Annotated in this window: 63 protein-coding genes (2 of these 63 cut by a window edge); 32 read left to right on the top strand and 31 right to left on the bottom strand. The window is 59.3% G+C overall.

Translation table 11 applies throughout. From position 1 onward, the window contains the following. Positions 1-1,174 carry the final stretch of an efflux RND transporter permease subunit gene (locus GS620_RS16085; RefSeq protein WP_171616866.1) on the top strand. 2,228 nt of this gene lie to the left of the window's left edge, so only the last 1,174 of its 3,402 coding nucleotides appear in the window; its start codon lies beyond the left edge, outside the window; the stop codon is at positions 1,172-1,174. On the opposite strand, the gene GS620_RS16080 is transcribed toward GS620_RS16085, so the two are convergent. Beyond that, positions 1,141-1,590, bottom strand: a complete 450-nt coding sequence (locus GS620_RS16080; RefSeq protein ID WP_171331390.1) for an NUDIX hydrolase — start codon at positions 1,588-1,590, stop codon at positions 1,141-1,143. The genes GS620_RS16085 and GS620_RS16080 overlap by 34 nt on opposite strands. 4 nt (positions 1,591-1,594) lie before the next feature. Then, positions 1,595-2,407: a protein-disulfide reductase DsbD domain-containing protein gene (locus GS620_RS16075; protein WP_371807907.1), complete on the bottom strand. Its 813-nt coding sequence runs from the start codon at positions 2,405-2,407 to the stop codon at positions 1,595-1,597. 145 nt (positions 2,408-2,552) lie between these two features. Here GS620_RS16075 and GS620_RS16070 point away from each other — a divergent pair, with 145 nt between their 5' ends. Beyond that, a complete protein-coding gene (locus tag GS620_RS16070) occupies positions 2,553-3,107 on the top strand; it encodes a YqgE/AlgH family protein (RefSeq protein ID WP_152456781.1) in 555 nt (184 codons plus the stop codon). Here GS620_RS16070 and GS620_RS16065 read toward each other — a convergent pair whose 3' ends face one another. Continuing rightward, positions 3,108-4,058, bottom strand: coding sequence for an L-threonylcarbamoyladenylate synthase (locus tag GS620_RS16065; protein ID WP_171119741.1), 951 nt, complete (start codon positions 4,056-4,058; stop codon positions 3,108-3,110). 138 nt (positions 4,059-4,196) lie between these two features. On the opposite strand from GS620_RS16065, the gene GS620_RS16060 reads away from it, so the two are divergent. From GS620_RS16060 to GS620_RS16030, 7 genes are all read left to right on the top strand, one after another. Beyond that, on the top strand, positions 4,197-5,900 hold the full coding sequence (locus tag GS620_RS16060) for an acyl-CoA dehydrogenase (protein WP_171363541.1): 1,704 nt from the start codon (positions 4,197-4,199) through the stop codon (positions 5,898-5,900). Further along, entirely contained in the window at positions 5,900-6,946 is a 1,047-nt protein-coding gene (locus GS620_RS16055; protein WP_171616864.1) for an MBL fold metallo-hydrolase, read from the top strand. The genes GS620_RS16060 and GS620_RS16055 overlap by 1 nt, the downstream gene beginning before the upstream one ends. 4 nt (positions 6,947-6,950) lie before the next feature. Beyond that, entirely contained in the window at positions 6,951-7,403 is a 453-nt protein-coding gene (locus tag GS620_RS16050; protein ID WP_171119738.1) for a DUF6173 family protein, read from the top strand. A gap of 56 nt (positions 7,404-7,459) precedes the next feature. Continuing rightward, complete coding sequence (locus GS620_RS16045; protein ID WP_171616862.1) at positions 7,460-9,301, top strand: glycerophosphodiester phosphodiesterase family protein; 1,842 nt, start codon at positions 7,460-7,462, stop codon at positions 9,299-9,301. Then, positions 9,288-9,827 carry a hypothetical protein gene (locus tag GS620_RS16040; protein ID WP_171331386.1) on the top strand — a complete coding sequence of 180 codons (540 nt, stop codon included), beginning with the start codon at positions 9,288-9,290 and terminating at the stop codon, positions 9,825-9,827. Before GS620_RS16045 ends, GS620_RS16040 begins: the two co-directional genes overlap by 14 nt. Before the next feature lie 89 nt (positions 9,828-9,916). Beyond that, complete coding sequence (locus GS620_RS16035) at positions 9,917-10,051, top strand: aa3-type cytochrome c oxidase subunit IV (protein WP_050604020.1); 135 nt, start codon at positions 9,917-9,919, stop codon at positions 10,049-10,051. 17 nt (positions 10,052-10,068) lie between these two features. Then, positions 10,069-10,701, top strand: a complete 633-nt coding sequence (locus GS620_RS16030; protein WP_171171212.1) for a hypothetical protein — start codon at positions 10,069-10,071, stop codon at positions 10,699-10,701. Here the strand turns inward: GS620_RS16030 and GS620_RS16025 are convergent. Together GS620_RS16025 and GS620_RS16020 are read right to left on the bottom strand one after the other, a co-directional pair. Further along, the gene (locus GS620_RS16025) at positions 10,690-11,022 is read right to left on the bottom strand and encodes an AzlD domain-containing protein (protein WP_152456788.1); all 333 of its coding nucleotides are present in this window, start codon (positions 11,020-11,022) and stop codon (positions 10,690-10,692) included. The two genes, GS620_RS16030 and GS620_RS16025, sit on opposite strands and share 12 nt — an antisense overlap. Beyond that, positions 11,019-11,735, bottom strand: a complete 717-nt coding sequence (locus GS620_RS16020) for an AzlC family ABC transporter permease (RefSeq protein ID WP_171616860.1) — start codon at positions 11,733-11,735, stop codon at positions 11,019-11,021. The genes GS620_RS16025 and GS620_RS16020 overlap by 4 nt, the downstream gene beginning before the upstream one ends. 49 nt (positions 11,736-11,784) lie before the next feature. Here GS620_RS16020 and GS620_RS16015 point away from each other — a divergent pair, with 49 nt between their 5' ends. Genes GS620_RS16015 through GS620_RS15990 form a run of 6 tightly spaced genes read left to right on the top strand, consistent with a single transcriptional unit; the run spans position 11,785 to position 16,990 of the window. Beyond that, the gene (locus tag GS620_RS16015; protein WP_171616943.1) at positions 11,785-12,672 is read left to right on the top strand and encodes a formate dehydrogenase accessory sulfurtransferase FdhD; all 888 of its coding nucleotides are present in this window, start codon (positions 11,785-11,787) and stop codon (positions 12,670-12,672) included. After that, the gene (locus tag GS620_RS16010) at positions 12,669-13,205 is read left to right on the top strand and encodes a hypothetical protein (RefSeq protein WP_171331384.1); all 537 of its coding nucleotides are present in this window, start codon (positions 12,669-12,671) and stop codon (positions 13,203-13,205) included. Before GS620_RS16015 ends, GS620_RS16010 begins: the two co-directional genes overlap by 4 nt. Then, a complete protein-coding gene (gene mobA, locus GS620_RS16005) occupies positions 13,202-13,846 on the top strand; it encodes a molybdenum cofactor guanylyltransferase MobA (RefSeq protein ID WP_171616858.1) in 645 nt (214 codons plus the stop codon). The genes GS620_RS16010 and mobA overlap by 4 nt, the downstream gene beginning before the upstream one ends. After that, complete coding sequence (gene mobB / locus GS620_RS16000; protein ID WP_171331383.1) at positions 13,843-14,334, top strand: molybdopterin-guanine dinucleotide biosynthesis protein B; 492 nt, start codon at positions 13,843-13,845, stop codon at positions 14,332-14,334. Before mobA ends, mobB begins: the two co-directional genes overlap by 4 nt. 20 nt (positions 14,335-14,354) lie before the next feature. Continuing rightward, complete coding sequence (gene glp, locus GS620_RS15995) at positions 14,355-16,400, top strand: gephyrin-like molybdotransferase Glp (RefSeq protein ID WP_171616941.1); 2,046 nt, start codon at positions 14,355-14,357, stop codon at positions 16,398-16,400. After that, the gene (locus GS620_RS15990) at positions 16,397-16,990 is read left to right on the top strand and encodes a GNAT family N-acetyltransferase (RefSeq protein WP_367397109.1); all 594 of its coding nucleotides are present in this window, start codon (positions 16,397-16,399) and stop codon (positions 16,988-16,990) included. Before glp ends, GS620_RS15990 begins: the two co-directional genes overlap by 4 nt. On the opposite strand, the gene GS620_RS15985 is transcribed toward GS620_RS15990, so the two are convergent. From GS620_RS15985 to GS620_RS15975, 3 genes are all read right to left on the bottom strand, one after another. Continuing rightward, a complete protein-coding gene (locus GS620_RS15985) occupies positions 16,987-17,982 on the bottom strand; it encodes a hypothetical protein (RefSeq protein ID WP_171363548.1) in 996 nt (331 codons plus the stop codon). The two genes, GS620_RS15990 and GS620_RS15985, sit on opposite strands and share 4 nt — an antisense overlap. Positions 17,983-17,996: 14 nt before the next feature. Further along, complete coding sequence (greA, locus tag GS620_RS15980; protein WP_152456794.1) at positions 17,997-18,467, bottom strand: transcription elongation factor GreA; 471 nt, start codon at positions 18,465-18,467, stop codon at positions 17,997-17,999. 231 nt (positions 18,468-18,698) lie between these two features. Beyond that, positions 18,699-19,079: a VOC family protein gene (locus tag GS620_RS15975; RefSeq protein ID WP_171206067.1), complete on the bottom strand. Its 381-nt coding sequence runs from the start codon at positions 19,077-19,079 to the stop codon at positions 18,699-18,701. Positions 19,080-19,165: 86 nt separating this feature from the next. Between GS620_RS15975 and soxR the strand changes: the two genes are divergently transcribed. The 4 genes from soxR (at position 19,166) to GS620_RS15955 (ending at position 24,031) form a co-directional block, all read left to right on the top strand. Continuing rightward, entirely contained in the window at positions 19,166-19,621 is a 456-nt protein-coding gene (soxR, locus tag GS620_RS15970; RefSeq protein WP_171119728.1) for a redox-sensitive transcriptional activator SoxR, read from the top strand. 136 nt (positions 19,622-19,757) lie between these two features. After that, positions 19,758-21,404 (top strand): electron transfer flavoprotein-ubiquinone oxidoreductase, encoded by a 1,647-nt coding sequence (locus tag GS620_RS15965; RefSeq protein WP_152456797.1) that lies wholly within the window; start codon positions 19,758-19,760, stop codon positions 21,402-21,404. Positions 21,405-21,549: 145 nt separating this feature from the next. Beyond that, positions 21,550-23,220 (top strand): tetratricopeptide repeat protein, encoded by a 1,671-nt coding sequence (locus GS620_RS15960; protein ID WP_171616939.1) that lies wholly within the window; start codon positions 21,550-21,552, stop codon positions 23,218-23,220. Then, positions 23,210-24,031 (top strand): 4-(cytidine 5'-diphospho)-2-C-methyl-D-erythritol kinase, encoded by an 822-nt coding sequence (locus tag GS620_RS15955; RefSeq protein WP_171616856.1) that lies wholly within the window; start codon positions 23,210-23,212, stop codon positions 24,029-24,031. The genes GS620_RS15960 and GS620_RS15955 overlap by 11 nt, the downstream gene beginning before the upstream one ends. Here GS620_RS15955 and GS620_RS15950 read toward each other — a convergent pair. After that, positions 24,024-25,022: a polyprenyl synthetase family protein gene (locus tag GS620_RS15950; protein WP_171616853.1), complete on the bottom strand. Its 999-nt coding sequence runs from the start codon at positions 25,020-25,022 to the stop codon at positions 24,024-24,026. The two genes, GS620_RS15955 and GS620_RS15950, sit on opposite strands and share 8 nt — an antisense overlap. A gap of 56 nt (positions 25,023-25,078) precedes the next feature. On the opposite strand from GS620_RS15950, the gene GS620_RS15945 reads away from it, so the two are divergent. The 3 genes from GS620_RS15945 to GS620_RS15935 all read left to right on the top strand — a co-directional run bounded on the left by GS620_RS15945 (position 25,079) and on the right by GS620_RS15935 (position 26,350). Next, the gene (locus GS620_RS15945) at positions 25,079-25,294 is read left to right on the top strand and encodes a DUF2007 domain-containing protein (RefSeq protein ID WP_152456800.1); all 216 of its coding nucleotides are present in this window, start codon (positions 25,079-25,081) and stop codon (positions 25,292-25,294) included. Next, positions 25,291-26,070 carry a tRNA1(Val) (adenine(37)-N6)-methyltransferase gene (locus GS620_RS15940; protein WP_171616851.1) on the top strand — a complete coding sequence of 260 codons (780 nt, stop codon included), beginning with the start codon at positions 25,291-25,293 and terminating at the stop codon, positions 26,068-26,070. Before GS620_RS15945 ends, GS620_RS15940 begins: the two co-directional genes overlap by 4 nt. A 115-nt stretch (positions 26,071-26,185) precedes the next feature. After that, positions 26,186-26,350 carry a YdcH family protein gene (locus tag GS620_RS15935; RefSeq protein WP_083445267.1) on the top strand — a complete coding sequence of 55 codons (165 nt, stop codon included), beginning with the start codon at positions 26,186-26,188 and terminating at the stop codon, positions 26,348-26,350. Here GS620_RS15935 and GS620_RS15930 read toward each other — a convergent pair. The 11 genes from GS620_RS15930 to GS620_RS15880 all read right to left on the bottom strand — a co-directional run bounded on the left by GS620_RS15930 (position 26,347) and on the right by GS620_RS15880 (position 34,778). Next, positions 26,347-27,213, bottom strand: coding sequence for a DMT family transporter (locus tag GS620_RS15930; RefSeq protein ID WP_171616849.1), 867 nt, complete (start codon positions 27,211-27,213; stop codon positions 26,347-26,349). The genes GS620_RS15935 and GS620_RS15930 overlap by 4 nt on opposite strands. Beyond that, entirely contained in the window at positions 27,210-28,157 is a 948-nt protein-coding gene (locus tag GS620_RS15925) for a transcriptional regulator GcvA (RefSeq protein ID WP_171616847.1), read from the bottom strand. Before GS620_RS15925 ends, GS620_RS15930 begins: the two co-directional genes overlap by 4 nt. Before the next feature lie 299 nt (positions 28,158-28,456). Next, the gene (phbB, locus tag GS620_RS15920; RefSeq protein WP_171331376.1) at positions 28,457-29,179 is read right to left on the bottom strand and encodes an acetoacetyl-CoA reductase; all 723 of its coding nucleotides are present in this window, start codon (positions 29,177-29,179) and stop codon (positions 28,457-28,459) included. A gap of 186 nt (positions 29,180-29,365) precedes the next feature. Next, the gene (locus GS620_RS15915; RefSeq protein WP_170346332.1) at positions 29,366-30,541 is read right to left on the bottom strand and encodes an acetyl-CoA C-acetyltransferase; all 1,176 of its coding nucleotides are present in this window, start codon (positions 30,539-30,541) and stop codon (positions 29,366-29,368) included. Between the two features lie 190 nt (positions 30,542-30,731). After that, positions 30,732-31,565, bottom strand: a complete 834-nt coding sequence (locus tag GS620_RS15910; protein WP_171206060.1) for an EAL domain-containing protein — start codon at positions 31,563-31,565, stop codon at positions 30,732-30,734. 103 nt (positions 31,566-31,668) lie between these two features. After that, positions 31,669-31,857 carry a hypothetical protein gene (locus tag GS620_RS15905; RefSeq protein WP_171331375.1) on the bottom strand — a complete coding sequence of 63 codons (189 nt, stop codon included), beginning with the start codon at positions 31,855-31,857 and terminating at the stop codon, positions 31,669-31,671. Between the two features lie 93 nt (positions 31,858-31,950). Continuing rightward, a complete protein-coding gene (locus tag GS620_RS15900; protein ID WP_152456808.1) occupies positions 31,951-32,922 on the bottom strand; it encodes a sterol desaturase family protein in 972 nt (323 codons plus the stop codon). Beyond that, positions 32,919-33,305, bottom strand: coding sequence for a hypothetical protein (locus GS620_RS15895; RefSeq protein ID WP_171206058.1), 387 nt, complete (start codon positions 33,303-33,305; stop codon positions 32,919-32,921). Before GS620_RS15895 ends, GS620_RS15900 begins: the two co-directional genes overlap by 4 nt. A gap of 59 nt (positions 33,306-33,364) precedes the next feature. After that, positions 33,365-33,694: a hypothetical protein gene (locus GS620_RS15890; RefSeq protein WP_171616845.1), complete on the bottom strand. Its 330-nt coding sequence runs from the start codon at positions 33,692-33,694 to the stop codon at positions 33,365-33,367. Between the two features lie 86 nt (positions 33,695-33,780). After that, on the bottom strand, positions 33,781-34,269 hold the full coding sequence (locus GS620_RS15885) for a hypothetical protein (protein WP_171616843.1): 489 nt from the start codon (positions 34,267-34,269) through the stop codon (positions 33,781-33,783). Continuing rightward, positions 34,212-34,778: a TlpA disulfide reductase family protein gene (locus GS620_RS15880; protein ID WP_171119716.1), complete on the bottom strand. Its 567-nt coding sequence runs from the start codon at positions 34,776-34,778 to the stop codon at positions 34,212-34,214. The genes GS620_RS15885 and GS620_RS15880 overlap by 58 nt, the downstream gene beginning before the upstream one ends. A 21-nt stretch (positions 34,779-34,799) precedes the next feature. Here GS620_RS15880 and argH point away from each other — a divergent pair, with 21 nt between their 5' ends. The 5 genes from argH (at position 34,800) to GS620_RS15855 (ending at position 40,537) form a co-directional block, all read left to right on the top strand. Continuing rightward, positions 34,800-36,188 carry an argininosuccinate lyase gene (gene argH, locus GS620_RS15875; RefSeq protein WP_171119715.1) on the top strand — a complete coding sequence of 463 codons (1,389 nt, stop codon included), beginning with the start codon at positions 34,800-34,802 and terminating at the stop codon, positions 36,186-36,188. Next, the gene (locus GS620_RS15870) at positions 36,188-36,385 is read left to right on the top strand and encodes a hypothetical protein (protein ID WP_170346340.1); all 198 of its coding nucleotides are present in this window, start codon (positions 36,188-36,190) and stop codon (positions 36,383-36,385) included. The genes argH and GS620_RS15870 overlap by 1 nt, the downstream gene beginning before the upstream one ends. An 87-nt stretch (positions 36,386-36,472) precedes the next feature. Next, positions 36,473-36,628 carry a hypothetical protein gene (locus GS620_RS15865; RefSeq protein WP_171119713.1) on the top strand — a complete coding sequence of 52 codons (156 nt, stop codon included), beginning with the start codon at positions 36,473-36,475 and terminating at the stop codon, positions 36,626-36,628. A 62-nt stretch (positions 36,629-36,690) separates the two neighbouring features. Beyond that, positions 36,691-37,956, top strand: a complete 1,266-nt coding sequence (gene lysA / locus GS620_RS15860) for a diaminopimelate decarboxylase (RefSeq protein ID WP_171616841.1) — start codon at positions 36,691-36,693, stop codon at positions 37,954-37,956. A 37-nt stretch (positions 37,957-37,993) separates the two neighbouring features. Then, positions 37,994-40,537, top strand: coding sequence for a TIGR02302 family protein (locus GS620_RS15855; protein ID WP_371809814.1), 2,544 nt, complete (start codon positions 37,994-37,996; stop codon positions 40,535-40,537). A gap of 3 nt (positions 40,538-40,540) precedes the next feature. On the opposite strand, the gene GS620_RS15850 is transcribed toward GS620_RS15855, so the two are convergent. Next, positions 40,541-41,281, bottom strand: a complete 741-nt coding sequence (locus GS620_RS15850; RefSeq protein ID WP_152456815.1) for a zinc-ribbon domain-containing protein — start codon at positions 41,279-41,281, stop codon at positions 40,541-40,543. A gap of 182 nt (positions 41,282-41,463) precedes the next feature. Here GS620_RS15850 and GS620_RS15845 point away from each other — a divergent pair, with 182 nt between their 5' ends. Genes GS620_RS15845 through GS620_RS15830 form a run of 4 tightly spaced genes read left to right on the top strand, consistent with a single transcriptional unit; the run spans position 41,464 to position 44,369 of the window. Further along, positions 41,464-42,141: a cell division ATP-binding protein FtsE gene (locus GS620_RS15845; protein WP_152456816.1), complete on the top strand. Its 678-nt coding sequence runs from the start codon at positions 41,464-41,466 to the stop codon at positions 42,139-42,141. Then, positions 42,138-43,037: an ABC transporter permease gene (locus GS620_RS15840; RefSeq protein ID WP_152456817.1), complete on the top strand. Its 900-nt coding sequence runs from the start codon at positions 42,138-42,140 to the stop codon at positions 43,035-43,037. The genes GS620_RS15845 and GS620_RS15840 overlap by 4 nt, the downstream gene beginning before the upstream one ends. Then, complete coding sequence (locus GS620_RS15835; RefSeq protein ID WP_171119710.1) at positions 43,037-43,780, top strand: 1-acyl-sn-glycerol-3-phosphate acyltransferase; 744 nt, start codon at positions 43,037-43,039, stop codon at positions 43,778-43,780. Before GS620_RS15840 ends, GS620_RS15835 begins: the two co-directional genes overlap by 1 nt. Then, on the top strand, positions 43,764-44,369 hold the full coding sequence (locus GS620_RS15830; RefSeq protein WP_171616839.1) for a pyridoxamine 5'-phosphate oxidase family protein: 606 nt from the start codon (positions 43,764-43,766) through the stop codon (positions 44,367-44,369). The genes GS620_RS15835 and GS620_RS15830 overlap by 17 nt, the downstream gene beginning before the upstream one ends. A 20-nt stretch (positions 44,370-44,389) precedes the next feature. Here GS620_RS15830 and GS620_RS15825 read toward each other — a convergent pair whose 3' ends face one another. After that, positions 44,390-44,983, bottom strand: coding sequence for an NAD(P)H-dependent oxidoreductase (locus GS620_RS15825; RefSeq protein ID WP_171616837.1), 594 nt, complete (start codon positions 44,981-44,983; stop codon positions 44,390-44,392). 103 nt (positions 44,984-45,086) lie between these two features. Here GS620_RS15825 and GS620_RS15820 point away from each other — a divergent pair, with 103 nt between their 5' ends. Continuing rightward, entirely contained in the window at positions 45,087-45,665 is a 579-nt protein-coding gene (locus GS620_RS15820; RefSeq protein ID WP_171616835.1) for a TetR/AcrR family transcriptional regulator, read from the top strand. A 21-nt stretch (positions 45,666-45,686) separates the two neighbouring features. On the opposite strand, the gene GS620_RS22220 is transcribed toward GS620_RS15820, so the two are convergent. The 9 genes from GS620_RS22220 to GS620_RS15780 all read right to left on the bottom strand — a co-directional run. Further along, positions 45,687-45,815 carry a hypothetical protein gene (locus GS620_RS22220; RefSeq protein ID WP_256369221.1) on the bottom strand — a complete coding sequence of 43 codons (129 nt, stop codon included), beginning with the start codon at positions 45,813-45,815 and terminating at the stop codon, positions 45,687-45,689. Positions 45,816-45,842: 27 nt separating this feature from the next. Beyond that, positions 45,843-47,231 carry a dihydrolipoyl dehydrogenase gene (gene lpdA / locus GS620_RS15815; RefSeq protein ID WP_171616833.1) on the bottom strand — a complete coding sequence of 463 codons (1,389 nt, stop codon included), beginning with the start codon at positions 47,229-47,231 and terminating at the stop codon, positions 45,843-45,845. Between the two features lie 72 nt (positions 47,232-47,303). Next, positions 47,304-47,573: a hypothetical protein gene (locus GS620_RS15810; protein WP_152456823.1), complete on the bottom strand. Its 270-nt coding sequence runs from the start codon at positions 47,571-47,573 to the stop codon at positions 47,304-47,306. Between the two features lie 2 nt (positions 47,574-47,575). Beyond that, entirely contained in the window at positions 47,576-49,090 is a 1,515-nt protein-coding gene (gene odhB / locus GS620_RS15805) for a 2-oxoglutarate dehydrogenase complex dihydrolipoyllysine-residue succinyltransferase (RefSeq protein ID WP_171616831.1), read from the bottom strand. A gap of 3 nt (positions 49,091-49,093) precedes the next feature. Then, positions 49,094-52,051, bottom strand: a complete 2,958-nt coding sequence (locus tag GS620_RS15800; RefSeq protein WP_171616829.1) for a 2-oxoglutarate dehydrogenase E1 component — start codon at positions 52,049-52,051, stop codon at positions 49,094-49,096. Then, positions 52,048-52,590, bottom strand: a complete 543-nt coding sequence (locus GS620_RS15795) for a DUF805 domain-containing protein (protein WP_171616828.1) — start codon at positions 52,588-52,590, stop codon at positions 52,048-52,050. Before GS620_RS15795 ends, GS620_RS15800 begins: the two co-directional genes overlap by 4 nt. Then, a complete protein-coding gene (locus GS620_RS15790; RefSeq protein ID WP_171363562.1) occupies positions 52,587-53,084 on the bottom strand; it encodes a DUF805 domain-containing protein in 498 nt (165 codons plus the stop codon). Before GS620_RS15790 ends, GS620_RS15795 begins: the two co-directional genes overlap by 4 nt. A 116-nt stretch (positions 53,085-53,200) precedes the next feature. Then, on the bottom strand, positions 53,201-54,082 hold the full coding sequence (gene sucD / locus GS620_RS15785) for a succinate--CoA ligase subunit alpha (RefSeq protein WP_152456828.1): 882 nt from the start codon (positions 54,080-54,082) through the stop codon (positions 53,201-53,203). A 13-nt stretch (positions 54,083-54,095) separates the two neighbouring features. Then, positions 54,096-54,728, bottom strand: the 3' portion of a protein-coding gene (locus tag GS620_RS15780) for a glycosyltransferase family 25 protein (protein ID WP_171616826.1). Its footprint extends 195 nt past the window's final position; only the last 633 of its 828 coding nucleotides appear in the window; its start codon lies beyond the right edge, outside the window; it ends in the stop codon at positions 54,096-54,098.

Here is a 54,728-nt window from a genome sequence, read left to right as displayed (position 1 = left end):
GATAGAAACGCTTGGTCGCGCCCTGCGCAATCGCCTGAACGGTATCGAAGCGGCAACTTTCCCGGACGGGCCACGCAGTGCCGAGATCCGTGTGGAACTTCCTGAAGGCGAACTGACGGCAGATTTCCTCGAGCGTACGCTCATGCGGTCTCCTGATGGGGTTTACGTCCCGCTGGCCGACATCGTTTCGGTCGAGCGTGAGTCCGGTTTCTCGACGGTTCGGCGCGAAAACGGCCTGAGGGTTGTTTCGGTCTATGGCGACATCTCCGAGGATGATCCGGCACGCGCGGCTGAAATCGAACGGGCGATGCAGGAAGAAATCCTGCCGAATATCGCTGCCGAACGGCAAGTCGAGTGGCGTATGTCGGGCCTGAGCGAACAGGAAAATGAATTCCTTGCCGAAGCCCGCACCGGTTTGATCCTGTGCCTGACAGGTATCTACCTTGTTCTGGCCTGGGTGTTCGCCAGCTGGACACGGCCAGTGGTTGTCATGGCAATCATACCCTTTGGCCTCGTTGGTGCAATCTGGGGCCACTACATCTGGGATGTGCCGCTCAGCATGTTCACGGTGGTCGGGTTGCTGGGCATGACGGGGATCATCATCAACGACTCGATCGTTCTGGTGACGACGATAGATGCGTATCAAAAAGACCGTGGTCTGGTTCCGTCCATTGTCGAAGGTACCGCAGACAGGTTGCGTCCCGTGATGCTGACCACTTTGACCACGGTTCTTGGACTTGCGCCGTTGCTTTACGAGGGTTCGCAACAGGCGCAATTCCTGAAGCCGACCGTGATCACGCTGGTTTACGGGCTTGGGTTCGGGATGTTGCTGGTTCTGATCCTGGTGCCTGCCCTGTTGGCGATCCTCAATGACGTGGCGCGTCCTATGACAGCCATGCGCCGCGCCGCGCGGGCACCGGACCGGGTTGTTCGCGGGGCGCTGGCGGCAACCGGGGCCGCATTGGCTGTTTGGTTCGGCCTGACGATGATTTGGCCCGCGGTTACAGGCGCGCCGCTTGGCGTACTGCAAGGCCTCTATGCAGGTGGAGATGGCATTGCGGTGCTGCGAATGGGGTTGGGTGCATTCCTGGCCGGGGCAATTCTGATCGTGGTCCTGAGCGTGGTCCTGTCAGGTTTGCTTTATGGGCGGCTGACAAGATCGGCCGATGCCTGATCCGCGCGGATCGCGTGTTCCAAAAGGTCGATGACCCGCGCGCTCATCGGCAGGTCGCCCCGGCGTATCTGTTCGATGGCAAACCAACGGGCATCCAGCGCGTCGTCACCAGCTTGTGGTGTGCCGGACTGATAGCGGCAGGCAACGCCGACCAACAGGAAATGGGAAAAAACCTGACCCGCCTTGTCGTGACGCAGCAGATCCAGATTTCTCAGGTAGTGTGACGGTTCCGCAATCACCGAGGTTTCTTCCCACAACTCGCGCTGCGCCGCTTGCAGAACGGTTTCACCCCACTCTACGTGGCCGCCGGGGAACCCCCACAGGCCCTTGTCCGGCTGTTTGCTGCGCTGAACCAGAAGAACCTTGTCCTGATGCAGAACAACCGCCAATGCACCGATCTTGGGGGATTGGCTCATGCATTCAGCCCGCGCTACAGCCCAGAATATCCACCGCGTGGTCGGACCCCAGAACAGTGATCCGGATCTCGGACCGGTCCAGCGCAAAAGGTGCACCTGATGCGTGTATGATTTCCGCTTCGGCCACCAATGTATCCCCCTGCCTCTGAGATACGGGTTGCGAGGCCCAAAGCGAAGGATTGCCAGGTTCGATCACTGCGACTTCTCGGCCACCCGCGGACGGCATCGTCATCCGCGCCTCGATCCGCATCCCATCTTTCGTGGGCGTCAGATTGCAGGTGGTCTTGGTGACACGAGCTTCGCGTGCAGAATAGGGCCTTTGCGCCATCGCTGCGGCAATCGCCGGGTTGCGATCAGCTTCGGCGTCCAGCGTGTGGTCGAAATCCAGGCGTTCCGGGATGCAAACGTCTTTGCAGACCCCCAGATCCATCTTACCTTTCAGACGGACCGGTTTTGCCGGGTTGCGCGGAGTGACCTTGATGGGCAGGACCAGCTGATTTTCATAGCCAATCGATTGCAGGCCATTCTGGTCAAAGACTTCGGGCGAGGGCCAGATGATTTCCACCTGGCCGACATTGCTGGATCGCTTCCAGTCGAACTCGGGCGGGATGCCGGAATCTCCTGGCGCGCGCCAGTAGGTCTTCCAGCCATCCTTGAGCGTCAGTTTCAGCGCGGTCATGTAGGTGCCGTTGGTCGTCCGTCCACCATCCAGAACATCCAGCCGAACCACGTTGTCCAAGTCCTGCGCGGCAACTGGAACGGACAGGCTCAGACACGCGAGCGCGGCTACGGCGGTGGGTTTGATCGGCATCTTCATACCCCATAAATGCGCGTCGATGGCGCGGATTCCAAGTCACGATCCGGTCACTGCGCTGAAATCTGTCGAAATACGGGTTGGTCTCTTGCAAACTGGGGTGCGGCAGGGCCATTGTTGACGTGAACTGACAAAGAGATGACGGCCCATGGACCTGACCGGAAAACTGTTGATTGCGATGCCCGGAATGGGCGATCCGCGATTCGACCATTCGGTGGTGTATATGTGCAGCCATGGCGACGATGGCGCCATGGGATTGATCGTGAACAAGCCTTCGGATCTGCGAATCAAGACGTTGCTGGGGCAACTGAACATCGCCTGCCGTATCCCGGTGATCGGAGAGCGCCTTGTGCATTTCGGTGGCCCGGTCGAGATGTCGCGCGGATTTGTCCTGCACAGCGCCGATTATGAGGCCAATCTGCATTCGATGCATATTTCCGCGGATTTCAGCATGACGGCGACACTGGATGTGCTTGAAGATCTGGCCTCTGGCAGCGGACCACTGAATTCGATGCTGACGCTGGGCTATTCCGGCTGGGGCCCGGGTCAGCTTGAGGACGAAATCGCGATGAACGGCTGGCTGACCACCGAAGCGACGACGAAACTTGTCTTCGACGTGCCTGATGACGAAAAATGGGAAGCTGCCTTGGCGACGCTCGGGGTGGACCCTCTGACGTTGTCCGCCAGCGCAGGCCGGGCCTGATCAGCTGTTGCGTGGTGCGGCGGCGCGGCGCAGCCTGTCGTTGATTGCGGCCCCCAATCCGGTGTTCGGGATCGGAGATACGGCAATGGGTCGACCGGTCTCGTTCAACCTGTGAAGGGCTGCAAAGAGGTTCGCGGCCGCCTCGGTCAGACGTCCTTGGACAGACAGGTTCAGGTCGCAATCCACCGCTCCAAAGCCCAGCAGAACCTCATCCCCGTGACGCGCAGTGGCGTTCAGGCGGACCGGGGCGTCGGGCGCATAATGCGACTGCAACTGCCCCGGAGCGGTCAGCAGATCGCCGGATTGGTGCAGGTGCAGGTGCAGGTTCAGCACGCTTTCGATCCGGTCCAACGCAACGCCGCCAGGACGCAGCAATGTGGGCTCTCCGGCCAGACCGACAATGGTGGATTCCAGCCCCACCGCACAGGGACCGTCGTCCAGAACAGCCGCGATCCTTCCGCCAAGACCGGACCACACATGAGCCGCCGTCGTGGGGCTGATCTGACCCGAGGGATTAGCCGAAGGGGCCGCGACCGGTCCGTCAAAGTCGGCCAGCAGCGCACGCGCCGTCGGATGCGCAGGTACCCGCACGGCCAGAGTGTCCAGCCCGGCGGTCACCAGCGAGGAAACCCCGTGCCCTTCGCGCAACGGCAAAACCAGGGTCAGAGGACCAGGCCAGAAGGCCTGTGCGAGTTGCTCGGCCAGATCCGACCATTGCACAAAGCGCTGGGCCGCTTCGACCGAGGCGACATGGGCGATCAGCGGGTTGAAGCTGGGCCGTCCCTTGGCCTCGTAAATCGATGCGACGGCCTGTCCGTTGCGGGCGTCGCCGCCAAGGCCATAGACCGTTTCGGTCGGAAAAGCGACCAGAAGACCCTGGCGCAAAAAATCGGCAGCCTGCGCGATGCCGCCGGGATCTGCCGTCAATTCCTGTGTGCCGGATGAGATCATATCTGATGACGCCGCGTTTTGGTTGCCTGGAACTTGAGGTAAGGTACGTAATCGGTTCAGGCCCACACGCTTACCGGCGCTTGCATTTGATTCCAAGCCCGCCGATGTATTCTGATCCGTTAGACCCCGAGAGAAATCATGCCATATCGCGCCCCAATCTCAGATTATCAATTTCTGCTGCACCATGTCGTCGGGTTCGACCAGGTCGCCGCCACCGAGACTTTTGCAGATGCCAGCGCCGATGTCGTCACGGCCATCCTGACCGAAGCCGCCAAGATGAGCGAAGAGGTTCTGGCCCCGTTGCAGCGTGCCGGTGATCTGGAACCGGCGCGGCTTGAGAATGGCGTGCTCCGCAGCTCTCCGGGTTATGCCGATGGCTGGAAGGCGATTGCCGAAGGCGGGTGGATCGGGATCAGCGCTGATCCCCAATTTGGCGGAATGGGCCTGCCGATGGCTGTCACCACTGCCGTGAACGAGATGATGAGCGCCGCTTGCCTGTCGCTGCAACTTGCTCCGCTGATGGCGCAGGGCCAGATCGAGGCGTTGGAACACCACGCCAGCGACGAATTGAAGTCACTGTATCTGCCCAAAATGATTTCGGGTGAATGGTCTGCTACCATGAACCTGACCGAAGCTCAGGCCGGATCGGATGTGGGTGCGCTGACCTCGAAGGCTGAGCCAAATGGTGATGGCACATACTCGGTGACCGGGCAGAAGATCTTCATCTCCTGGGGCGACAACGACTTTGCTGAAAATGTCTGCCATCTGGTTCTGGCCCGTCTGCCGGACGGTGTGCCAGGCACCAAGGGCATTTCCTTGTTTCTGGTGCCGAAATACATCCCCGATGCGGATGGCAATCCCGGCGTGGCCAACGACCTGAAGGTTGTTTCCGTCGAACACAAGATGGGCCTGCATGGCTCGCCCACCTGCGTGATGCAATATGACGGCGCCAAAGGATGGCTTGTCGGTAAGGAACATGGTGGTATGGCGGCCATGTTCACCATGATGAACAACGCTCGCCTGGGCGTGGGTGGCCAGGGTGTGGGCGTTGCGGAAGGCGCCTATCAGCATGCTTTGGCCTATGCGCTGGAACGCAAGCAGGGCAGGACGCCTTCTGGTAAGATCATCGATCATGCGGATGTGCGTCGCATGATCATGGATATGCGCGCCGATATCTTTGCCGCTCGGGCTATTCTTCTGGCCAACGCGACCGCGATTGACATGGCGAAAGCCACCGGCGACGCCGATTGGGCCGCGCGGGCCGCGTTGTTGACGCCAATCGGCAAGAACTTTGGGGCCCGGACCGGGATACGCGTGGCCGAAACCGGCGTACAGGTGCACGGCGGCATGGGCTTTGTCGAAGAAACAGGCGCGGCGCAATATTCCCGCGATGTTCGCGTGACCGCGATTTACGAGGGAACCGACGGCATTCAGGCCATGGACCTTGTTGCGCGCAAAATGATGGACGGGGGCGAGGCGGCTTCGAACCTTCTGGACGAGATCGAAGAACAGGCCGAACACGCGCGTACGACGATGCCCGATCTGGCCGGTCCAGTGTGGGAGGCAACAGAAACCCTGCGCGAGGCAACCGAATGGTTGGTGGCGCAAGACGACATGAACGACCGATTTGCAGGCGCAACGGCCTATCTTCAGGCGTTTGCCCGGGTTCTTGGCGGGCATTATCACCTGTCCGCGGCTCTGGCTGATCCGGAAGGACCACGGGCCAAATTGGCGCGCTACTACATCAACGCCTTGTTGCCCGAGCATTCCGGGCTTCTGGCGCGGGTGCAAAGCGGCGCGGATGACCTCTTCTCGCTCAGCCCCGATGAGTTGGCGGCGTGATGGACGGGGATCGCGTATCGGGGATCAGATATCCGTGGGCGGAACCGCCCGCGCCGGGTGAAGCCGTCGAGGTTGCCGAGGGTGTACTGTGGATGCGCCTGCCTCTTCCGATGGCGCTGGATCACGTCAATATCTACGCGCTGGACGATGGTGAAGGTTGGACGGTGATTGACACCGGGCTGTCGTCGAACAAGACGCGGCGTATCTGGGAAACCCTGATGGGCGGGCCTTTGAAAGGCAAACCGATCACCCGTGTGGTGGTGACGCATCATCATCCTGACCATGTCGGCAATGCCGGGTGGTTTCAGTCGGAACACGGGGCCGAGCTGGTCGCAAGCCGCACCTCATGGCTGTTCGCGCGGATGCTGACGCTGGATGTGCAAGAGACATGGCCACAGGAAACGCTTGATTTCTATCGCAGCGCCGGCATGGCGCCCGAGGTTCTGAATGCGCGGATGAAGGATCGTCCGTTCAACTTTGCCGACACGGTTTACCCCATGCCGCTGGGCTTTGCCCGGATCAAGCAGGGCGACGTGATCCGAATGGGAGGGCGCGACTGGGATGTGCATATGGGCAATGGCCACGCGCCGGAACACGCCACTTTCTGGAGCCGTGACGACAATCTGGTGTTGAGCGGCGATCAGATTCTCGGCTCGATCAGTCCCAATCTGGGCGTCTATGCCACGGAACCGATGGCCGATCCGGTTTTAGCGTGGCTGGAAGCCTGCGAGCGGTTGCAGACGCTTGCCCGGCCCGATCATCTGGTTCTGGGCGGGCACAAGCTGCCGTTTTCGGGCCTGCCGCTGAGGATGAAACAGCTGATCGACAACCACCACGGCGCGTTGGACCGCCTGTTGAAGCATCTGGATCAACCCAGAGCGGCCGCGGATTGTTTTCTGCCACTGTTCAAACGCACGATCCGCGAAGGCGAATATGGGCTTGCGCTGGTTGAGGCGGTTGCGCATGTGAATCATCTCTACCACATTGGTGCGGTAACCCGGACGCAACGCGCTGACGGGGCATGGCTGTATCAGCGCAAAGGGTAGAAGAATGCAGGACCAGATCGAAACCTCGGCCGAGGCCGCCGAAGCCGCCGCTTTGCCGCGGTGTCACGAGGTGCACGCGGATCCCAATGCCGAATCCGGAACCAAGGACCTGCCCGAGGGGTTGAAGAAGCCTGTTGCCAACAAAAGCCCGGCGCAATGGGCTTACGAGCGTCTGATCATGTATATCCAGAACTTTGAAAAGACTCTGGACGGCGATCACGAAGTCGCCATGGGCTTTACCGGCGGCGATGCCGGCGTCATGCGAATCGAAGGGATGGGGTATTTCGACCCCGACGTGATCACCTTTTACGGATCTGACGGAACCGGGGCCCGCACGCAATTGGTGCAGCATGTCAGCCAGTTGAACGTGATGCTGCGCGCCTTGCCCAAATCGGTCGAGGACAAACCCGCCAACCGCATCGGTTTCCGTCTGGCGGCGGATCTGGAAGACAGCTGACTTGCAATTCACGCTTGCGCGCCTTTGAATGACTGCATCAGTCCGGAGGCGCACACGTGACAAGGTTTTTTCAAGCAGTAACACATGCCTATGCAGGTGCCTGGGAACGGCGCCGGGTCTTTGTGCCAATCTATATCGCTGTGCGCTTGCTGCTGGTGGCGCTGATCGCGCCGGGTGTGGCTGTGGCTGTCAATCTGGCGGTCTCTCTGTCAAATCAGACCGCTCTGACCGATCAGGACATTGCGATGTTCCTGCTGTCTCCGGCAGGGTTCATCGCGGGTGTTGCGGTGCTCAGTCTGTTCTTGCTGGCCGAGGTGCTTGTGTTCGCGGTCATGGCCGGGTCCTTGCGTATGGGAGAAAACGACCCCTGGCGCGCAGGCAGTGCGGCACTGGCACTGAACCTGTCCCGCTTTCCGGCGCTGTTCGGATTTGCCGTTCGGTTCATCCTGCGCGTTCTGCTTCTCGCCTTGCCGTTTGTGGCCATCGCGGGGTTGATCGCATGGTGGACGCTGACGGAATATGACATCAATTATTACCTGACATTCCACCCTCCGGCCTTTCAGGTGGCAGTGGTTCTGATCGGACTTGTCGTTCTTGCGTTGGCATGGGTGTTGATCCGCCGACTGTCGGGATGGGCGCTGGCGTTGCATCTGGTCCTGTTCGAGGGGGCCTCACCACGCGGAGCATTCGCGAAAAGCGAACAAAAGATGGAAGGCAAGCGCGGGCGTTTGAAGATCGAGCTTGCCCTTTGGCTGGGACTGCGGCTTGTGATTGCGGCTTTGATTGCGGCGGTGGCCAGTCTGTTGTTTGCGGTTGTGCCCTTGCAGGAAGGCGGCAGCCTCAGACTGGCATTGATCCTCAGCCTGATCATTGCGGGGCTTTGGTCCCTGGCGGGCTTGGTTCTGGCGGCCACGGCGCTGGGCGCATTGGCGGTCTTGCTGGACGGTTTCTTTGAAGCTGAGACCAAGGACGTTCCCCATCCCGAACCCCGAAGGATCCGCGTGCCGGTTCTTGTCACTGTCGCGGCGGCCTTGGCCGCGTTGGGCGTTGGCTTCTGGCTTGGGCAAAGCTTGCTGGAACGCGTGCAGGCGCCGGATCAAGCCGAGGTCATCGGCCATAGGGGCGCTGCGGCTTTGCGACCTGAAAACACAATGGCCTCGGTCCTGAAAGCGATCGAGGATGGTGCGGACTGGGTTGAGATAGACGTTCAGGAAACGGCGGATGATGTGGTTGTCGTTGCCCATGACAGCGATTTCATGAAATTGGCCGGCGTCAACCTGAAGGTCTGGGATGCGACGATGCAGGATGTTGCTGATATCGACATTGGAAGCTGGTTCGGACCGGAATACGCCGCAGAGCGGACCCCGACCCTGCGAGAAGTACTGGAAGCGGCCAAGGGTAAGTCGAAGGTTCTTATCGAGCTGAAATATTATGGTCACGACGTCGATCTGGAAAATCGGGTGATCGGCCTTGTCGAAGAGCTTGGGATGCAGAATGACGTTGCCACCATGTCGCTGAAATACCCGGCCGTGCAAAAGATGGAAAAGTTGCGGCCCGATTGGCGCTCTGGTGTGCTGGCGGCCACGGCCATTGGGGATCTGTCGGGGTTGGAAGGTGAATTTGTCGCCGTCAATGCAGGCATGGTTACACCCGGGCTGATCCGCAAAGTGCAGGACGCTGGTAAGGATATCTATGTCTGGACGGTGAATGATCCGTTGCAGATGTCCAGGATGGCCTCGATGGGTGTGGATGGTTTGATTACCGACCGCCCGGCCATGGCCAATGAGGTTTTGCGCATACGCGCTGAAATGGGGCCGGGCGAGCGGCTGTTGCTGTGGCTGGCAACCACCTTTGGATTGCAGGTCGATACAGAGGCGATGCGCGATGAAAGTCCTTAATATGGCCCTGTTTCTGTCTCTGCTGCCACTATCGGCATGGGCACAGGATCTGATGCGCGGATTTGAAATGCCGGGCCACCGCGCCCTGATCGAGCAAAGCAAGGACGCCGAACTGACGTCGTTTGAAACCGATGGCTGTTCAGGCGGGTTGTCAGCCAGTTGGCGCTGGGTGGCAAAGCAATTCCCACAGGTTGGCGCGCTATATCAAGAACACCCGCCGTGGGAGTACTGCTGCGTCATCCACGACCGGGCATATCACAATGCTGGCGGTGCAGAGACAGCTAACGAAAGCTATGAGGCACGTCTGGCAGCGGATGACGCCTTGCACGCCTGTGTGGTGCAGCACGGAGACAACCATGCCGAGGACTATGCCGACCAGTACGACATGTCGCCTGAACAGATTCGCAGCGTGCACGCGATCACTGCGGATGCAATGTACGGGGCGGTGCGATTCGGTGGCGGGCCGTGCAGCGGCCTGCCCTGGCGGTGGGGGTTCGGGTATCCCGGTTGTTCGGTCCTCAAGTAACAGCGTCCTGCGCGCGAATGACGTGGTGACAGGCGTTCTGTTTTCCATTATCCAACAGATCAAACACGCGAATTGGGAATCTGAGACTCATGGCTGAACACAAGCACGGCGAAATGGACATCACGGTCCAAACCAAGACATTCAACGGTTTCATCAAGGCCACCACGTGGTGTGTGGTCGCCATTGCCTTCCTGTGCCTGTTCCTGGCGGTTTTCGCCTCCTAATCGTTTCGGGGGCTGACTTGTTCAGGATATTGATTGCCTGCTTGCTGGCAGCGACAGTGGCGGGCTGCGCCAATTCGAACCGTCCACAGGCGGATCGGAACGAGATCGTGTCCCGGTCCTACCGTGATCCGGGGCCAGCGACCCTGACGCTGTACACAATGATCAATACACGCACCGGATCGGGCGCGCATACGTCGCTGATGATCTCGGGCAGCGAGCGGGTGATCTTTGACCCTGCCGGTTCGTTCCGGGCGGATGTGGTTCCGGTGAAGGATGATGTGCTTTACGGCATTACCCCTGCGGTCGAACGAGCTTATCGCAGCTCGCACGCGCGCGAGACGCATTATGCCCGCATACAGACCATTCAGGTGAGCCCGCAACAGGCTGAAATCGCCTTGCAACTGGCAAAGCAATCCGGTCCGGTCGCTGGCGCATTCTGTACCAACTCGACTTCTCAACTGTTGAAGCAGGTGCCGGGGTTCGAGCAGATTGATGTGACGTTCTATCCGGTTAACCTGTCGGAACAGTTTGCGCAGATTCCGGGCGTCGTGACCGAAGAATATCGGGAAAATGACGATGCGGATCTGCAAAAGGGTTTGGCGGCAAACAATGCGCGTCTCAACCAGCTCGACGCTGTCTCAACTCAGTAGATAAAGCAGACCATAGAGCGTGGCGGCCCCGGAAAAGATGGCCGCTATCACGTTTTTGCTGATCACTCCGACCGCCAGGGCAACGGCTGCCGCCGACATACGGGGCAGATCAGGCTGCCCTTCGGTGGCAGAGGGCCAAACGACCAGCGGTGCGATCAATGCGGGAAGGATGGCCACCGCTGTATATCGCAGGTGACGCAGCAGCCAAGGCGGCATCGGGCGATCACCTACAAAACCGATAAAGACAAAGCGCAGCGCATAGCTGCCGATGGCAAGCCCGATGATAATGGTCCAGATTGTGACGGAATCGGGCTGTGTCATTGTCGCGTCTTTCTGCGTTCGAGGATCAGTTCCGCCTGTGCTCCGGCAACCATTCCAGCGCATCCGGCGATCAACAGACCCAGATTGAACGGGATTACGACGGTCAACAACGATACCGTGATGGCCACAAGGGCAGCGACCACATGTGCAAAGGTCCGCATCATCGGCCCTATCATGGCCAGAAAGGTGATAGGCAGGGCAAAATCCAGCGCCCAGCTTTCCGGTATTTGCGCACCCAGCACTGCGCCCAGATAAGTGCTCAGAATCCAAAGCGGTGTGATCGGCGTGACAGAGCCCACGAAATAGGCCATGCGTAGTGGCACTGACAGGTCGGGCTCTTTCTCGAACCGCACGATCGAGCAGGCATAAGATTGATCCACGGTCAGATATGCCGCAAAGGCACGCTGCCACATGGGCGCGGAACCCAGGTAAGGTGTCAGTGATGCGGAATACATCGCCATACGCAGATTCACGGCCAGCGCCGAGGTTATGATGATCACGGTCGGGGTGTTGTCCTGCAACAATTGCAACGCCGCGAATTGCGCGGCACCTGCAAAAACGGTCGATGTAAAGGCCATCGTCTGGACAAGGGTTAACCCGGCCTCCGTCGCAAAAACACCAAACAGAAGGCCAAAGGGCACGGCGACGAAGATAAACGGCGTCCCGTCCCGAAAACCTTTCCAGAAGTATGACTTGGATGTGGCAGAGGCCATGGCTAAATCCTATGGTGATTCATGCAGCAGTAACTGTCTTGGGAAGGGGTTGCAATTGGCCACGGAATTCGATCTGTCGGACTATCTTATCGCCCCTGATCCGGGTGCGATGCGCCTGACCCGAGCGGTCGAGGGTGTGGATCAGAACGGTGAAATCAGCCAGATATCTGTGGTCGAGGAACGCCCGCTGACGATCTTCCTCAATTCGCAGGAAATCGTGACGGCGATGACGATTGGCGATTACCCCGAATACCTGGCGCTGGGCTTTCTGCGCAATCAGGGGATGCTGCTGGCGGATGACGAAATCACGCGCGTGGAATATGACGACGATCTTGAAACCGTGATCGTCCGCACCGCGCGCCAGACGTCTTACGAGGACAAGCTGAAGAAAAAGACCCGCACCAGCGGGTGTGCCGTAGGTACGGTGTTTGGCGACATGATGGAAGGTCTTGAAGACGTGCAATTGCCGCAGGTTCAGGTGCGGACGTCGTGGCTGTACGACCTGGCGTCCAAAATCAACCGCACTCCGTCGCTGTACCTCGAGGCCGGAGCAATCCACGGCACTGTTTTGTGCCGCGAAAACCGCCCGCTGGTCTATATGGAGGACGTGGGCCGTCATAATGCCGTCGACAAGATTGCTGGCTGGATGTTGTCCGAGAATGAGGCGGCGGAGGACAAGATCCTCTATACCACCGGTCGCCTGACATCCGAGATGGTGATCAAAACGGCGATGATGGGAATCCCCGTTTTGGCCTCCCGCTCGGGCTTCACCGCCTGGGGCGTCGAGATCGCGCGCGAGGTCGGGCTGACGCTGATCGGGCGGATGCGCGGCCAGCGCTTTGTCTGCCTGTCGGGTGAGGATCGCCTGCTGCGCGACGTGGACCCGTCAACCGTTGCTGTCGAAGACAGGAAACACCGCCGGAAAAGTGCAGGATGATTTTGGAAACCCTTAGACTTTTTTTCCTGTTTGTCGTTGCAGTCAGTATCTTGCCGCTGAGCATTCTTGCTGCGCGAAACTACGCACGCAGCAAACGGGCAATCGTAGAGGGCATGGCACGGTTGGACGAAGAAACTCTGGATCGATTGGGGTGGGAGGCAAGAGAATACATCGGCACATTCGACCTGTTTGCCCCCTTCCGGATGGGATGGGCAGCTTGGGGATTGGCGGTGCAAAAACAAAGCGCCGTATTGCAACGTATCCTTCTTCAAGGTTTGCCAGACTCAGTCGTTTTGCCAGATGAAATCAGACGATCACTTCGCAGGTATCGGTGCTTTTTCTGGTTGTTTTTCGCGCCTGTGGCGGTTTTGGTGCTCTTTTTCGCTTTCATTCGCTTGAGCCATGTTTTGGCCGACTTTTCCGGACTTCCTGTGAGCCTGTGTTTCATTTTGCTGGGTGCGGGTAGTGGGGTTTGGATTTTCACACCGCTGGAGAAATTCCAAAAATGGCCGGAAATCGAGGACCCATCATGACGAAACCGCTTGGCGTCATTCTTGCAGGCGGGCAGGCCACCCGTATGGGCGGCGGCGACAAGGGCCTGTTGCAGATCGGGGGGCAGAGCCTGCTGTCCCATGTGGTTGACCGTTTGTCCCCACAGGTAAGTGGGCTGGCGTTGAACGCGAATGGCGACCCTGAGCGCTTCGCTGATCTGGGCCTGCCCGTCCTGCCTGACACGATCGAAGGGTTCGCTGGGCCTCTGGCCGGTGTGCTGGCCGGGCTCGACTGGGCGGCAGAGCAGGGGGCGGACAGCATCGTCACAGCTGCTGCGGATACGCCATTTTTCCCGCGCGATCTGGTTACGCGACTGACGCAGGCTGCGGAAGGGCAGGTACACCCGTTGGTCTTGGCCACCACGCCGCGTTCGGGCGACGAGGCGCTGAAATCCGGTGGCGGCAAGCGAGTCAACCGACACCCGACATTCGGGCTTTGGCCCGTGGCGCTGCGCGATGATCTGCGGGCGGCGCTGATGGACGGGTTGCGCAAGGTGGTGCTGTGGACCGACAATCATGAAGGACGCGAGGCATTGTTCAGCGCCGACCCGTTTGATCCGTTTTTCAACGTCAACACGCCTGAAGAATTGGATCGTGCCCGAACACTGTTGGAGCAGGCATGAGGGTCTATGGCGTCACGGGCTGGAAGAATGCCGGCAAAACCGGGCTGATGGAACGGCTGGTGGCCGAGATCACCAGCCGGGGCTTTACGGTCTCTACGGTCAAGCACGCGCATCACGGCGTCGATGTGGATCAGCCGGGCACGGACAGTCACCGGCACCGCGTTGCGGGGGCCAGCGAGGTGCTGCTTGCCTCGGGGCAACGCATTGCTTTGATGCAGGAATTGCGGGGCGCGCCTGAACCGCCGCTGGCCGAGCTTCTGGCGCGGCTCTCGCCGGTCGATCTGGTGTTGGTCGAAGGCTTCAAGCGCGAGGACCACCCCAAGATCGAAGCGTATCGCGCCGCGGCGGGCCATGCGCTGATGGCACCGGAAAATGGCACCATCCGCGCGGTGGCCAGCGACACTCCGCTGGATTTGGACCGCCCGGTCTATGATCTGGACTATACCGTCGGGATTGCTGACTTCATCCTGAAAGAGGTCGGTTTGTGAGCCTGTTCCAGACCTTTGTAATGGTGGATTGGTCTGGCGGAAACGACACCGGGCCGACCCCGCGCAAGGATGCGATCTGGGCTTGCATTGTACGAAACGGAAAAGCGCTTGACCCCGAATACCTGCGTAACAGGCGGATAGCCGAGCAGAGGTTGGATGCTCTGATCCGCGCCGAACTTAAGGCCGGTCGCCGTCTGCTTCTTGGGTTCGATTTTCCTTTTGGATATCCTTGCGGCTTCGCACGGGCGATGACCGGAACGGACGATCCGCTGGTGTTGTGGGATTGGTTCGAGCAACATGTCGAGGATTCCCCGAAGGCCAACAACCGCTTTGATCTGGCGGGTCGGATCAACCTTCAGTTTGGCGGCCGTGGTCCGTTCTGGATGAATGGATTGCGCCGAGATATTCACGGCCTGCCGCGTACCAAAACAGGCTATTCCAACCCGTTCCCGAACCGTCGCGCCGTTGAGACTCTGGCAAAAGGAAGCTTCACCTGCTGGCAGATGGCAGGGGCAGGCGCAGTTGGCGGCCAAATCATGATGGGGCTGCCGATTCTGAACCGGCTTCGCCATCGGTTTGCCGGGCAAATTTCGGTCTGGCCGTTCGAGCTGCTGGATAAACCTGTCGCCTTCGTGGAAATCTGGCCGTCTTTAACCCTTGGCGCTGCACCGGATGGGCGGATCAAGGATGCCTGGCAGGTTGAACAGGTCGCCTTGACTCTGTCGCGTTTGACAGAGCAGGAGTTGGATGCGCAATTGAACGTCTCAGCGGCAGAGGAAGGTTGGATATTGGGTGTGCCTCAGGACAAGCCGAACATAACCCCGCCCCCGTTGCGGAACGATTGCTTCGCGTTGCCCGCCGGGGTCAACTGGACACCGGTGGATGAGGCGCTGGCCTGTTTGCGTGACAGGCTGCACCCGATTACCGCATCTGAGACGATGGCGCTGACCAAGGCATGCGGGCGCGTTCTGGCTGGGGATGTGGTCGCCCGACGTTCGAACCCGCCGCAACCGAATACGGCCGTGGATGGGTACGGGTTTGCCGGTCCCGTCGCTGATGGCCCGCAGATCATGCCATTGATTGACGGGCGCGCGGCGGCAGGGATCCCGTTCGACGGTGACGTGCCTGAAGGTCGGGCCTTGCGCGTGCTGACGGGGGCGGCGCTGCCTGCCGGTGTCGATACGGTCATTCTGGAAGAGGATGTCACGGTCAAGGACGGCCACATAGCCTTCCTCGGTCCGCTGAAAAAAGGCGCCAACACACGGCGCGCGGGAGAAGATGTGGCCGCAGGCGATGTCGCCCTTGCTGCCGGGCGCAGGCTGACCCCTGCCGATCTTGCGCTGCTGTCTGCCGTGGGGATTGCCGAAGTCAACGTGCGCAAACCGCTTCGCGTGGCCGTGGTCTCTACGGGTGATGAATTGGTCGAAGCCGGAGAGAGCGCTGGTCCGGGTCAGATTTTCGACGCCAATCGCCCAATGCTGCTGTCCTTGATCGAACGTATGGGGTTCGTGCCCGTGGATATGGGGCGTGTTTCGGATGATCGGGACGCCTTGCGGGATCGATTGGATCAGGCTGCGGAACAGGCGGATGTGATTTTGACCAGTGGTGGCGCGTCAGCGGGTGACGAAGACCATGTTTCGGCCCTGTTGCGTCAGGCCGGAGCGATGCAGCACTGGCGCATTGCGTTGAAACCCGGGCGGCCGCTGGCTTTGGGATTGTGGTCTGGCGTGCCGGTGTTTGGCCTGCCCGGAAATCCGGTTGCCGCCATGGTCTGTACATTGATTTTCGCGCGTCCGGCTTTGGGGCTGATGTCCGGCGAAGGCTGGGCTGAACCGCAAGGTTTCGAAGTGCCTGCCGCCTTTGAAAAGCGCAAGAAGCCCGGTCGCCGGGAATATCTGCGAGCAAGAATGCGGGATGGGCGGGCCGAGGTTTTCCACTCGGAAGGATCAGGCCGGATCAGTGGCCTCAGCTGGGCTGAAGGGTTGGTCGAAATCGAGGACGGTGCGCGCCATGTCAAACCGGGCGATATGGTCCGGTTCCTTCCGTATGGAAGTTTCGGGTTGTGACGGTCACGATTTCAAGAGGGTTCGCCAATCAGGAACGCGCGCAAACGGCGGCACTGTTCTGGCAGGCATTTGCGGCAAAACTGGGCAAAGTCATGGGGCCGGACGAAAAAGGATTGGCTTTCTTTGAAATCGCATTGAACCCGGATTTCGCGCTGGTTGCACGGGATAAAACGGGCCGGATACTGGGTCTGGCAGGTTTCAAGACACGTGACGGCTCTTTTGCGGGGGGCAATATGTCTGGTCTGGCGCAGGTCTATGGTTGGTTCGGGGCGACCTGGCGCGCGTCGGTTCTGAGCGTGCTGGAGCGCGAATTGAAACCGGGCGTGTTCCAGATGGATGGTATTTTTGTCGCTGCCGAGGCGCGCGGCAAAGGAGTGGGCACGGCATTGCTGAATGCCATCAAGTCCGAGGCCCGCAACCGCAACATGTCAGAGGTTCAGCTTGATGTCATCGACACGAACCCCCGCGCCCGCAGCCTTTACGAGCGCGAGGGATTCCAGCCCATGGGTCAAGAAAAAACCGGACCGCTGAAGTATCTGTTCAATTTCAGCAGCGCGACCAAAATGTCGTGGATTGTCGGGCCGGATTAATCAAACGTGCCCGCCACGCGACCCAGCAACATGAACGCGCGGGCCGTTCGGGTTTCACCCAGTTCACTCAGTTCCGCATCGCTTGCCGTGGGTTCGAACTCGGCCATCATCTTGTCAAACCGACGCAGGAAATGGTGCGCGGCGTCGCGGAAAATCGGATCCTGTTTCATCCGGGCTGCCGTCAGCGCAAGTGAGGATCTGTCGCGCACGCCCCCCAGCGCCGCCACGGCGCGCCCGCGTGTGCCCTGGGCGAACTGGCGCCAGATTTCTGGCCGGGCCTTGTCGGGCCGCAAGTCATCCATGTAGATGCCTTCCTGGCTGAGCAGCGTCAGAACATCCTGCGAAGCTTGCACAAGCTGTGCCGTCTTGCGGTCCTTCAATGCAACACGCAGCGCATTGAACCCCTCGGTGTCATCCTGCGTTTCGGGGAAATTCAGGGCGCGGATGAAAACCTCGGTACTCAGCGGCGGTGTGATCTCTTCCGCAGGTGTGCCCAGTTCCAACGAGGTCTGGTCGCCCTGAGCGGAAGACTGCGTGGCCGTGGCAGAACGCGCCGTGCGTTTGGTCGAGAACGTTGCCAGGGCGTCTTCGGTTTTCCGTGTGGCCGCAGCGATTTCATCCAGCTTTTTGGTCACCGCAGGTTCATAGGTGCTGGAGGCGCGCTGCTGCTGCGCCACATAGGTCTGCCGGATCGCGTCGATTGCCGTTTGCAACCGCGCACTTTCCTCTCGCATCACCCGGCTGGCGCGCATCGCGGTGGCCGCAACCCAGATCATCGCCACGGGCATGAACACGGCCAGAAAGGCGACGACAAAGCCACCGTTCTGCCCCTGACCGGGCAGCACGAGAAAGACGACCGACACCACCAGCCAGATCAGGCTGAGCACCAGTGCGGCAATCTCGATTTCGGTGACAGCCGGAGTCTTCGGGCGATCATAGATGCCCAGCGACGTCGGCTTTTCGGTTTCCGGGTCAGGTTTTGGCCCCGACATTACATGCGCTCCGGTCAGGCGTACTCGATACTCAGGATTTCGTAAGAGCGCACGCCGCCGGGTGTGCGCACTTCGACACTGTCCCCTTCATCTTTGCCGATCAGGGCGCGGGCGATGGGGGATTTTATGTTCAGCAGGCCGTTTTCGATATTGGCCTCGTATTCACCGACGATCTGCCAGGTCTTTTCTTCCTCGGTATCTTCGTCGACCAATGTGACTTTTGCGCCAAACTTGACCGCACCCGACAATTTTGCCGGATCGATGACATCGGCCAGCGACAGAATACCTTCCAGTTCCTTGATGCGACCTTCGATGAAGCCCTGTTTTTCACGGGCAGAATGATATTCGGCGTTTTCCTTCAGGTCGCCCAGCTCGCGCGCCGAGGCGATGGCTTCGATGATCGCCGGGCGTTCAACGGATTTGAGGTTCTTCAGCTCAGCCTCGAGCGCGGCATTGCCCGCAGGCGTCATCGGGATCTTTTCCATACTCTCTACGTCCACGCATAAATTGAGTCGCCCCGCCGCACAGGAGCGTCGGGGCGAATGTTAGATTGGCAGTTACCTGACCCAAATGCCACGTGAATTGCAAGAGGTGACAGCGTCAGCAGCGATCAATTCGCGACTTCGCGCCGTTTTGATTTGGGGTGGGGCCTGTGCCGATGATCGGGATGCCGCGACCTGCGCCAACGCTGTGATGGGGTGCAAAGCCAAATCATCTCAATCATATTGCACCACTTCGAACTCGATCCCGTTGTCATCACGGAAATAGAACCGGCGCCCTGGTTCGTAATCGGCATGGTTGTGGGGCTCGAATCCTGCCTTGCGAACCTTGTCTTCGGTGGCATCGATGTCTTCGACCAGAACACCCACGTGGTTCAGCCCGCCGATCACATCATAGCTGCTTTCATCTGACTGCTTCGGGTCGTCAGGTTTGTACAGTGCCAGATACGTATGGGCCGAACCGACATGCACCGTGTATCCGCCGGCAATTGCGGGGCCTTCCCAACGGGTTTTCCAGCCAAAGACCTTTTGCATCCAATCGGCCGAGGCCTTCGGGTCGCGGACAGTGAAGTTGGTGTGTTCAAGCGTCGCCATCATGGGATCTCCTGTGTTTTTTGGCTTGTCCCGAGTCAGCGTAATTTCTAAACCTAACTTTAGGTCAAGGAATTTTTCATGAGGGTTTGATGGCGGCATCAGAGGGGCTGGCGATTGGCGCATTGGCCCGGCGCACAGGTCTGGCCGTGTCGGCCATCCGGTATTACGAAGCGCAGGGTCTGATTTCGCCTTGGCGCAACGCGGGCGGACAGCGGCGCTATCAGCGGGCCGATATTCGGCGGCTGAGCTTTGTCATGATTGCGCAGCAGTTCGGCCTGACGCTGCCGGAAATCCGGCGGGTGCTGTCGGGCCTGCCCGGAAACCGCACGCCGACGCCTCAGGACTGGAAGGCGATCAGCGTACAGCTGAGGGCCCATCTGGATCAGCGAATCGACACCCTAAAGCGGTTGCGCGACAATCTGGATGGCTGCATCGGATGCGGGTGTCTGAGCCTGCCGAAATGTGCGCTCTACAACCCCGATGACCGGGCAAAATCGCATGGTAGCGGTCCCAGGTACCTGATGGGGGATGCACCAGAGGGGTGATGTGTCGAATAGCGCCCTTGTTACGCCGTGTTTCGATTGACCAATGTCTTTCCGACCATGTAATCAGCCGTGAAACAAAATTGCGCAGATCATGCGGTGACAGCGCCAATTCGGAAAGTTAGCTAGGGAGCCCGCGATGGCCGAGATTGAACGCGAAGCGATGGAATACGATGTGGTGATCGTGGGTGCAGGTCCTGCGGGCCTGTCGGCGGCCATCCGTCTGAAACAGCTGGATGCCGACCTGAACGTTGTCGTTCTGGAAAAAGGGTCCGAGGTTGGCGCGCATATCCTGTCGGGCGCGGTTCTTGATCCCTGTGGTCTGGATGCGCTGATCCCGGATTGGAAAGAAAAAGGCGCGCCGCTGAATGTGCCCGTGAAGGACGACAAGTTCTACATGCTGGGTGAAGCAGGCCAGGTGCGTATCCCGAACTTCCCGATGCCGCCGCTGATGCACAACCACGGCAACTACATCGTTTCGATGGGCAATGTGTGCCGCTGGATGGCTGAGCAGGCCGAAGAACTGGGTGTCGAGATCTTTCCGGGCATGGCTTGCTCGGAAATGGTTTATGGCGACAATGGCGAAGTCAAAGGCGTGGTAGCAGGCGTTTTTGGCCTGGAGGCAGACGGTTCCTATGGCCCCAACACCGAACCGGGGATGGAGCTGCACGGCAAATATGTCTTCCTGTCAGAAGGAGTGCGCGGGTCGCTGTCCAAGGAAGTGATCGCCAAATACGACCTGTCTGCCGGCAAAGAGCCGCAGAAATACGGTGTCGGCATGAAAGAGATCTGGGAGATCGACCCTGCCAAGCACAAGGAAGGCAGCGTGACGCACACGATGGGCTGGCCTTTGGGCAGTAACGCAGGCGGCGGATCCTTCATCTACCATCTTGAAAATAATCAGGTCTATGTCGGCTTCGTGGTGCACCTGAACTATAAGAACCCGCATCTGTACCCCTATATGGAGTTCCAGCGTTTCAAGCACCATCCCATGGTGGCCGATCTGCTGAAAGGCGGCAAGCGCGTGGCTTACGGCGCCCGTGCGATTACGGAAGGCGGCTATCAGTCGATGCCGAAACTGGTCGCGCCGGGCGTGGCGCTGTTGGGCTGTTCGGCAGGCATGGTCAACGTGCCGCGCATCAAAGGCAACCACAACGCGATGCTGTCAGGCAAAGCTGCAGCCGAAGCTGCTTTCGAAGCGATCAAGGCCGAGCGTTCGGGCGATGAGCTGACGGCTTACGAGACCGAAGTTCGCAATGGCGCGATTGGCTCCGACCTGAAGAAGGTTCGTAATGTCAAACCGATGTGGTCGAAATGGGGTCTGACCGCCAGCCTGATGTTGGGTGGTCTGGACATGTGGACCAACACGTTTGGCTTTTCGCTTTTCGGCACGTTGGGCCATGGCAAGAACGACGCGGAATCGACCGAGGATGCCAGCAAGCACCAGCCAATCGATTACCCAAAGCCGGATGGAACGCTGTCCTTCGATCGTCTGACGAATGTCTCGTTCGCAGCGACAAACCACGAGGAAAGCCAGCCCTGCCATCTGCGTCTGGCCGATCCCGAGATCCCCGTGAAGGTCAACCTGCCCAAATACGATGAGCCGGCGCAGCGGTATTGCCCTGCGGGTGTGTATGAGGTGGTCGAGGATGAGGGCGGCCCGCGGTTCGTCATCAACTTCCAGAACTGCGTTCACTGCAAAACCTGCGACATCAAGGATCCCAGCCAGAACATCACCTGGACCACACCGCAGGGCGGCGACGGTCCAAACTATCCGAACATGTAAGCAAAAAACGGGCAATGGCGGCGCTGTGAAGGCTCTGCCATTGCCTCTTGCCTGCCGAAGCCCTAGCTTACCCCTCAGTCAACGATAGCAAGGCAGGATTTCGGTGTTTTCCCTGGTTCGTCGCGCGGCTTTGTCCGTGCTGTTCATGTCGTCGGTCGCGGTTCCGGCCTTTTCGGAAACGGGCGCCGGGTCTTATCTGGCCGGGCGGCAGGCGATTTACGAAAACGACTATTCTGCCGCTGAAAGATATTACGCTCAGGCCCTCAGGTTTGATCCCCAAAATGCGCTGTTGCAGGAAAGCGTTGTCGTTGCACGCATCGCTTTGGGGGAAGTGGCGCGCGCGCTGCCGATCGCCCAGCAGATCGAGGAAGCCAACCTTCCCAGCCAGGCAGCGCGTATGGTGATTTCGGCCAATCTGATCGCCGATGGGAAATTTGACGACCTGCTGGCCCGGGACCCTGAAACACAGGGAGTTGGCCCCCTTGTTGACGGCCTGATGATCGCCTGGGCCCATCTGGGGCAGGGTGAGATGACCAAGGCGATGGAACAGTTCGATTCTGTCGCCACACAGGATGGCCTCAGGGAATTCGCGCTTTACCACAAGGCGATGGCATTGGCGTCTATCGGTGATTTCGAAGGCGCCGAGGCGATACTTGCCGACAATGATGGAACGGTTGCCCGGTTCTCTCGTCGTGCCGCCTTGGCCCGCACCGAGATTCTGTCGCAGCTGGATCGCAACGAAGACGCCATTCAGTTTCTGGGCGATGTGTTTGTGGCGGGCAGTGACCCGACCATCGAGGCGTATTTGAGCCAGTTGGCGGCGGGTGAAACACTGCCGTTCACCCATGTCCGATCCGCTCAGGACGGCATGGCCGAGATTTTTTTCACCGTCGGTGCCGCATTGAACAGCGAAGCTTCGGCCGATTACGTTCTGCTGTACGCACGCTTGGCCAGTTTCCTGCGCCCCGATCATACGGATGCCATTTTGCTGAGCGCGGATCTGCTGGACAACTTGCATCAATATGATCTGGCGGTTGAGGCATACCGCCTGGTCCCGGCGGACAGCAACGATCACCATGCGGCCGAATTGGGCCGCGCCGAAGTTCTGGACCGTTCGGGAAAAACCGATGCGGCCGTCGAGGTGTTGCAGAACCTGGCTGCGCAAGATCCTGATTTTCCGGGTGTGCATGTCGCTTTGGCAGACTTGCAGCGCCGACAAGAAAACTATGCCGCTGCCGTGGCCTCTTATGACACTGCGATCGCGCTGACGGACAGCGCGGCGGGTGGGAATTGGTTCCTGCATTATGCTCGTGGAATCAGTCATGAAAGGCTGAAGCAATGGGACCAGGCCGAAGCTGATTTCCGTCGGGCGCTGGAACTGAACCCGGATCAGCCTCAGGTTCTGAATTACCTGGGGTATTCGCTGGTTGAGCGCAAAGAAAAGCTGGATGAAGCATTGGATATGATCGAGCGCGCAGTAGCTGCGCGTCCGGACAGTGGCTATATCGTGGACAGTCTGGGCTGGGTTCTGTTCCGTCTGGGGCGTTACGACGAGGCCGTCGAACACATGGAACGTGCGGTTGAGCTGATGCCGGTGGATCCGGTGGTCAACGATCACCTGGGTGACGTCTATTGGGCTGTCGGGCGCGCGCGCGAGGCCGAGTTTCAGTGGAGCCGCGCCTTGTCCTTTATCGACCCGGAAGACACGGACGGCGAAGCCGATCCGGATCGAATCCGGCGCAAGATCGAAGTCGGGCTGGATGCCGTTCTGGCCGAAGAAGGTTCGGAGCCATTGAAAGTCGCCAATGGAAATTAAGGCGTTTGCGCCCGCCAAGATCAACCTGACCCTTCATGTGACTGGCCGTCGAGACGATGGCTATCACCTGTTGGATTCGCTGGTTGTATTCGCCGATCTGGGTGATCGGCTGACATTTACCCCCGGCCCCGAATTGTCCATGGAGGTGCGCGGCGAGTTTGCCGACGGAGTCCCCACGGACAGCCGAAATCTGGTCTGGAGGGCGGCAGAAGCTGTCGGTTGGACCGGTCATATCCAACTGACCAAGTCCCTGCCCCATGGGGCGGGCATTGGCGGAGGGTCGTCTGATGCTGCGGCCACGCTTGGGGCCCTGGCAGATCAGGGCCACGACCTCCCGCAGGGCCTGCCGTTGTCATTGGGGGCGGATGTCCCCGTCTGCCTGGAAGGTCGGGCGATCAGAATGCAGGGCATTGGCGATCGTTTGACGGCGGTGAACCTTCCGCACCTGCCCGCCCTTTTGGTCAACCCGAATGTACAGGTGCCCACCGGTGCCGTTTTCAACGCGCTGGCGTCCAAAGAAAACCCGCCAATGCCTGAAAGCACACCTGAGTTTGAAAATGCCGATGAGTGCGCCCAGTGGCTGCGCAATCAACGAAACGATCTGCAAGTGCCCGCCATGAACGTCGCACCTGAGATCGATCAGGTGTTGGACGAGTTGCAGATGACCAATCGCGCGCTCGTAGTGCGCATGTCAGGGTCAGGATCAACCTGTTTTGCGCTCTATCCGACGATGAAAGACGCGCATTTCGCGGCCTACGAGATCGGCGCAGCCCATCCCGATTGGTGGTGCCGCGCCACGCAGCTCAATTGAGACGTGAAACCACGTAATCGGCCAATTCGCGCAACAGGCTGCGAATCTCATGATCCGGCAGCACGTCCAGCGACGCCTTGGCTTTGTTGGCCCAGCCCAAAGCGTCTTGCCGGGTTTCTTCCAGCGTGGCGTATTTGTTCATCAGCCCCAGCGCCTGATCCAGATCCCCGTCCTGTTGGCGGCCCTTTTCGATCGTACGTTCCCAGAAGGCGCGTTCTTCCGGCGTGGATTGCGCCACGGCTTTGATGACGGGCAGGGTCAGTTTCCGTTCACGGAAGTCATCGCCAACATTCTTCCCGGTCGCTTTGCTGTCGCCCTGATAATCCAACAGGTCATCGGCAATCTGGAACGCGATGCCCAGTGAATCGCCATAGTCGAAAAGCGCTTTGACCTGCTCTTCCGAGGCGCCTGCGATCACGCCGCCCACTTCGGTCGCGGCTGAAAACAATGCCGCCGTCTTGCCGCGCACGACCTGAAGATAAACGCTTTCATCCGTGCGCAGATCGGTTGCGGCCGTCATTTGCAGCACTTCGCCTTCGGCAATGGTTGCAGAGGCATTGGCCAGGATATCCAGAACGCGCAGCGAGCCCGTTTCCACCATCAGCTGGAAACTGCGTGAAAACAGGTAATCGCCAACCAGAACGCTGGATTTGTTGTCCCAAAGCAGATTGGCGGTCGGGCGGCCCCGTCGCTGTGCGCTTTCATCCACGACGTCGTCATGCAGCAGGGTGGCGGTGTGAATGAACTCGACCGTCGCAGCAAGACGCACATGGTGGTCGCCGGAATAGCCAAACAGGCGTGCTGCGGCCAGTGTCAGCATCGGGCGCAGGCGTTTTCCACCTGCTTCGACCAGATGCCGCGTCACTTCCGGGATGCGTGGCGCATGGTCCGATGCCATCCGCGTGCGGATCAGCCCGTTCACGGCCTCCATCTCGCCCGCCAGAATTTCAGCCAGACGCTCATGCGGTTTTGAGATCATGTCGACGGTCATCACACTCCTGATACAAGGCTCGACTTTCGCCTCGCCTTGCCCTTACATCCATCCCCATGAAAGAACTGTTGCGCAGTACCGATCCGACAATCCTGGCCTTTGCATCCGCTCTCCTTGAGGGCGAGGATATAGACTGCTTTCAGATGGACGTAAATATGAGCATCCTCGAAGGTGGTATCGGGATCTTTCCCCGTCGACTGATGGTTCGGTCCGAAGACCTGACCCGGGCCGAGCGTGTGATGCGCGACAACGAGATCCCGCTGGGCCGATGATGCGCTTTGACGACAATGAATTGACGTGCAACGATTTCCTTGGTGGCCGGGTGCGATTGCTGCAACCTGCGTCAGGTTACCGCGCCGGAGTAGACCCTGTTTTGCTTGCCGCATCCGTCCCTGCAAAGGCCGGGCAATCCGTGCTGGAACTGGGGTGTGGCGCGGGGGCTGCCATTCTGTGCCTGTCCGCGCGGGTGCCGGGGCTGCAATTGGTTGGGATCGAGTTGCAACCGGCCTATGCGGAGCTGGCCCGCCGCAATTCGGAAATCAACGGCTGTGATCTGGACGTGATCGAGGCTGACCTGAACGCTTTGCCTGATGACCTCCGACAGCGTCACTTTGATCACGTTATCGCGAACCCGCCCTATTACCGTTCTGGGGCGCATAGCCCCGCCAGCGACGCAGGGCGGAGCATTGCCCTGGGTGAAAATACGCCTCTGATGGACTGGATCACCGTGGCGGCCAAACGCCTTGCCCCTCGGGGGTTCCTGCACATGATCCAGAAAGCCGACCGTCTTCCCGACATGCTGACGGCTTGTGAAGGGAAACTGGGTTCAATCGAGGTGCTGCCGCTCAGCGCGCGGGTGGGCCGCGAGGCAGAGCTGGTCATCCTGAGCGCCCGCAAAGGGGGACGCGCGGCATTTCGCCTCCATGCACCTTTGATTCTGCACGCCGGTGAGCGCCACGAAAATGACGGTGAAAGCTATACCGAAGCGGTCTCAGCCGTGCTTCGACAGGCCGCTCCATTGCCTCGGAACTTGTGCCATCGGCAATGACCAGCCGAATTTGTCGGATTTGTTACAGATTCTGTGCGTCTGCAGCGTGACAGGGTGGAAACGATGTGGTCAAATTCTTACGTGACATACAGACACATAAACAAGGAGGATCGCAATGAGCGTGAGCGCACATCTGACGGAACTGAAGAAAAAGCACGAATCTCTCGGTCTAGAAGTAGAACAAGCCCAACGCTCGCCAGGTATCGATGATCTCCATATTGCTCAGTTGAAAAAACAGAAGCTCAAGCTGAAAGAAGAGATCGAACGCCTGTCCGCTTAAGTTTTCAGGCTGGCGCGGGCCGCGATCAAGGCCCCGCCGGTGATCAGAAAGGCCGCGATCGCAAGCCCCCAGGACGGGGTCGCGATCCCGGCCACCACCAAAGCAAGGGTCGACAATAACGGGGCCGCATAGGATGAGGTTCCGAGGATTTGAATGTCGCCTTGCTTGACGCCAATGTCCCAGACGTAGAACGCCAGCCCGACGGGCCCAAGGCCGAGTGCCAGCACCGACGCCCAGCCCAGTGCCGTATCGGGCAGTACAGTATCTTCCACAGCCAGATGCAGCAGACCCGAAGCCAGTGCAGCCGCAAGGCAGAATATTGCGACGGAACTGGTCGGCGTGCCCTCCAGTTTGCGTGATAGAACGGAATAGCCCGACCATGTCAGTGCGCAAAGCAAAGCCAATGCGTATCCGGGCAGGTATTGGGCCTGAAAGCCCGCGCCGCCACCCCCGGCAATGATGACAGCGGCCCCTGCGAATCCAAGGCAGGCCCCGATCAGGTGGCCGATACGCAGATGTTCACCTGGAAGCAGGCCCGACAGAAGCACAATGAGCAGAGGCCAGAGATATGCGATCAGCCCGGCCTCGGCAGCCGGCGCCATGCGCAGGGCCGAAAAATACAGCGCGTGATAGCCAAACAGGCCCAATGCGCCAAACAGGTAGGTCGTCCAGGGGACTTGCTTTAGATCGCTCAGACCACCTGTCGCCGTCGCCCAGACAAGCCCAAGCGCTCCACCAATCGAAAAGCAGATCGTGTTCAGCAGCAGGGGCGGCGTGGGCGCCGACCCGACAGTGAACAACGCCAGCAAGGCCCATAGCAAGACAGCCACGAAGCCGATGGCCGTTGCGCGCATTTTGGTCATGGGCGGGAAACCTCTTCAATCGGTATGATTTTGAACTCATCCGATATATGCGCGGTTTTTTCAATCTCGGTCAGGAACCAATCGCGAAACGCCGCGATCTGAGGTTTCTTTTCAGCCCCCGGCAGGCACAGAAACCGGAACCGGCCTTGTGTTTCCAGGGCCACCTTGAACGGCGCAACCAAGCGGCCTTCGGTCAGGTCCTTGAGAATCATGGCGCGTCGCCCCAGTGCCACGCCGACACCGGCAACAGCGGCATCAATCGCGTGATCTGCATTGGAAAAATGCGCGCCATGGGTCGGAGTGAAATCCATTCCGACAGCACGGAACCAAGCGGGCCAATCACAAGGCGGGGTCAGAAAGCTGATCGAATCGTCATGGATCAGCGGGGCCCCTTCAAGGCTTTCCGGCGTGGTGAATTGTTCCGCAAGTTCGGGCGTCATTACAGGGGTCAGCCATTCCTTTCTGACGGGAACGGAATACAGCCCGTCATCGGCCGAATTCCCGAAGCGGATGGCGACGTCCACGTCGTCCCGTTCCAGATCCATGTTGCGCAGCGTGGCCGAGAATTTCAGATCGATCTCGGGATGCGCCCGAGCAAATTCGTAAAGCCGCGGCGCCAGCCACTTGGCGGTCAAAGCTGGGCCCGCGGTGACGGTCAGGCTTGTGTCATCTTCCTGTCTGCGCACCGCACGCCATGCGGCTTGCAAGGTGGCAAACCCTTCTGCCGCACCAGGCGCAAGGGCACGGCCCGCCTCGGTCAGTTCTACGGCGCGGTTCAGACGACGAAACAGCGGCCGGCCAAGGTGTTCTTCAAGCGACTTGATCTGAAAGGACAGGGCAGCTGGCGTCACAAGCAGCTCTTCCGCCGCCTTCGAAAAAGACATGTGCCGGGCTGCGGCGTCAAAAGCACGCAACGCGGTCAGCGGAGGCAGATAGTCACTCATAGTGAAGAAAAACTTAATTGAAGTCTCAAGAAAGCTCGTTTGTCGTGTGTGTTTTTAGCCTCCATATTCACATCAGGTCAAACAAAACTGATTTGAAAAAAGGAGACTGCCATGATCGAGATGACGACGAATCCCGCCGCCCAGATGGCGATCCTGCGTGCCCACCAAGAGCGCAGCAGGGTGGTCTGGCAGTTTTGGGGATGGATATTGGGTTCCCGCTGATCGCAGCGCGCGCGTTCTTACGGGATCAGAAAGGGCCGGCCCAAAAGGACCGGCCCGTTTTTGTTCACAACTCTGGATCAGACGAAGAACTGCGCACCGTTGGCCGAGATCGTCGAACCGTTGATGAACTGCGAATCGTCCGATGCCAGGAAGACCACGCAGCGCGCGATTTCCTCCGGCTCACCCAGGCGGCCGGCCGGGATCTGGCCAATGATGGACTCGCGCACCTTCTCAGGCACTGCCATTACCATTTCGGTTGCGATATAGCCGGGGCAGATCGCGTTGGCAGTGATCCCCGCCCGCGCGCCTTCCTGCGCCAGGGATTTCACGATGCCCAGGTCACCCGCCTTGGTCGCTGCATAGTTCACCTGAGCGAACTGGCCTTTCTGACCGTTGATCGAGCTGATGACGATGACACGGCCGAACTTGCGCTCGCGCATGCCGGGCCAGATGGGGTGCACGGTGTTAAACACGCCAGTCAGGTTGGTGTCGATCACGTCATTCCACTGATCCGGCGTCATTTTGTGGAACGGTGCATCGCGGGTGATGCCAGCATTGGCAACGACCACATCGATGGGGCCAACCTCAGCTTCGACCTTTTCGATGCCCGCTTTGGATTCGTCATAATCCGCGACGTTCCACTTGTAGGTCTTGATCCCGGTTTCTTCGGTGAATTTTGCGGCTGCTTCGTCGTTTCCTGCATAGGTGGCCGCAACGTTACATCCTTCGGCTTTTAGCGCCTTGGAAATTGCTGCGCCAATGCCGCGGGAACCGCCGGTTACGAGTGCTGTTCGTGCCATTTATGACTCCTTCAATTTTAGTCGTCTTAGTAATGCTGTTACTCTGAGAGATGGTTGTGCGCAATATTGTTTCGTTTTGAATCTCGGTTTCCGGGCGGCAATATCGTCGCATCCAAGGGTTAGAACCTCAATGTAACAAAAAAAGGCGCCCACTGGGCGCCTAATTCTATTTGATTGTCAAAGCGCTTAGTCGCGCTCCACACAAAGGGCAACGCCCATGCCACCGCCGATGCACAAGGTGGCCAGACCCTTTTTCGCATCGCGTCGCTTCATTTCGAACAACAGGGTGTTCAAAACACGGCACCCCGAAGCACCGATCGGATGGCCGATGGCAATGGCGCCGCCGTTTACGTTCACGATCGACGGATCCCAGCCCATATCCTTGTTAACCGCGCAAGCCTGCGCGGCAAAGGCTTCGTTGGCCTCGACCAGGTCCAGATCGTCTACCGACCAGCCTGCTTTTTCCAGTGCCTTGCGCGATGCATAGATCGGGCCGACGCCCATGATCGAAGGGTCCAGACCAGCGGTCGCATAGGACGCGATGCGCGCCAGAGGTTCGATTCCCCGCTTTTCGGCGTTTTCGGCTGACATCAGCAGTGTCGCGGCCGCGCCGTCGTTCAATCCCGAGGCGTTGGCAGCGGTGACCGAACCGTCCTTGGTGAAGGCTGGGCGCAGTTTGGCCATGGCCTCCATGGTTGCGCCATGACGGATGTATTCGTCCTTGTCCATCACGATGTCGCCCTTGCGGGTCTTGATGGTGAAGGGCACGATTTCGTCTGCGAACTTGCCGGCCTTTTGGGCTGCTTCGGCCTTGTTCTGCGAAGCAACGGCGAATTCATCCTGCATCTCGCGGCTAATCTGCCATTTCTCTGCAACATTCTCGGCAGTCTGACCCATGTGATAGCCGTTGAAAGCATCCCACAAGCCATCGCGGATCATCGTGTCGATATACTTCATGTCGCCCATCTTGTGACCGGCGCGCAGCGCGGCGGCGTGGGGTGACAGCGTCATGTTTTCCTGACCACCAGCAGCGACGATTTCCGCGTCTCCCAGCTGAATATGCTGGGCGCCCAAAGCAACGGCGCGCAGGCCCGAGCCACAAACCTGATTGATGCCCCATGCGGCGCTTTCCTGTGGCAGGCCGGCATTGATATGCGCCTGACGCGCGGGATTCTGGCCTTGGGCGGCAGTCAGAACCTGACCCATAATGGTTTCGCTGACTTCGCCTTTTTCCACTCCGGCGCGCTCGACAACTGCTTCCAGAACGGCAGCGCCCAGATCATGGGCAGGTGTGTTCGCAAACGAACCACTGAAGCTGCCAACACCTGTTCGTGCGGCGGATGCGATTACTACGTTGGTCATATGATCAGTCCTTTACCGTCATGGGCCAGCGGAATTTCTGACGGCGCAGGTCGAAAGGTGTCCTTTCGAAACAAGAGCGCCCCGTGATCCCCCGCTCAAGTACCCTTGCAATAGCGTAACGCTGCACATGCAGCAACGGGCAGCTTGTCTCAGTGTCGGAAATGGTAGGAAAATGTCGATGAACAGGCAATCAACTTCCTGTTTTTGATCTGTTTTCCTGCTTCCAGGGTTCCACGACACTGGGTGCGCCATACAAGAATCCTTGCAGGCAATCCACGCCACTTGCCACCAAAAAAGCGGCATCCTCCTGCGTTTCAACCGATTCGGCCGTAACCAGAATTTCAAATTCACGGGCCACCGCGATCAGAGCCCGCACCAAAGTCTGGTTGTCGGGATCGTGGCTGATGCCCCGAACGAACTGTCCATCGATTTTGGCTGCGTCGAACAGAAACTCGCGAAAATGGCGAAAGCTGAAATTGCTGGCGCCAAAGTCATCCAACGCAAAAGCGATGCCGCGATCCTGCAAGCGGTCCATGAAGTCGACAACCAGCTCAGGCACCTGCATGGCCGAGCTTTCGGAGATTTCGAGGATCAAGCGTTCGCCCAATCCGGCATCTCGTTTCAGGAATCTGTCCAGTATTCTGGACCAGTTGGAATAACCGATCGAGCGCGCAGACATGTTGATCGACAGGCGTATTTCCGGGTTCCTCGCCAATGTGCGCAACCCAAGCTCCAGCGCGACGCAGTCCAGATCGCGGCCGATAGGAGTGTTTTCGACCTGAGGCATGAATTCGCGCGCCGGGATGACGCGGCCGGTTTCGTCCAGAACCCGAATGAACCCTTCGTAAAACGCGACTCGGTACGGGGCGTGCGCCTGTATCACCGGCTGAAAAGCCAGTTTGCATTGCTTATGCTTCACGGCATCGGTTGCCATCTGCACAACCGAACGATCCCGCGTCGAAACGGCCGCATTCAACGGGCTGTCCGACCCCTCAGGCAGATTTGCCAGTTTTTTGTTTCCCATAAGCGCGGATTCCCATGTGTCCGGGACAGGTGTCCGGTCACAGTCTCGGGGCAAAGAGATGAATCTGCGGTTAAGGGTTCGGAAAAATTTCCGTCTCGCGGGCTTAGCGGGTGGATTGCCACGCGCGCGCCAAAGAAGCTGCCGCGCCAAGTATCGCGCCCATCGCACCTAGGGCCATCATTGCAAAACCCAACGCGATCAGGGCTGCAATGGCGCCCCCAAGGGCTGCGAGCATGGCCATCAACAGGCCGAACAGGCCGAAAAATGTTGAAATGGTTGCCAAACGATTCATACCGACCCTCGCTCACTCACACACGGCGCCCATCGACTGATATGGCGCTGAATGACCGAGATTCAAGGCACAAGCAGGTTTCAGCCGGCTGTTTCAGGCCTGTTCTGCTTGTCCGCTAGGCAGTTTTTTGTCCAGATGCTCAAAACCTGGCGTTCCGCGGTCTTCCGGGTGGCGTGCCAGATGCTTGGCCTTGATCTGTTCCGAACTGTCCCGGCTGCCGTCATGGCTGTACCCAGGTGGGGCAAAGCAGTAGGCCAGTCGCTGTTTCAGGGTCAGCCCCGGCTGGGTTGCGTCGCGCCAGATGGCCACCCATTCGTGAAAGGCCACCCGCAGGGGATTGAAAGTGCCGATATTGTGCACCAGGCCATAGTCCACCCGGTCGTCCTCCTGCTCGGGGACGAAGGTGCCGAACAGCTTGTCCCAGATGATGAACACCCCGGCATAGTTGCAATCCAGATAGCGCGCGTTGCGGCCGTGATGGGCGCGGTGGTGACTGGGCGTGTTCATTATGGCCTCGAACCAGCGGGGCATCTTGCCGATGGCCTCGGTGTGAATCCAGAACTGATAGATAAGATTGAGGCCACCGACGAACAAGACCATCGCAGGATGGAACCCAAGCAGGATCAGCGGGGCGCGTACGACCATCATGAAAGTGAACGTATAGGTCCAGGTCTGCCGCAGCGCGGTCGTCAGGTTGTAGTGCTGCGAGCTGTGATGGTTTACGTGGCTGGCCCAGACCCAGCGGATGCGATGGCCAAAGCGGTGGACCCAGTAGTAACGCAGATCGTCCAGGACAAAGCACAGGATGATAACCGGAATTGACGTACCCAGGTTCATCGGTGTGATCTGCCACAGCCACATGAAAAACGCATAGGCGATAAAGCCCAGCAAAAAGCCCGATGCGATGTTTCCGGCCCCCATGATCAAAGAGGTCACCGCATCGCGTGTTTCATAACGCCCGCCTTTGCCTTTGACTGCGATCCACAGAAACTCGGCCAGAATCGCTGCGATGAAAAAGGGAACGGCCCATTGTACCGCATCGGGAAAACTAATTTGGTCTGTCATGCGGGCTCCATCAGGTCACGCCAGTGATGGCGTTCGAAATCGTCCAGTCGGATGAGTGTCTTGGGCACCGAGAATTCGTGAAACAGGATCTCAAAGCCTTCCGGATGATCCAGAAGATCATAGTCCAGCAGATGCCGGGCCACGGTGTCGGCCCCGAAGGACCAAAGCAACCCATTGCCCGAACTGGTGCGCACCACCGCGGCGTGGCCATCATGGGAAACCGTGACGTCGACCACATCATCGTCCGGAAAGTGACGTGCCCATTGTGATCGTGCAATGTCGGGCGTAAGCCTTACCTGCTGCGACCTGCCGGTGAGATGCAATAACAGGGTGACACCAGCTATGCCGCCGACGACCAGCGCCAGTAGAATTTCAAGTGGCATTCCATCCTCCTGAGCGCAGAGTGCAAAGGAGTTGAAACTCTGTCAAAGGTGGCGTTGCGTCAGCTGTTTTCCAGCCGTTCCAGTATCTCGTGTTGCACCACACGTTCGACGAAGGGCACCAGCCCCTCGGGGCCGGATGTACGATCCTTCAGGTGGATGCAGATATCCGGGCGGCGGGAGGCAATAATGCCCACCATTTCACCACGGATCGTGTCGTCAAGCCCCGCGCCCAAGATGGCGCAGGCAATCCGGGGCTCGGCATCCAGCTGTTTCCGAACCTCGTCCGTGTCATGTGCGCCCAGCCACTGAATCGGCAGATGATCCAGTTGCCGCGCCACGTCACCGATTACATTTGGCAACCGTCCGATCAGCAGTACGACGGGTTTCATCATTGCCTCCATTCCAAAAAAAATATGCCGGCCCTGCCCGGCAGGGCAGGAACAGTATATCACGAGATTGAAACGGGCTGACGCCTTTAGTTGTTGATCGAATAAATGGTTGTTTTGCCCTTGCCTTTTTCACGGGTCATTCGGACCGTGGCCCCGTCAATTTCCCAAAGCTGACAATCCGTGCCCAGTGCCTTGCCGTCCAATACTCCGTTTCGGCACCAGAATTTTTTGTTCCAGACCCAGGTTCCGCTGAACTTTTTTCCACTTTTGAGTTTGGCTGAAATCGTGCCATCAGCATTCGCGACAAAAACATTGCCTTGTTCGTCGGTTAGCTTTCTCCCAACAATATCGGAATTGAACTGCTTTTCGGTCTTGATCCGTTTGTAGTCCGCGTGTGCGGCGCCAGCGATTACCAATGTGCCTGCAACAGCAAGGAATAAAATCGTATGTTTCATAAAAAACCTCCCACTCTTAATGCGTGGGAGGGTACCATAATTCGCGAATTTTTCTAAATGCGTTAACTTTCGGCGCCAACAAGCGTCGAAATGATCGCTTTCGCACTGTCCGAGTTCCATTCGGCGTCGCCGATCAGCCGGGCGATCTCCTGCCCTTCGGGGTTCAGGATGACCGTGATCGGCAAGGCGATGACGCCGAACTCACGGGCAGCGGCCGAGCTGGGGTCCTGGTGACGGGGCAGGTTGGCGATGCCGTTCTCTGCAAAGAACTTTTTGATGCCGGCTGGCGAGTTGCGGCCCGTGGCCAGTGTCAGAACCTGAAACTTGTCGCCGCCGAACTCTTCCTGAAGTTCAGCGATCTGAGGCATCTCTTTGCGGCAAGGCGCACACCAGGTGGCCCAGAAATTCAGCAGCACATACTTGCCCTCATAATCGGCAAGCGTGCCGACACCGCCGTCATCTTCCAGCTGGAATTCGATTGATTTGGCGGGTTTCGGTTCCTTGTGCAGGATCAGACGTTTCAGGCTGTCTTCCCGCAGAGGGGCCAGCGTCTCGGCATCGGTCGCCAAGGCGGCATTTGCACCCAGCGCAAGGGCCATATAAAGGGGGATCAGACGAAATAGGCGCATATCAACTCCGGGTTTTCTTACATGACCGATCAATCCTCGAACCAGATGTGGGGCGGCCGCTTTGCCGCCGGTCCAGACGCGATCATGGAGGCAATCAACGCCTCGATCGGGTTCGATCAGCGGATGGCAGCCCAGGACATCGCAGGCTCGCGCGCCCATGCGGCCATGCTGGCAGCCACAGGCGTCATAAGTGATAGTGACGCCGAAGCCATTCGGGAAGGGCTGCTCACCGTTTTGTCAGAAATTCAGAATGGAGAATTTCAGTTCTCGACCGCGCTGGAAGACATCCACATGAATGTCGAGGCACGTCTGAAAGAGATCATCGGAGAGCCCGCAGGCCGTTTGCACACAGGCCGGTCACGCAATGACCAGGTCGCAACCGATTTCAAACTCTGGGTTCGTGATCAGCTGGACGCTGCTGAGAGCGGCTTGCTGGCCCTGATCCGCGCGCTTTTGGCGCAGGCCGAGGCCGGGGCCGATTGGGTCATGCCGGGCTTTACCCACCTGCAAACGGCGCAGCCAGTGACATGGGGCCATCACATGATGGCCTATGTCGAGATGTTTGGCCGTGATCTGTCCCGCGTTCGTGACGCCCGCGCCCGGATGAACGAATCGCCACTGGGTGCTGCGGCGCTGGCCGGAACGTCCTTTCCCATCGACCGCCATATGACGGCACAGGCGCTGGGTTTTGACCGGCCTGCCGCCAACTCGCTGGACGCCGTCAGCGATCGTGACTTCGCGCTGGAGTTCCTGTCCGTGGCCTCGATCTGCGCCGTGCATCTGTCGCGCTTTGCCGAGGAACTGGTGATCTGGTCCTCGGCCCAGTTCCGTTTTGTCACCCTGTCCGACCGGTTCTCGACCGGCTCGTCGATCATGCCGCAGAAGAAAAACCCCGATGCGGCAGAGCTGATCCGTGCCAAGGTGGGCCGGATCTTTGGCGCCAACACGGCGCTGATGATGGTGATGAAGGGCCTGCCGCTGGCCTATTCCAAGGATATGCAGGAAGACAAGGAACAGGTTTTTGACGCCGCCGACAACTGGATGCTGGCGCTGGCGGCGATGGAAGGCATGGTCAAGGACATGACCGCCAACCGCGACAGCCTGGCCGCCGCCGCCGGCTCGGGCTTTTCAACCGCGACCGATCTGGCCGACTGGCTGGTGCGGGTGCTGGGCCTGCCCTTCCGCGACGCGCATCATGTTACCGGATCGCTGGTGGCCATGGCCGAGAAGAAGGGCTGCGACCTGCCCGATCTGACGCTGGACGACATGCAATCGGTCCATGCCGAGATCACAAATGACGTCTACTCTGTCCTTGGTGTCGAAAATTCTGTAAACTCACGTCAGTCCTATGGTGGCACGGCCCCGGATCAGGTGCGTGCTCAGGTTGAACGATGGAAGGCAATGGTGTGATGACCGTGCTGCGTGCGATCCTGATTGCAGGGTCCGGCCTAATGCTGGCCGGATGCGGAGCCGACGGTGAACCCGTTCAGCCTGCGCCCGCTCAGCCAACTGTCAGTGCGACCATTGGGGTCGGCTCAAGCGGAGCGTATGTTGGCGGTGGTGTGGGTCTGAGCCGTGGGCCGCTGGGAATTTACCTGGGATTCTAAGCCACTTTCATATTGCGCATCGGTTTTGTTTCTACCAACGTGAATTGGCATGTCGGTGCGCATGCCATCCAAAGAAAAGATACTGAAATGAGAACACTAGGACTGATTCTGGTATTTGCGGCTTTGACGGCTTGCGAACCTACATCGGCAAGACGCCCGGAACCTGCGGCAGAGCCCAAGCAATCGGGCACCGGAGTTTCGATCTCGGGCTATGGCCGGGTTGGAGTTTCGACCCGAAATTAAACTTGGTCGATGGGTTCGGAATCCATTGATTCGAAGCCATCTTCTGGTCTAAGCGCGCAGACATGGATCATTTTCTCTACCGCGACGGCGCGCTTTTCGCCGAGGATGTCCCTGTCTCCGAAATCGCTGCCGCGGTCGGAACGCCGTTCTATGTCTACTCCACCGCGACCTTGCTGCGGCATTTCCAGCTGTTCGACGATGCGCTTGACGGCACGGACCACCTTGTCTGCTATGCGATGAAAGCGGCCAGCAATCAGGCGATCCTGAAAACTCTGGCACAGGCGGGCGCGGGGATGGACGTGGTCTCGGGCGGGGAATACCTGCGCGCCAAGGCGGCGGGCGTTCCCGGCGACAAGATCGTGTTCTCTGGCGTGGGCAAAACGGCGGATGAGATTCGTACCGCGCTGACCGGTGGCATCCGTCAGTTCAACGTCGAATCCGAGCCCGAGATGGAAGTGATCAACGCCGTTGCACTGGAATTGGGTGTGGTTGCTCCGATCACGGTCCGGGTGAATCCGGATGTTGATGCCAAGACCCACGCCAAGATCGCGACCGGCAAGTCCGAGAACAAATTTGGAATTCCGATATCCCGCGCCTCGGACGTCTATGCGCATGCGGCCAGCCTGCCGGGGCTGGAGGTGATCGGCATCGACGTCCATATCGGCTCGCAGCTGACGGAACTCGAACCATTCGAGCTGGCCTATACGAAAGTAGCCGAACTGACCGAGCAGTTGCGGGCTGAAGGCCACAACATCCGCCGTCTTGACCTGGGCGGTGGATTGGGCATCCCCTATACCCGCTCGAATGACGCGCCGCCGCTGCCGGTGGAATATGGCGCGTTGATCAAGAAAACACTGGGCCATCTGCGCTGTGAGATCGAGATCGAGCCGGGCCGCCTGATCGCAGGCAATGCGGGGCTGATGGTCAGCAAGGTGATCTATGTGAAATCGGGCGAAGGCCGCGATTTCCTGATTGTCGACGGGGCCATGAATGACCTGATCCGCCCGGCAATGTACGAAGCGCATCATGATATCGTCGCGGTGCAGGAACCGGTGGCCGGCGTGGAACAGCAGGCCTATGACATCGTCGGCCCGGTTTGCGAATCCGGTGACACATTTGCCAAGCAGCGCAACATGCCGCCGCTGAAATCGGGTGACCTGATCGCCTTCCGCAGCGCGGGTGCCTATGGCGCGGTGATGGCCAGCGAGTACAATACCCGCCCGCTGATCCCCGAGGTTCTGGTCAATGGTGATCAATTTGCAGTCATTCGTGAACGACCAAGCTTTGACGAAATCATAAACCGCGATACCATACCTTCATGGCTTTGACGCGATGACCGCGCGGGCCTAACCCCGGAGGCCCGTCTTGTCCGACCGTTCAAACCTGCCCATTCCGCGCCTGTCCGTGTGGCTGACCTATGTCGGCATGGTGGCTGAACAGGTGTTGCGCGCGTTCTGGCCGGCATTCTCGATTGCACTTGTTCTGCTTGCGGCGTTGATGCTGGGGCTTCAAGATATTGTTTCCGTGGAAGTTGTCTGGACAGTTGGCGCGCTGTCCCTGGGCTTGTTTTTGACGGCTGCGGTGCTTGGCCTGAGGGTTCTCAAGTTGCCTTCGCGCACCGACGTCTTGGTGCGGTTGGATGAGACCTTGCCGGGACGCCCAATTCAGGCCTTGATGGATGATCAGGCCATCGGTGCGGCCGATCGGGATTCTGTGGCGCTATGGCAAGCCCACAAAGCCCGGATGGCGCAACGGGTCGCAACGGCTGAGGCCGTGAAGCCAGATCTTCGGCTGGCATCGCGAGATCCTTATGCGCTGCGCTACGCGGCATTGCTGGCTTTTGTCGTAGCGCTGGTTTTCGGCTCTTTGTGGCGCGTGGGGTCGGTGGCGGACATGGCCCCGGGCACTGCCGCCGCCGGGCAGGGGCCAACGTGGGAAGGATGGGTCGAACCCCCGCGCTATACGGGCCTTCCAACGCTGTATCTTGCGGATCAAACGGATGCAGAGCTTTCCGTTCCCAAGGGCAGCCGCGTTACCTTGCGGCTTTATGGTGAGGTTGGCGCACATAGCCTGACGGAAAACAGCTCGGCCCTGGGCGCCGAAGCTGCGACCGACCCCGAGCAGGAGTTCGTGGCAGAGCGCTCTGGCCAGTTGCGCATCGACGGGCCCACGGGGCGCGAATGGGCCGTTGAGATCATTGACGACACGGCACCACAGATAGCCGTGGCCGGATCGGCTGAGGCCGAGGCGGGCGGGCAGATGAAACTGCCATTCGTCGCAGGAGATGACTATGGTGTGGTTTCAGGCTCAGCCCGGATCGAACTGGATCTGGTTGCCGTTGACCGCCGCTATGGCCTGGCGGCAGAGCCCGAGCCACGCGAAGCGATCGAGATTGAACTGCCGATGCCGATCACGGGCGACCGGGCGGACTTTGCCGAAGATCTGATCGAGGACTTCTCGCAACACCCCTGGGCGCATTTGCCGGTCCAGATCACTTTGATGGCTACGGACGCGGCGGATCAGCAATCTTCCTCCGAACCATATGTGACCGACCTTCCGGCCCGACGGTTTTTTGATCCGTTGGCTGCTGCGGTGGTCGAACAACGGCGTGATCTACTCTGGTCGCGCTCCAACGCGCCTCGCATCGCGCAACTGCTGCGGGCTGTGTCTCATCTGCCAGAGGACCTGTTTCGTTCGGACACTGCCTATTTGCGCCTGAGGGTCGTACTGCGGCGGCTTGAGACCTTTGATCAGTACGGGCTGAAACCTGAACAGCAGGCAGAGATCGCCCAGGCCCTCTGGGATCTTGCGGTGTTGATCGAAGACGGCACGCTGGCGGATGCGCTGGAACGGATGCGCCGCGCGCAGGAACGTCTGACCGAAGCGATGCAGAACGGGGCCAGCGACGAAGAAATCGCGGAACTGATGCAGGAATTGCGCGACGCGACGCAGGATTACCTCCAACAGCTGCAAAGGTTGGCTCAGCCAAACGGCGAAGATGGCGAGCGTCAGCCGGGCCAGAACGGCGAGTCCCTGCAAATGACGCAGGATGATCTGCAACGCATGATGGACCGCATTCAGGAACTCATGGAACAGGGCCGCATGGCCGAAGCCCAGCAGGCGCTGGAAGAGTTCCAGCAGATGATGGAAAACATGCGTGTGACTCAGGGCCAGGGCGGAGGGCAGCAGTCCGAAGGTCAGCAGGCCATGGAAGGTCTTGCGGAAACTCTGCGTGAACAACAAGGGTTGAGCGATCGGGCCTTCCGTGATTTGCAGGAACAGTTCAACCCGGGCGCTCAATCCGGTGAAAGCCAGGGCAATGAGGGGCGCAATGGCGGGCAAGGCCGGGGGCAAAGCCACGAAGGCCAGGGCGGTCAGGGGGAAGGCTCGGATCAGGCTGGCGAAGGCCAGCAGGGTCAAGGCTCACTTGCGGACCGGCAGCAGGCGCTGAGAGATGAGCTGAACCGTCAGCAACAGGGGTTGCCCGGTGCCGGCACGCCCGAAGGCGACGCCGCGCGCGAGGCGCTTGATCGGGCCGGGCGTGCCATGGACGAGGCGGAACAGGCCCTGCGTGGGGATGATCTGGCCGAAGCCATCGACCGGCAATCCGAGGCCATGGAAGCCCTGCGCGAAGGGATGCGTTCGCTGGGCGAGGCGATGGCGCAGAACCAACAGAACCAGCCGGGTCAGGGAACGCAGGATGGCGACATGCAAGCCAACAACCGCGATCCGCTGGGCCGAAACCCGGGTGCCGCCGGTTCGATTTCAACGGATGAGAACCTGCTGCAAGGCGAAGACGTGTACCGCCGGGCGCGGGAACTGCTGGATGAAATCCGACGCAGAACCGGGGAATCGGACCGCCCCCAGATCGAGCTGGAATACCTGAAGCGTTTGTTGGAGCGGTTCTAGACCTCAGTTCTGGGTACCGGATCCAGCCTGTGCCTCAAGCCAGATACGCGCCTGATCCACAAGCGACACGTATGAACTCAGCAACGGGTCGGCCTGAGGGACCGCTTCGCTGATCTGTTGGGCATTTCCATAGATCAGATACAGAACCACGCCGATGATCAGCATCAACGCGAAGCCGCGTAGGAATCCGCCCGATTTGCGGGGTGGCTGCGGGACCTCTTCCGGCTCATCTGATCGCATGGTTGAATTGATGGCTTCGACATCCGGCAGCGCGTCTTTCTGCCCGGCATCGACAGCGGTTTCCGAAGCCGAAGGCCGCTTGGGGCGCACCTTGGGTTCTGGCGGCGTATCCAGCCCCAGATCGGGCTGGCTTTCGAGGCTGCTGCCTTCCTGCGCCCGCAATTCCGCTTCGCGGGCAGCTTCCTCTCTCAGAATGCTGGCGACGGACGGATCGACATTCCCGGTGGGCGCGGCGGGTTCATCAATTTCTGGCTTGTCTTCGGATACCGCTTTTTCAACAGGTTCCGGTTCAACGCCCTGCGGAGCGTCGACCACGTCGGGCGATGCGTCATCCTGTTCAGGGGTTTCCGCTTTTTCGTCCGGTGCCTCTGCGGCTTCGGCAGGGTGCTTCGCTTGGAACCAGGTCTGGTCGCAGTTGGAACACTGTACGTCGCGGCCTTCCTCGGGGATGACCTCGTCAGGAACCTCGTACTGCGCGCTGCAATTCGGACATGTAAGACGCATGCTGCCTCCTCGGCCGGGCGAAGGGCCGATAATAGTTTTTTCAGAAATGATATTCGGTTAAGACCCAACAGCAAAGAGCGTTTTCGGTTTCGCGGGTCAAGTGTCACTAATTGGACTCGGTAGAGCCATTGAAACCATCACCATGCTCGGGCAAGAAGAGCGGCAAAATAACGGGGGCACGTGTGATTGAGCTGGAAAATGTCAGCTACACCTACGGTGGCGGCGAATTGCTGAGTGATGTCTCGGTACAATTGCAGCCGGGTTCGTTTCACTTTCTGACCGGGCCTTCCGGGGCGGGCAAGACCACGTTGCTCAAGCTGTGCTATGGTGCCCTGCTGCCGAGCTCAGGGCGGTTGAGCGTGTTTGACCAGGATATTTCAACGCTTGATCGCGACCAGCTGGCCGTATTGCGTCGCCGCGTTGGTGTCGTGCATCAGGATTGTCAGTTCCTTGACCACATGACGCTTGCAGAAAATGTCGCGTTGCCACTGATGGTGTCCGGGCGTTCCGAAACATCCGAGCAGGAAAACCTGACCGAGCTGCTTAGCTGGGTGGGTCTTGGCGCCAGGCTCGAAGCGCTCCCGCCTGAACTGTCCGGCGGCGAGCGGCAAAGGGCCGCTCTGGCGCGTGCCGTCATATTGTCGCCTGACGTGGTTTTGGCGGATGAGCCGACAGGCAATGTTGACTGGGAAATGTCGCAACGGCTGCTGCGTCTTCTGATCGAACTGAACCGGATGGGCAAAACCGTCCTGATCGCCACCCATGATCTGAGCCTGATCCGCGCGGCCAAAAGCCAGGTACAGGCCCGTGTCTTGCGTATTTCGCAGCGCAAGCTGCAACTGGCGGGGGCGGATCTATGATCAGCCCTGACCTCAGAAATCTGTTGCGCGGTGACAAACGGGCAGACCGGGTTGTTCCCCCAACGGGATACACGGCGCACCTGACTCTGTTCGTCGCGGGTGCGATGGCGTTTCTTGCGGTATTCGCCCTGGCCCTGTCTCTGGCGTCGGGGCGCATTGCGGATCGCTGGGCCTCGGAACTGGCCGGCGCCGCAACCCTGCGCATCAACGCCCCCGCGGAACAGCGCGCAGCCCAGACCGAGGCCGCGCTGACCGTTCTGGGCCAGACGCCTGGCGTGGCCTCGGCCCGTGCTTTGACGCAGGAAGAGCAGGCGGCGTTGCTTGCCCCGTGGTTCGGGCCGGATCTGCCGCTGGATACGCTGCCCGTGCCGCAGCTTATCGAGATCATTGAAACCGAACCGGGCATCGACGTGGCTGGGTTGCGTTTGCGATTGGGGGCCGAGGTGCCGGGCGCCGTACTGGATGATCACACGCGGTGGCGGGAGCCTTTGGTTGATGCGGCGATGTCCCTGCGTCGTCTGGGGTGGATTTCGATCCTACTGATCGGCGGTGCGACCGCTGCCATGATTACTCTTGCCGCCAATGCGTCACTTGCCGCAAATGCCCAGATCATCGAAGTGTTGCGCCTGGTCGGTGCACGCGATGGGTTCATAGCGGGCGCATTCGTAAGGCGGTTTACATATCGCGCATTTTTTGGGGCATCGGTCGGTACATTGCTGGGCATGACCGGTGTTCTGATGCTGCCCGAAGCCTCGGAATCGGGTGGTTTTCTGGCTGGCGTCGGCTTTCAGGGCAAAGACTGGGCGTTGCCGGTTCTTATCCCGATCCTTGGTGCAATGGTCGCGTTTTTTGCCACCTGGGCTGCGGCCCGACGCAAATTGAAGGAGCTTTCCTGATGTTGATGGCTGTTCAATGGGTTCGGTCATTGATCTTCATGATCGTGATCTACGCCTGGATGCTGATCCTTGGCATTGTCTTTCTGCCCTATGCACTGTTTTCCAAGGCTGGCGCCCTGAGGGCGTGCAAGACCTACGCGCGCAGCACCATGTGGCTGGCTCGTTGGATGGTTGACATTCGGTGTGAAGTGCGGGGTACGGTCCCAACGAATGAGGTGGTCATAGCCGCAAAACACCAGTCGTTTCTTGATATCATCATCATTTTTGATGCCATTCCGCACGGCAAGTTCATCATGAAGCGCGAGCTTTTGTTTACGCCCGTCATTGGAATGTATGCGCGGCGACTTGGCTGTATTCCGGTCAATCGCGGCAAGCGCGGTGCTGCCGTGACCAAGATGGTCAAGGATGTATCGAAAGAGTTTTCGGAACCCGGGCAGCTTGTGATCTACCCGCAAGGGACACGTGTGGCGCCCGGTGCGAAGAAACCTTACAAGGTTGGAACAGCCGTTCTTTACGAAGGGCTCGGCTTTCCCTGCGTTCCGGTCGCGACGAATGCCGGCGTTTTCTGGCCCCGAACGGGTGTCATGCGCAAACCGGGCCTTGCGATCGTCGATTTCCTCGACCCAATCGAGCCGGGTGTTGGCCGGGACGAATTCCTTGCCCGGCTGGAAGATGTGATAGAAACACGTTCCAACGAGTTGATGCGGGAAGTGGGGTTTGATCCGGATGGAGCACATTCGTGACATTGAAGCGCTTGAAGCTTTGTATGGTCGGCCCGGTGCTCCGTCCTTGCGAAAGGTCGTTCATCAATTGACGCCTCTCTATCGAAAGTGGATCCTTGCATCGCGCCTGTGTGTGCTCAGCACGGTTGGTCCTGAAGGTGTGGATGGCAGCCCTCGGGGCGATGATGGCCCGGTGGTGAAAGAGCTGGATGCGAATACGCTGGCTCTGCCGGACTGGCGCGGCAACAACCGTCTGGACAGTTTGCGCAATATCGTGCGCGATCCACGTGTTTCGCTGATGTTCCTTGTTCCGGGGTCCAACAACGTCGTTCGGGTGAACGGGTTGGCGCGGGTAACGGCGGATGAGACCCTGCGGCATCAATTCGAGAAGGCCGGCAAACGCCCAGCGACCGTTATCGTCGTTGAAATCGCCGAGATATACAGCCAATGTGCCCGTGCTCTGATCCGGGCGCGTATCTGGTCAAGTGGTGACGAAAGCGGCAATCTTCCCACGATAGGTCAGCTTCTGTCCGGGGCAACAGACGGTGTGGAAGGCGGCGCGCAATATGACGAGGAATGGCCTGCACGCGCCGCAAAAACGATGTGGTAGATGTGGGTGTCGGCTGTGGTTCAAACCGCAGCGGCCCCGATCCTGGATACTTTTTCCACCCAGCGATCTACGCTGCCGGGCTTGGGATAGCTTGCACCGGAAAAATAGGTGAAACGGGTTGGTTTGAAGCCGACGAACCCAAGAATCTGGTCCCGTACCTGACGGATTAGCGCCTGCCGGTATATCAGGCGCATGAACCATCCCGGCGTATCTGACGTCAGGATGACACGCGCAGTCCGCCCTGTCAGCATCGGGGCCGGAAACCCGATCTTGGTAGTGTTCCGTGTGTCAAAGGTTCGCCCCGGAATGAACATCCGGTCGATCAGTCCTTTGAGTTTGGCTGGAAGGCCGCCCCACCACATCGGGGTGGTCAGGACCAGATGGTCGCTCCACTCAAAGTCTTGCAGCACTTGTTCCAGAACCGGCTCAAGTGGTTTGAAGTCGTGATAATTGCCCTGACCGAAATCAAAATCGAATTGCAGATCGCTCAGATGAACCAACCGTACATCGTGCCCGTTTTTGCGGGCCGCGTCCCTGTACGTTTTGGCAAATGTGCGTGACAGGCTGCTTTCTGCGGGGTGTCCGTCAAGGATGAGAATCTTTTTCGGTTGCATCGGGTATCTCCTGAAAAGTGACCGTGGTCAATTTATAGAATCAAAAAGTGACCGTGGTCAATAAAAAATTTGACCACGGTCAGAAATTATGCGATTGAGCCATATGCAAAAGACAATTCAGAAACGTACGATCAAGACCCGCGCCAAGCTTCTCGCGGCCGCTGAAGAGGTCATCCGCAAAGGCGGATATGAAGCGTTACGGGTGGAAGAGGTCGTGAAGGCCGCTGGGGTCGCGAAGGGCACCTTTTTCGCGCATTTTCACGACAAGGATGCGCTGATGGAAATTCTGATTGCTGACAAGCTGAACGCCTGCCTGGGTCAGGCCGAGGCCGGAACGCCACCCAAAACTGTTGCAGAAATCGTCACTGCGCTGGAACCGGTTCACAGTTTCATGACGTCCGAGCGATATGTATTCGATCTGTTGATCAGGTATTCCGGTGCTACGGCTGTCGCCGAGATAGGACCGGTGGCCTATTGTTTTGAGCGATATTTCCGCGTCGTGATGCTGTGGCTCGAACATGCAGAGGTGCGCAAGGACGTGCCACCCGAGTTATTGGCCGAAGGTGTGCAGGCCTTTGCCATTCAGGCCATGTCACTAAGATTCTGCGCGTTGCATTCCGCGACGACATTCACCGACAGGTTGGAGACCTATCTGGATGCCTGGTTGACCCCGACAGGCTGATCGCTGCCGGGATCAAGGTTGTCAGCTGTGGATCGGGCCGTCGCCGCAGGCCAGTGCGGCCTCACGCACGGCCTCGGAATAGGTCGGATGCGCCTGGCAGGGTTTGATGTGGTTCGGCGCAGCCGATGAAAGGTCCGGTGGACCTTTCACGCGTCAAACGGGCGGAGCCCGACCTGCCTAGCTGTGGATCGGACCATCGCCGCAAGCCAGTGCGGCCTCGCGCACGGCCTCGGAATAGGTCGGATGCGCGTGGCAGGTCAGGGCCAGATCTTCGGCGGATGCGCCGAATTCCATCGCCACGCAGACCTCATGGATCAGATCGCCTGCTGCGGGGCCGATGATGTGGCAGCCCAGGATACGGTCGGTTTCCTTGTCGGCCAGGATCTTGACGAACCCGTCAGAGGCAAAGTTGGCTTTGGCGCGGCCGTTGCCCATGAACATGAACTTGCCGACCTTGTAGGCACGGCCTTGTTCTTTGAGCGTCGCCTCGGTTTCACCGACATTGGCGACCTCGGGCCACGTATAGATCACACCCGGAATGACACCATAGTTTACATGGCCATGCTTGCCCGCAACCTGTTCCGCGGCGGCCATGCCTTCATCTTCGGCCTTGTGCGCCAGCATCGGGCCTTCGATCACGTCGCCGATGGCGTAGATGCCCGCTACGTTGGTCTGCCAGTCCGCACCCACCTTGATCTGGCCGCGCGGGGTCATCTCGACGCCCAGAGCGTCCAGCCCCAGACCATCGGAATAAGGTTTGCGCCCGGTGGCCACCAGCACGGTATCGGCGTCGATCACATGCTCACTGTCGTCCTTGAGCAGCTTGTATGTCACCTTCGCCTTGGTCTTGGTTGCTTCGGTTTTCTGCACCGCGGCACCCATGATGAAATTCAGCCCCTGTTTCTTGAGGATACGCTGGAATGTCTTCTGTACTTCCGGGTCCATGCCCGGCGTGATTTCCTTGAGGAACTCGATCACCGTCACCTCGGCACCCAGGCGGCTGTACACCGAACCCAGTTCCAGACCGATCACACCCGCGCCGATCACCACCATTTTCTTCGGGATCTTGCCCAGAGACAGCGCACCGGTTGAGGTCACCACCACCTTCTCATCCACTTCGACACCGGGCAGCGAGGACGGTTCGGAGCCTGACGCAATGATGATGTTCTTGGTTTCATGGATTTCATCGCCAACCTGAACCTTGCCGGCCGCAGGGATCGAGCCCCAACCTTTCAGCCAGTCGATCTTGTTCTTCTTGAACAGAAACTCGATGCCCTTGGTGTTGCCCTCGATCACCTCATCTTTATAGATCTGCATCTGTTTCCAATCGACCGAAGGGCTTTTGCCCTTCAGGCCCATCTTGGCAAAGTTGTGTTCGGCTTCATGAAGCTGGTGCGAGGCATGCAGCAGAGCTTTTGACGGGATGCAGCCCACGTTCAGGCAAGTGCCACCCAGCGTTTCGCGCCCCTCAACCACAGCGGTTTTCAAACCCAGTTGAGCGCAGCGGATCGCGCAGACATAGCCGCCGGGTCCGGCGCCGATTACGATGACGTCATAGTTTGCCATTACATTCTCCTAAACCGACCGGACGATCCGGCGCTTTTCCGACCCGATCTGGCGGGTCGGGAATATCTATTGTCAAACAGGTTCCAGCAGCTTGATCGAGATATGCGCAATGCCGCCTCGTTCATGGTGCATTGCCAATTCCTCGGATCCGAAAAATGCCTTGGCCTTGTCCAGGTTGATCACCTCGAACATCGCGATCGCATGGTCCTTCTGATCGGGATCGCGCCAGACATGCAGGTCGCGGATACCCGCGGCCTTGCGCATCGGCTTGTCCTCGCGGAACACTTTCAGCCAGGCGTCGAAATCGGCCACATCGGCCTGCCAGAGTACATGTGTCGCCATGGTTAAAGATCCATCAGCAGGCGGCGCGGATCTTCAAGCGCCTCTTTCACGCGAACCAGGAAGGTTACCGCGCCCTTGCCGTCAACAATGCGGTGGTCATAGGACAGCGCCAGATACATCATCGGGCGGATCTTGATCTCGCCATTGATGACCATCGGCCGTTCCTGGATCTTGTGCATGCCCAGAATGCCCGACTGCGGTGGGTTCAGGATCGGCGAGGACATCAGCGAGCCGTAAACACCACCGTTCGAGATTGTGAAGGTACCGCCCTGCATCTCGGCCATCGAAAGTTTGCCATCGCGGGCGCGCTTGCCCTTTTCGGCGATGGCTTTTTCAATGGCTGCAAAGGTCATGCTGTCCGCGTCGCGAATGACCGGAACCACCAGACCCTGCGGCGTGCCGGCAGCAACGCCCATGTGAACGAAGTTCTTGTAGACGATGTCGGTGCCATCGATCTCGGCATTGACCTCGGGCACTTCTTTCAGGGCATGGCAGCAGGCCTTGGTGAAGAAGGACATGAAGCCCAGGCGCACACCGTGCTTCTTCTCGAACTGGTCCTTGTACTGATTGCGCAGGGCCATGACCTCGGTCATGTCCACCTCGTTATAGGTGGTCAGGATCGCGGCGGTGTTCTGCGCATCCTTCAGGCGCTTGGCGATGGTCTGACGCAGACGGGTCATGCGTACACGCTCTTCGCGGGCTTCATCTTCGGCAGCAACCGGTGCGCGCGGAACCTGAGAAACGGGTGCCGGCGCAGCCGCCGTAGGTGCGGGGGCCGAAGCAGTCGCGACCGCCTTGCCGACATCTTCCTTCATGATGCGACCATCGCGACCGGTGCCGGTGACCTGATCGGCTGACAACCCGGCCTCGGCCATCGCCTTTTCGGCAGACGGCGCATTTGCAACATCCTTGCCGGGACTTGCCGCAGCAGGAGCCGCCGCAGCAGCAACCGGTGCAGGGGCTGCGCCTGCGGCCGCGCCCGAGATGACTGCCAGCTTTGCGGTTGCATCAACGGTTGCACCTTCCAGCGCGACGATTTCCGCCAGAACACCCGCAGCCGGCGCGGGTACCTCGACCGAGACTTTGTCGGTTTCCAACTCACACAGCATCTCGTCCTGCGCGACGCTGTCGCCGACTTGCTTGAACCAGGTCGAAACAGTCGCCTCTGTCACGGATTCGCCAAGCGTGGGCACCATCACGTCAACCGACCCGCCCGATGCAGAGGGTGCGGCCTCGGGAGTTGCTGCGGCTGTTGCCGGGGCAGGCGCGGCTGCACCTTCACCGGCAGCAATCGTCGCCAGCAGAGCATCGACACCAACCGTGTCGCCTTCGCCGGCCACAATCTCACCCATCACGCCAGCTGAGGGAGAGGGCACTTCGACCGTCACCTTGTCAGTCTCCAGCTCACACAGCATCTCATCCACGGCGACCGCATCACCGGGCTTTTTGAACCATGTTGCAACAGTGGCTTCGGTGACCGACTCGCCAAGCGTGGGAACACGAACTTCAATCGTCATCGCTTATTTTCCTTCGAGGCTCAGCGCTTCGTTAACCAGCGCTTCTTGTTGGGCTTTGTGTTGGCTGGCCAGGCCCGTTGCGGGCGAGGCCGAGGTTGCGCGACCGACATAAGCCGGACGGGTATGTTTCGCGCCGATCCGGGAAAGAACCCATTCGATATTGGGCTCGATAAAGGTCCATGCGCCTTGGTTCTTGGGCTCTTCCTGACACCAGACCATTTCGGCATTCTTGAACCGTTCAAGCTCGTTGATCAGAGAATGCGCCGGGAAAGGATAGAACTGTTCGATCCGCATCAGGTAAATGTCGTCGATGCCGCGTGCATCGCGTTCCTCCAGCAGGTCGAAATAGACTTTGCCGGAACACATCACCACGCGTTTGATCTTGTCATCCGCCACCAGCTTGGTGTCGGAATTGCCCTTCTGGGCATCATCCCACAGTACCCGGTGGAAGCTGGATCCGGTGGTGAAATCCTCGGCGGTGCTGACCGCCAGCTTGTGGCGCAGCAGTGATTTGGGCGTCACCAGGATCAGCGGTTTGCGGAATGTCCGGTGCAGTTGGCGGCGCAGGATGTGGAAATAGTTCGCAGGCGTGGTGCAGTTTGCCACGATCCAGTTGTCCTGACCGCACATTTGCAGGAACCGCTCCAGCCTTGCCGACGAATGCTCGGGGCCTTGCCCCTCGAACCCGTGCGGCAGCAGACAGACCAGGCCGGACATCCGCAGCCATTTCGATTCACCCGAACTGATGAATTGGTCGAACATGATCTGCGCGCCGTTGGCGAAGTCCCCGAACTGGGCTTCCCAAAGAACAAGCGCATTTGGTTCGGCCAGCGAGTATCCGTACTCGAACCCGAGCACAGCATATTCGGACAACATCGAGTCAATCACTTCGTACTGCGACTGACCTGCGCGAATGTTGTTCAGCGGGTAGTACCGTTCTTCGGTTTCCTGATGAATGAACCCCGAATGGCGCTGGCTGAAGGTGCCGCGCGTGGCGTCCTGACCTGCCAGGCGTACCGGGTACCCTTCGGTCAGCAGGGATCCGAAAGCCAGCGCCTCACCAGTGGCCCAGTCAAAGCCTTTACCGGTTTCAAACATCTGTTTCTTGTGCTCAAGCAGCCGACCAACCGTCTTGTGCATGGCAAATCCGCTTGGTGCGCGGGTCAAGGCGCCACCGATTTCTGCCATGGTTTCGGGCGTGATCGCCGTCTCGCCGCGCATGTATTCGTCTTTGTTCTTGTCAAGATGCGACCAGCGCCCATCCAGCCAATCGGCCTTGTTGGGTTTATAGTCCTTACCGGCCTCGAATTCGTCGTTCAGATGGGCCTGGAAGGCCGCTTTCATATCCTCGATCTCACCTTCGGGGATCAGGCCATCCTTGACCAGGCGTTCCGTGTACAGAGACAGCGTGGTCTTATGCGTCTTGATCTTCTTGTACATGATCGGGTTGGTGAACATGGGCTCGTCGCCCTCGTTGTGACCAAACCGGCGATAGCAGAAGATATCCAGAACCACGTCCTTGTGGAATTTCTGGCGGAACTCGGTCGCCACCTTGGCTGCATGAACAACCGCCTCGGGGTCATCCCCGTTCACGTGGAAGATCGGGGCCTCGACCATCAGCGCGATATCCGTTGGATACGGGCTGGAGCGTGAGAAATGCGGCGCGGTGGTAAAGCCGATCTGGTTGTTCACCACGATATGCATTGTCCCGCCGGTGCGATGCCCGCGCAGACCGCTCAGGCCAAAACCTTCGGCCACGACGCCCTGTCCGGCAAAGGCCGCATCCCCGTGCAGCAGAATGGCCATGACCTTGGTGCGGTCCGTGTCGCCCAACTGATCCTGCTTGGCGCGGACCTTGCCCAGAACCACAGGGTTCACCGCCTCAAGATGCGACGGGTTCGCAGTCAGTGACAGGTGCACGCTGTTGCCATCGAACTCGCGGTCGCTGGAAGCACCCAGATGGTATTTCACGTCGCCCGAGCCATCCACGTCTTCGGGTTTGAAACTGCCGCCCTGGAATTCGTTGAAAATGGCGCGGTACGGTTTGCCCATCACATTGGCCAGAATGTTCAAACGGCCCCGGTGCGGCATGCCGATGACGATGTCGCTGAGACCCAGCGCGCCGCCGCGCTTGATGATCTGCTCCATCGCCGGAATAAGCGCCTCACCGCCATCGAGACCAAAGCGCTTGGTGCCCATGTACTTGACGTGCAGGAATTTCTCAAAGCCTTCGGCCTCGACCATCTTGTTCAGGATGGCTTTGCGGCCTTCCTTGGTGAACTGGATTTCCTTGCCGTACCCTTCGATCCGTTCTTTCAGCCACGCGGCTTCTTCCGGGTTCGAGATATGCATGTATTGCAGCGCGAAGGTGCCGCAATAGGTCCGCTTTACGATCTCGACGATCTGTCGCATCGAGGCGACCTGAAGCCCCAGAACGTTGTCGATAAAGATCGGGCGGTCCATGTCGGCATCGGTGAAGCCATAGGTTTTGGGATCCAGTTCCGGATGATTGCTGGCCGCGCGCATGCCCAGCGGGTCCAGATTGGCGGCCAGATGGCCCCGAATCCGGTAAGCCCGGATCAGCATCAGTGCCCGCAGACTGTCCAACACCGCACGCTTGATCTGGTCATCGCTGACTTCGACACCTTTGTCGGCAGCCTTTTCCTTGATCTTCTTGCCTGCGGCCTTGGCGTCAATCTCGGCCCACTCACCGGTCAGCGCACCGGTCAGATCATCGGCCGGCATCGGAGGCCAGTCCGTGCGCGCCCACGAAGGCCCTTCGGCCTCACGCTGCACATCAGGCGCGGCGTCGCCCATGGCCTTGAAGAACTCGACCCAGGCAGCGTCTACCGCACCGGGGTTCTTGGTGTACTGCGCATAAAGCTGTTCCAGGTATTCGGCGTTATGCCCCTGCATGAAGCTCGAGGCATGAAAGGCAGTATTGGGCGAGTGTTCGGTCATTGGGCTACCTCATGTGGGTTGGGACCGTATTGATTGGTGCCTGGTTGACTGGGGCGGGTCAGCCACCACAGCACCAGGAGGGGCGACACCACCAGAACGATAAGTGTCGGGATGACGATCAGCAATGTTGCGCGGGTAAACAAAATGTCGAGCGTTCCGCCATGCTGGAAACTCGAGGCGATCCCGATACCAAAGATCAGGACGGCAAAGGCCCCAAGGACCAGCAGGATCGGCAGCAGAGCGTACAGCCCACTGCGCCCGGTATCGTGCATCCGCCGCCACGCAACGGCCAGATGCGGGAAGAAGACGATCAGGCCGACGATGCTCTGCACCGGAGCCGAGGACGTTGCGGTGACGGATTTCACCTCATCGCCTTCGGTGATCGCGACCTGAGTGAAGAACTGCCAGTCGATGATCCCGGCGATGATGTTCCAGATCACGATGAACAGGAAAAAGAACCAGTACTCGGGCCGCGAGGCACGACCTGAGAAGGTGAAAAACTTGGAGAAACAGGTGCGTATGGCGTCGGAGAAGGTCATGCGAAGCCCTCTTCACGCGGCACCCCAAATCGGTTTTTGTCTGGGTCGGAAGCAACCAGCATCAACCCGATAACATTGGACGCAACCAGCGCGCTTGTCACTATCGCAATTAGGAACACTGGAACAAAAAGAAAGATGACCAGAAGAAACAGGAGAATCGGTCCGCCGATCAGCAACCCGAAGCCAAGAAGGACATGATACCCCAGCCAAACGAAAAATACTGTTGCGAACGGATAGAGCGCTTGATGCCCATCTTCGCCAGTATCCTGCAGCCGTCTGCACATTGCCGAAAGCAGGGGCAAAGACGCGGCGGTGATCACCAAAAGCCTCGAGGTGCCCCAGTTTACGAGAATGCTCCAGTCAAACAGTAATGCGGCGGAGATCGGCAAAACAATTGCAATAGGGGCAAACCACCAAAACTCAGAACGCGACGCTCTGCCCGAAAAGACAAATGTCTTTCGGATGCCGGTCGATATGGCTTGCTTTGGTCCCATCGTTACTGTTCCGCCCGGAATTGCCAAAGGCAAACTTCAGGATTGATGGGCGGGCGCGTCTCGCCCACCCCCGAGCCGGGCGTTGCCCCAAAAGCATATGCCCGGTTCTTGGTCACTTACCCAATCGCTTCCAGCACAGCCTCACCCAGCTGGGCGGGGCTTTCGGCCACGACGATACCGGCCGAGCGCATGGCTTCGATCTTGTCTTCGGCGCCGCCTTTGCCACCGGCGACAATCGCGCCTGCGTGGCCCATGCGACGGCCCGGAGGGGCTGTGCGGCCTGCGATGAAACCGGCGGTCGGCTTCTTGCGGCCCTTCTTGGCCTCATCCGCCAGGAACTGCGCGGCTTCTTCCTCGGCCGAGCCACCGATCTCACCGATCATGATGATCGACTCGGTCTCGTCATCGGCCAGGAACCATTCCAGCACATCGATATGCTCGGTGCCTTTGATCGGGTCGCCGCCGATACCCACGCAGGTGGACTGGCCCAGACCCACATCGGTGGTCTGCTTGACGGCCTCATAGGTCAGGGTGCCCGAGCGGGACACAACGCCGACCGAGCCGCGCTTGTGGATATGGCCGGGCATGATGCCGATCTTGCAGGCGTCGGGTGTAATCACACCGGGGCAGTTCGGGCCGATCAGGCGGGATTTGCTGCCTTCCAGCGCGCGCTTCACCTTCATCATGTCCAGCACCGGGATGCCTTCGGTGATGCAGACGATCACTTCCATCTCGGCATCAATCGCTTCGAGGATCGAATCCGCAGCAAACGGCGGCGGCACATAGATCACGCTGGCATTGGCTTCGGTCACGTGCTTGGCCTCGTGGACCGAGTTGAACACGGGCAGGCCCAGATGCTCCATCCCGCCTTTGCCGGGGGTGACGCCGCCGACCATCTTGGTGCCATAGGCAATGGCCTGTTCGCTGTGGAATGTACCCTGCGAGCCGGTAAAGCCCTGACAGATCACTTTGGTGTTTTCGTCGATGAGGACTGCCATTTTGTCCCTTTCTCTAGGCGGTGTTGGATTGATTGGGTTCAGTCGCCGGCAGAACCTGCGGCGCATAGGTAATTTTCTCGAGCGTGGCGCGTCCCAGGGCCAGGTTGGCCGTCGTGCGCAGGCCGCTGCTGATTTCAGCGATGCCACGCCTTACTTTTTGCCGGATCAGGGGCCAGCCTGTTGGCCGCGCGCGCGGCGCACCCATATTGTATTCGCCGGGCGCTTCGTTGCCCTGTTCGACCATGGCCGGGATCACCTGATAGATGTTGATCTGGCGCGCCGCCGGCGAGGCGGAAGGGTTGAACAACAAACCATCCAGCGTAATGTCAAAGGGTTTCTGGGCCAGGAAGTGCCGGGCCGCTTCGCGTGTCAGCGCATAAGCTGCACCACCGGGATGGCGCGAGCGCATCAGGCGCAGTTCCCGCCCCAAATGGGACAACCGCTTGCGTCCAAGTGCCACGTAAAGCTTCGTGCTGCGCCAGCGTTCGAACCGGACGATATCGGCATCTGCGGGCCACCATGAGGCATCATTCAGCCAGTCTGCCAGTTCCGGTGTCAGAAACACATCATCCTCAAGGATCAACGCCTGTTCCGCGCCCGAGGCGATCAGCGCCTCCCATGCTTTGGCATGGCTGAGGGTGCAGGC

It is taken from the genome of Ruegeria sp. HKCCD6428 (assembly GCF_013110595.1).
Lineage (GTDB): Bacteria > Pseudomonadota > Alphaproteobacteria > Rhodobacterales > Rhodobacteraceae > Ruegeria.
This window is presented reverse-complemented; position numbering and strand designations above follow the sequence as displayed.

Bases quoted from the DNA above. Each gene is read 5' to 3' on its own strand.
- phbB (WP_171331376.1), bottom strand. From the start codon at position 29,179: ATGGCACGAACAGCACTCGTAACCGGCGGTTCCCGCGGCATTGGCGCA.
- GS620_RS15985 (WP_171363548.1), bottom strand. From the start codon at position 17,982: ATGTCGGGGCCAAAACCTGACCCGGAAACCGAAAAGCCGACGTCGCTG.
- GS620_RS15885 (WP_171616843.1), bottom strand. From the start codon at position 34,269: ATGGAACTCGGACAGTGCGAAAGCGATCATTTCGACGCTTGTTGGCGC.
- GS620_RS15810 (WP_152456823.1), bottom strand. From the start codon at position 47,573: ATGGCGACACATGTACTCTGGCAGGCCGATGTGGCCGATTTCGACGCC.
- GS620_RS15865 (WP_171119713.1), top strand. From the start codon at position 36,473: ATGAGAACACTAGGACTGATTCTGGTATTTGCGGCTTTGACGGCTTGC.
- GS620_RS15830 (WP_171616839.1), top strand. From the start codon at position 43,764: ATGGAGCACATTCGTGACATTGAAGCGCTTGAAGCTTTGTATGGTCGG.
- GS620_RS16035 (WP_050604020.1), top strand. From the start codon at position 9,917: ATGGCTGAACACAAGCACGGCGAAATGGACATCACGGTCCAAACCAAG.
- GS620_RS15800 (WP_171616829.1), bottom strand. From the start codon at position 52,051: ATGACCGAACACTCGCCCAATACTGCCTTTCATGCCTCGAGCTTCATG.
- GS620_RS15915 (WP_170346332.1), bottom strand. From the start codon at position 30,541: ATGACCAACGTAGTAATCGCATCCGCCGCACGAACAGGTGTTGGCAGC.
- GS620_RS15840 (WP_152456817.1), top strand. From the start codon at position 42,138: ATGATCAGCCCTGACCTCAGAAATCTGTTGCGCGGTGACAAACGGGCA.
- GS620_RS15940 (WP_171616851.1), top strand. From the start codon at position 25,291: ATGATGCGCTTTGACGACAATGAATTGACGTGCAACGATTTCCTTGGT.
- GS620_RS15890 (WP_171616845.1), bottom strand. From the start codon at position 33,694: ATGAAACCCGTCGTACTGCTGATCGGACGGTTGCCAAATGTAATCGGT.
- GS620_RS15930 (WP_171616849.1), bottom strand. From the start codon at position 27,213: ATGACCAAAATGCGCGCAACGGCCATCGGCTTCGTGGCTGTCTTGCTA.
- GS620_RS15935 (WP_083445267.1), top strand. From the start codon at position 26,186: ATGAGCGTGAGCGCACATCTGACGGAACTGAAGAAAAAGCACGAATCT.
- GS620_RS16025 (WP_152456788.1), bottom strand. From the start codon at position 11,022: ATGACACAGCCCGATTCCGTCACAATCTGGACCATTATCATCGGGCTT.
- GS620_RS16050 (WP_171119738.1), top strand. From the start codon at position 6,951: ATGCAGGACCAGATCGAAACCTCGGCCGAGGCCGCCGAAGCCGCCGCT.
- GS620_RS15975 (WP_171206067.1), bottom strand. From the start codon at position 19,079: ATGATGGCGACGCTTGAACACACCAACTTCACTGTCCGCGACCCGAAG.
- GS620_RS15945 (WP_152456800.1), top strand. From the start codon at position 25,079: ATGAAAGAACTGTTGCGCAGTACCGATCCGACAATCCTGGCCTTTGCA.
- GS620_RS15905 (WP_171331375.1), bottom strand. From the start codon at position 31,857: ATGAATCGTTTGGCAACCATTTCAACATTTTTCGGCCTGTTCGGCCTG.
- GS620_RS15820 (WP_171616835.1), top strand. From the start codon at position 45,087: ATGCAAAAGACAATTCAGAAACGTACGATCAAGACCCGCGCCAAGCTT.
- GS620_RS16055 (WP_171616864.1), top strand. From the start codon at position 5,900: ATGGACGGGGATCGCGTATCGGGGATCAGATATCCGTGGGCGGAACCG.
- lysA (WP_171616841.1), top strand. From the start codon at position 36,691: ATGGATCATTTTCTCTACCGCGACGGCGCGCTTTTCGCCGAGGATGTC.
- GS620_RS15950 (WP_171616853.1), bottom strand. From the start codon at position 25,022: ATGACCGTCGACATGATCTCAAAACCGCATGAGCGTCTGGCTGAAATT.
- GS620_RS15870 (WP_170346340.1), top strand. From the start codon at position 36,188: ATGACCGTGCTGCGTGCGATCCTGATTGCAGGGTCCGGCCTAATGCTG.
- GS620_RS15825 (WP_171616837.1), bottom strand. From the start codon at position 44,983: ATGCAACCGAAAAAGATTCTCATCCTTGACGGACACCCCGCAGAAAGC.
- GS620_RS15960 (WP_171616939.1), top strand. From the start codon at position 21,550: ATGTCGTCGGTCGCGGTTCCGGCCTTTTCGGAAACGGGCGCCGGGTCT.
- GS620_RS15880 (WP_171119716.1), bottom strand. From the start codon at position 34,778: ATGCGCCTATTTCGTCTGATCCCCCTTTATATGGCCCTTGCGCTGGGT.
- GS620_RS15900 (WP_152456808.1), bottom strand. From the start codon at position 32,922: ATGACAGACCAAATTAGTTTTCCCGATGCGGTACAATGGGCCGTTCCC.
- GS620_RS16080 (WP_171331390.1), bottom strand. From the start codon at position 1,590: ATGAGCCAATCCCCCAAGATCGGTGCATTGGCGGTTGTTCTGCATCAG.
- soxR (WP_171119728.1), top strand. From the start codon at position 19,166: ATGGCGGCATCAGAGGGGCTGGCGATTGGCGCATTGGCCCGGCGCACA.
- GS620_RS15795 (WP_171616828.1), bottom strand. From the start codon at position 52,590: ATGACCTTCTCCGACGCCATACGCACCTGTTTCTCCAAGTTTTTCACC.
- GS620_RS16070 (WP_152456781.1), top strand. From the start codon at position 2,553: ATGGACCTGACCGGAAAACTGTTGATTGCGATGCCCGGAATGGGCGAT.
- GS620_RS16075 (WP_371807907.1), bottom strand. From the start codon at position 2,407: ATGAAGATGCCGATCAAACCCACCGCCGTAGCCGCGCTCGCGTGTCTG.
- mobA (WP_171616858.1), top strand. From the start codon at position 13,202: ATGACGAAACCGCTTGGCGTCATTCTTGCAGGCGGGCAGGCCACCCGT.
- GS620_RS16060 (WP_171363541.1), top strand. From the start codon at position 4,197: ATGCCATATCGCGCCCCAATCTCAGATTATCAATTTCTGCTGCACCAT.
- GS620_RS15835 (WP_171119710.1), top strand. From the start codon at position 43,037: ATGTTGATGGCTGTTCAATGGGTTCGGTCATTGATCTTCATGATCGTG.
- GS620_RS15965 (WP_152456797.1), top strand. From the start codon at position 19,758: ATGGCCGAGATTGAACGCGAAGCGATGGAATACGATGTGGTGATCGTG.
- mobB (WP_171331383.1), top strand. From the start codon at position 13,843: ATGAGGGTCTATGGCGTCACGGGCTGGAAGAATGCCGGCAAAACCGGG.
- GS620_RS15850 (WP_152456815.1), bottom strand. From the start codon at position 41,281: ATGCGTCTTACATGTCCGAATTGCAGCGCGCAGTACGAGGTTCCTGAC.
- GS620_RS15925 (WP_171616847.1), bottom strand. From the start codon at position 28,157: ATGAGTGACTATCTGCCTCCGCTGACCGCGTTGCGTGCTTTTGACGCC.
- lpdA (WP_171616833.1), bottom strand. From the start codon at position 47,231: ATGGCAAACTATGACGTCATCGTAATCGGCGCCGGACCCGGCGGCTAT.
- GS620_RS16065 (WP_171119741.1), bottom strand. From the start codon at position 4,058: ATGATCTCATCCGGCACACAGGAATTGACGGCAGATCCCGGCGGCATC.
- GS620_RS15955 (WP_171616856.1), top strand. From the start codon at position 23,210: ATGGAAATTAAGGCGTTTGCGCCCGCCAAGATCAACCTGACCCTTCAT.
- GS620_RS15895 (WP_171206058.1), bottom strand. From the start codon at position 33,305: ATGCCACTTGAAATTCTACTGGCGCTGGTCGTCGGCGGCATAGCTGGT.
- greA (WP_152456794.1), bottom strand. From the start codon at position 18,467: ATGGAAAAGATCCCGATGACGCCTGCGGGCAATGCCGCGCTCGAGGCT.
- odhB (WP_171616831.1), bottom strand. From the start codon at position 49,090: ATGACGATTGAAGTTCGTGTTCCCACGCTTGGCGAGTCGGTCACCGAA.
- glp (WP_171616941.1), top strand. From the start codon at position 14,355: ATGGTGGATTGGTCTGGCGGAAACGACACCGGGCCGACCCCGCGCAAG.
- sucD (WP_152456828.1), bottom strand. From the start codon at position 54,082: ATGGCAGTCCTCATCGACGAAAACACCAAAGTGATCTGTCAGGGCTTT.
- GS620_RS15910 (WP_171206060.1), bottom strand. From the start codon at position 31,565: ATGGGAAACAAAAAACTGGCAAATCTGCCTGAGGGGTCGGACAGCCCG.
- GS620_RS16010 (WP_171331384.1), top strand. From the start codon at position 12,669: ATGATTTTGGAAACCCTTAGACTTTTTTTCCTGTTTGTCGTTGCAGTC.
- GS620_RS16020 (WP_171616860.1), bottom strand. From the start codon at position 11,735: ATGGCCTCTGCCACATCCAAGTCATACTTCTGGAAAGGTTTTCGGGAC.
- GS620_RS15790 (WP_171363562.1), bottom strand. From the start codon at position 53,084: ATGGGACCAAAGCAAGCCATATCGACCGGCATCCGAAAGACATTTGTC.
- argH (WP_171119715.1), top strand. From the start codon at position 34,800: ATGACCGATCAATCCTCGAACCAGATGTGGGGCGGCCGCTTTGCCGCC.
- GS620_RS16040 (WP_171331386.1), top strand. From the start codon at position 9,288: ATGAAAGTCCTTAATATGGCCCTGTTTCTGTCTCTGCTGCCACTATCG.